Origin of the sequence: Mesorhizobium sp. M0408 (assembly GCF_040321495.1) — a bacterium.
In the GTDB taxonomy this organism is placed as follows: Bacteria; Pseudomonadota; Alphaproteobacteria; order Rhizobiales; family Rhizobiaceae; genus Mesorhizobium.
In genome coordinates, this window is record NZ_JAMYRO010000001.1 from 110380 (window position 1) to 164323 (window position 53944).

Genomic DNA, 53944 nt, shown 5'->3' on the forward strand with positions numbered 1-53944 from the left:
ACTCTATGCCGGCATCCTGGTGTTCGCCACGGTTGGCACTTACGGCATCTCGCAATCGCCGATCGACCTCGTCATCCTCTATCTGCTCGGTGCCGCCGGCTTTCTGATGCGGCGTTTCGATTTCCCGACCGCGCCCGTCATCATCGGCATGATTCTCGGGCCGCTTGCCGAAACGCAGTTCCGCCGCGCGATGACCATCTCCAACGGCGATTGGACGGTGTTCTACAAGCATCCGCTGTCGCTGACGCTGCTGACGCTGGCCTTCATCGGGCTGGTTGGACCGCATATCTGGGCCTACATCGAGCACAGACGCATGCGTGGACCGGAGCACGTGCCGGGCGATGCCTGAGCTGTTCGTGACGTCATGACAGACCTGCTTTCCGGCATCCGCATCCTTGACCTGACCAATGTGCTGGCCGGCCCCTATTGCGCCTACCAGCTGGCGTTGCTCGGGGCCGACGTCATCAAGGTCGAGACGCCGCAAGGCGGTGATCTGGCGCGCCAGCTCGGCGCCTCGCCGGAGCTCAACCGGGCGGGCATGGGCGCTTCGTTCCTGGCGCAGAATGCCGGCAAACGCTCGGTGGCGCTCGATCTCAAGCAGGAGGCCGGCCGCGAACGCTTCCTCGATCTGGTCGCTTCGGCCGACGCGCTGGTCGAGAATTTCCGCCCCGGCGTAATGGACCGGCTGGGGCTTGGCCATGCCAGGCTGAAGGAGGTCCGGCCAAGCCTTGTCTATTGTGCGATATCGGGCTTCGGCCAGACCGGGCCGATGCGCGACAATCCAGCCTACGACCAGATCATCCAGGGTCTTTCCGGGATTATGAGCATCACCGGTACACCGGAAACGGCGCCGCTGCGTGTCGGCTATCCGGTTGCCGATACGCTTGGCGGGCTGGTCGGGGCGTTCGCCATTACCGCCGCATTGGTCAAGCAGAAGACGACAGGCGAGGGCGCGTTCCTGGACGTGTCGATGCTCGAATGCACGCTTTCTGCGCTCGGCTGGCCGGTGTCGAACTATCTGACGGCGGACGTCGAGCCGCAGCCGATGGGCAATGAAAACATGACGGCCGCACCGTCTGGCGCGTTTCGCACCGGCGACGGCTTGCTCAACATCGCAGCCAACAAGCAGGAGCAGTTCATCGCGCTGTGCCGATTGATCGGCCGGCCGGAGCTGGCCTCGGATGTCCGCTTTGCCGAGCGAGAAACGCGCAAGCAGAACCGCATTGCATTGAAAGCGCTGATCGAGGATGCCTTGGCGAGCGGCTCGGCCGCCGCCTGGGAGGAGACGTTCAATCGCGCCGGCGTGCCGGCAGGCCGGGTGCTGACAATCCCGCAGATACTGCAGGAGCAACAGGTGATCGAGCGCGGCATGACGGCGCGCTTCCAGGCTGTGTCCGGAATGGACAAGCCGCTGACCGTGGTGCGCGGCGGCTTCATGGTCGATGGCAAGGCACCTTTGCCGAGCAGGCCGCCGCCGGGGCTGGGCGAGCATATGGACGAGGTTTTTGCCGACCTGCCGCCACGCGCCAAGAAAAGAGCGAAGGCATGAGCGGAACGCAAAACAAGACTGGTCGCGCGCGCGGCGAGGAATGGTGGCAGACCGGCATCATCGAGATGCGCCCCGGCGTCATCCGGCTGCGCGGCTATGAAATCCAGGATCTGATCGGTCGCGTCAGCTTTCCGGCAATGATCTGGCTCATGCTGCGCGGCGAAACGCCAAGCGAGGAGCAGGCGGCGCTGCTTGGCATCGCGCTGGGTGCTGCCGTCGACCATGGGCCGCAGGCGCCGTCGATCGCCATCGCCCGTATGGCGATCACCTGCGGCGTCGGCATCAACAGCGCCATGGCATCAGCCGTCAACGTGCTTGGCGATGTGCATGGTGGCGCCGGCGAACAGGCGCTTTCCTTCTACGGAGACATCGCTGCCGAACTGGACGCCGGCATGCCGCTTGCGGACGCCGTGTCGGCGCGGCTCGATCGTTTCCTTGCCGGGGAAAACGGTTATGTGCCCGGGCTCGGCCATCGTTTCCATCCGGTCGACCCGCGGGCGCCCCGCCTCATCGAGCTAACCCGCGACTTTGCCGCGCGCGGCATCGTCAGCGGGCGCTTCGCCGATATCGCCGAGGCGATCGAGGCCGAGGTGGCGCGGCGCAAGGGCAAAAAAATCCCGCTCAATATCGACGGCGCCACGGCCGTCATCTACGGCGAGCTCGGCTTTCCGCCGCCGCTGACGCGCGGCCTTTTCGTGCTGTCGCGCTCGGTCGGCATCCTCGCACATGCGTGGGAACAGTCGCAGGAAAGCGACCGCAACAAGGGGCCGCTGCCGCGCGAATGGCTGTGGGCCTATACCGGCACGCCGGCGCGGCCTCTGCCCGAGGAAGACGATGGCAGTCAGTGAGGCATCGGTTCAAGAGACGGCGGCGGCGGGCGCTGGAACCAATTCCATCCCGACACAGTCGGGGCAGGCCTCCATCTTCTATTGAGCGGGATCTTTTCCGAACGCCGGACCCTGCTTTTTGGGATTATGCTCCAGCTCGGCAATCCTGATGTTCCTCACCAGCGTCGAAAGATCCGGCTCGTCGATGAGCAACGCCGCGTCGGCTGGTGCCAGCCACGCACGCTGACGCCTCTTGGATTCCTGCCAGTCGGCAAGTTCCTCGGTTACCTCCAGCAAATAGACGACGACGTCGACACGGACGAAGCGGTTCGCCAGCCGCTTCCAGTAGCAATAGGTGCCGGCCGGCTGTTTCAGTGTCTTGCCGAGAACGCCGGCTTCTTCCTGTGCTTCGATGGTGGCCGCCTTGCGGCCGCTCTTGCCCTTCATCGGCCAGCCCTTCGGCACAATAAAGCGCCTTGTCGTTCGCGATGTGACCAGCATCACCTCGACTTCGCCATGCTCGTTCAGCCGAAACGGAATCGCCGCGACCTGGCGAATCCGGTCGCCCTCCCTTGCCTTGCGTACGACCTTCTTCTTGCTGGCTGCCATTCGATAATCCAGTCGAGGCGGTGCCCAAACGGCAAGGGCAGCGTTGCAAAGTCGGCCGCTTTCAATGGGGCGCAAGCGGAGCGGTTTCCACAATATATAAGTCGGCTAAATAAATGGAAAGGGCCGGTCGTCAGCGGCAGGTGCTGACAAAGCCGCTCCCCGACGGCAGCAACTGGCAAGTTGGCCTCATCTGCGGCACCTCCTGCCGTTGCGGTGTTGGGATTTGGCGATCCTGGGCACGGTACTGCTGTTGCTGCTGCTGGTATTGCTGCCGCCGCAGCCTGTTCTCCAACATCTGCAACTGGTCTTGCTGGATCAACACGTTGCGGTCGGCGGGACTGACGACCTGTGCCGATGCAGCAGGATTTACGCCCGACAGCATCGCCGCGGTCAGCATTGCCGACCCTAAAAACGTCAATAGACGAAGCCGTGACATCCATTCATTCCCGCACAAAACCGATCTTTCCTTAATATAGGGCTTTTGTCCGACGACACCATGGCCGCCGCTGATTTGAAGCGGATTGGAAGAGGCATTTCGGCTTCGGATGCTCCTCGCGTCAATCGACTTCGCGCAGCCGGTATCCGACGCCGGTCTCGGTCGTGATATAGCGGGGCTGGTCGGGCGTCTTCTCAATCTTTAGCCTGAGTTGCCGGACATAGACTCTGAGATATTGAACGTCGGTGGAATCGCCCCAGACCTGCTTCAGCAGGAACTGGTGGGTGAGAACCTTGCCGGCGTGCTGCACCAAGGTGCGAAGAATGTCGTATTCCTTCGGCGAGAGCTTTATCTCCTTGTCCTCGACCTTGACGACGCGCTTCACCAGATCGACGGAGAGGTCGCCGGTTTGGAACACCGGTCTCTCACCCTGCTGCTGAAACTTGTGGCGAAGCGCTACGCGGATGCGTGCGACAAGCTCGTTCATACCGAACGGCTTGGTGACATAGTCGTCGGCGCCGAGTTCGAGGGCGGACACGATGCCGGCCTCATCAGTGCGGCTGGAAAGAATAACCACGGGAATGTCCAGGCCATCATCCCGCCATTTGCGCAGCAAATCATGGCCGCTCATGCCGGGGAGGCCGAGATCGAGCAGGACAAGGTCCGGCTTTTCCGTCTCGATGAGTTCAATCGCCGCCCTGGCGTTCGGCGCCTCGCTGATCGCGTAGCCTTGGCTGCCAAGCCCGACGCGAAGCAGTTTCCGGATCGGCGGTTCATCGTCGACCACCAATATCCTGACGTCCAGGCTCGTCATGCCAGATCGTCCATATTTTGATGGCCCGCATCGGGTTCGCCGAGGTTGGGCAGTTCCGCCGGCACCAGTTGCATCCTGATGGTGAAAACCGCCCCCGAGCGGTCGGACCTGTTTGCCGCCGAGAGCGTCCCGCCCATCGCTTCGATGAAGCCGCGGCAAATCGACAGGCCGAGCCCCGTGCCGGCACGCACCTGGTCACCCTTGCGCACACGGTAGAAAGTGTCGAAAACGCGCTCTAGATCCGCTGGCGGAATGCCTGGTCCCTCATCCATGATCTGCAGGATGACGAAGCCGTTGTCGGCCCAGGCTTGCAGGCGGATCGTCGAACCTGGCGGCGCGTATTTTGCAGCATTGTCGAGGAGGTTGAACAGCACCTGTTCGAACAGAACGGGGTCGACCCGCAACATCGGCAGATCCGATGGAATGTCGATCTCGGTCTTATGCTCGCCGACGATTTTGCGGGCCCGATACAGAGCTGAACCGACAATGTCGCCGAGATAGTGAAACGCATAGTTCGGCTCCATCGTGCCGGATTCGATCTTGGTCATATCGAGCAGATTGGCAATGAAGCGGTTAAGCCTCTCCGCTTCATCGAGCACGGTCGACAGCAGTTCCGTCCGGTCCTGCTCGGGAAGTGCGGCCTCGAAGTCCCTGAGTGTTCCGGCCGCGCCCATGATGGCGGCAAGTGGCGTCTTCAAATCGTGGGAAATGGAGGTGAGCAAGGCCGAGCGCAGACGGTCTGCCTCGGCCGCGAGCTTGGCCCGGTCAACATCGGCGACGAGCTGGATGCGCTCGATGGCGACCGCCGCCTGGTCGGCGAGCGCATCGAGCAGACGCTGCTGCTCGGGTGTCAGCAGCGGACCTTGCTTGTCGTTGTCGAGGCCGACAACGCCCACCGCCGTGCGTCCGGTCCGCAAGGGCAGATAGAGGCGCTTTGCTCCGGGCAGCGTGTCGGCGCCGCGCCCGGCGGCGCGGTTATGCTCCCAGGCCCAGCGGGCTGCTGCGATGTCGGCCTCGGCCAGCGTGTCGTCGGGTGGGTAGCCGGCTTTGACCGCAATTGTGCCGTTCTCCGGCAGAAGCAGCACCACGCGCAGCTTCAGCATCGAGGCGATCTGGAAGGCAGTCGCCCAGAGAACGTCATCAAGCGTCCCAGCGCCGGCGAGCTTCTTTGAGAAGAGATAAATATCTTCTGTGGCGCGTGCCCGCGAGCGCGCAGCGACCGCCTGACGCTGCACGCGCGCTGTTAGATTGCTGGCAATGACCGCAACAACCAGGAAGACAGCCAGCGCAACGATGCTCTCCGGATCCTCGATCGTCAGCGTGTAGCGTGGTTCCAGGAAGAAATAGTTGAAGGCAATGGCGCTGATGAGGCAGGCATACAAAGCCGGCCAGAGACCGCCGGTCACCGCCGACGTCAGGACCCCAATGAGAAAGATGATCGCCAGATTGCGGACGTCGAGAAACTGGTCGAGAAGAACGGCGAAGGCGAGCGAGCCAACAACATAGGCCGTGGCCCTGAGATAGGGCCAGATCTCGAACTGCCACTGCTCGTCCGCCGCCTTGACGGTCCTCGACGTCGCCTCGGCGTTGCGTTCGTTTCCCGAAATGACATGGACGCTGATGTCGCCGGCATTGCGGATGAGATCGTAAGTGAGCGAGCCTTCGATCAATTCCCGCCAGCGCGATCGGGTCGGCCTGCCGATCACGATATGGGTGAAGTTGTTCGCCGTCGCATGCCGAACGATGTCTTGCGCGACGTTCTGACCCGGAATGGTCGTCACCTCGGCACCGAGCTGCTCGGCAAGGCGCAGCTGCGTCGCCAGCCGATCCTTGTCCTCCTCGGGCATGGCCGCTGAATGAGGGGTATCGACATGAAGCGCCGTCCAAGGGGCGCGGAGCCGGTCGGCCAACCTCCGCGCATAGCGTACACGGGCCGCCCCGCCCGGACGCGCATCGACGCAGACGAGAACCCTTTCCCCCGCCGCCCAAGGCCCGGGTATCGCGTGGGCCTGCATGTGGGTCAGCAACTGCTCGTCGACCCGCTGGGCAGTGCGGCGGAGCGCCAATTCCCGGAGCGCCGTCAGATTGCCCGGCGAGAAATAGTTCTCGATGGCGCGCTGGGCGGTGCTGGGGATGTAGACCTTGCCTTCCTCAAGCCGCTTGATCAGATCGTCGGGGGTGAGGTCGATGATCTCGATGTCGTCGGCCTGGTCGATTATGGAGTCGGGGACAGTTTCCCGCACCCTGACGCGGGTGATCTGCGCCACGACATCGTTCAGGCTCTCGACGTGCTGGATATTCAGCGTCGTGTAGACATCGATGCCGTGCGTCAGGATTTCCTGGACGTCGAGATAGCGCTTGGGGTGACGGCTGCCGGCGACGTTGGTGTGGGCGAGTTCGTCGACCAGAACTAGGGCCGGGTGCCGGGCGAGGATGGCGTCGAGATTCATCTCCTCAAGGATCCGCCCCTTGTAATCGATCTCAAGGCGAGGAATGACCTCGTAGCCTTCGACCAGCGTCTGGGTTTCCTTGCGGCCGTGCGTCTCGACGATGCCGATCACCACGTCGACCCCGTCGGCCAGCCTGGCGCGGCCCGACATCAGCATCTCGTAGGTCTTGCCGACACCGGGGGCGGCGCCGAGAAATATCCTCAGGCGACCGCGCTCCTCCCGCTCGGCATGCTCGAGCAGCGCGTCGGGAGAGGGCCTGGTTTCGGCGGTGCGGCTGTCGTCTGGCATAAGGGTCAATCATGAACGGCGCCGGCTTCGGTGTCGATCCCGGCGCCGGTCCTTCACTGTTTCATCGCATCGTCCAGCGCAAGGTTGAGGGCCAGCACATTGACCACCGCCTCGCCGATGAATCCCAATTCGCGATCTTCGACATGGCTGTCGACAAGCGATTTGATCCTGGATTCATCGACGCCCCTGGCCTTGGCCACCCTGGCAACCTGAAAATAGGCCGCATCGGGGCTGATATGCGGATCGAGGCCGCTGCCGGACGTGGTGACCAGATTCATCGGTACCGGCTGGCTCGGGTTTTCGGCTCTCAGCTTTTCGGCGTCGCTCTTGATCCTGTCGATGAGCTTCGGGTTGGTCGGGCCGAGATTCGAGCCGCCCGAGGCGGCGGCATTGTAGCCGTCGCCGGCAGCCGACGGGCGGCCATGGAAGTAGCGGTCGCTTTCGAAAGCCTGGCCGATCAGCTCGGAACCGACGAGCTTGCCGTCCTTCTCGATCAGGCTGCCATTGGCCTGGCGCGAAAACAGCGCCTGGGCAATGCCGGTCATGCCGATCGGATAGACCAAACCCGTCAGAATGGTGAAGAAGACGATCATGACGATCGCGGGCCTGATTTGATTGAGCATCGACGAGGTTCCTTAGGCGAGACCGAGAGCGGTGATGGCCATGTCGATCATCTTGATGCCGACGAAGGGCACTACGACGCCGCCAAGGCCATAGACAATGAGATTGCGGCTGAGCAGCGCACCGGCGCCGACCGCGCGGTATTTGACGCCCCTCAGCGACAGCGGGATCAGCGCAATGATGATCAGCGCGTTGAAGATGATGGCCGAGAGGATAGCGCTCTGCGGCGTCGCCAGATGCATGACATTGAGCGCTTGCAGCGGCCCGGCGGTCTGGCCCGGGGCGATGTAGAAGACGGCGAATATTGCCGGGATGATGGCAAAATACTTGGCCACGTCGTTGGCGATGGAGAAGGTGGTCAGCGAGCCACGCGTCATCAGGAGCGCCTTGCCGATTTCGACGATCTCGATCAGCTTGGTCGGATCGCTGTCGAGATCGACCATGTTGCCGGCCTCGCGCGCCGCGACCGTGCCGGTGTTCATGGCAACGCCGACATCGGCCTGCGCAAGGGCCGGCGCATCGTTGGTGCCATCGCCGCACATCGCGACCAGTTTGCCTTTGGCCTGCTCGTCGCGGATCAGCTTCAACTTGTCCTCGGGCGTCGCCTGGGCAAGGAAGTCGTCGACGCCGGCTTCCGCCGCGATCGCCGCCGCGGTCATCGGATTATCGCCGGTGATCATCACCGTGCGGATGCCCATGCGGCGCAATTCGGCAAAGCGTTCTGCGATGCCGCCCTTGACGATGTCCTTCAGATGGACGACGCCGAGCAGGCGCCCGTCGCGCTCGACCGCGAGTGGAGTGCCACCCGATTTGGCGATCTCGTCGGCGATCGCCTGAAGGTCGCGGACGGTGTCGCTGCCGGGGCGCGTACTGCCTGTGGCAACGGTCGAGAGGTTGACGTGGGCAAGTACCGCATCGACTGCGCCCTTGCGGACCGAGGAGCCTTCCAGATCGACACCGCTCATGCGGGTTTGCGCGGTGAAGGGCACGAAAGTCGCGTGCAGGCTTGCCATGTCGCGGGCGCGGATGGCGTATTTTTCCTTCGCCAGGACGACGATCGAGCGGCCTTCCGGCGTTTCGTCGGCAAGCGAGGCAAGCTGAGCCGCGTCGGCCAGTTCCTGTTCGGTGACGCCCTTGACCGGACGAAATGCCGTCGCCTGACGGTTGCCCAGCGTGATGGTTCCGGTCTTGTCGAGCAGCAGCGTGTCGACATCGCCGGCCGCCTCGACGGCGCGGCCCGACATGGCGAGCACGTTGAAGCGCACCAGGCGGTCCATGCCGGCAATGCCGATAGCCGACAGCAGGGCGCCAATTGTGGTCGGGATCAGGGTAACGAACAGGGCGACCAGCACGGTCACCGAGATATAGCCGCCCGAATACGAGGCGAAGCTCGGGATCGTCGCCGTCGCCAGCACGAAGATCAGCGTCATGCCGACGAGCAGGATGTTGAGCGCGATCTCGTTGGGTGTCTTCTGGCGCTCGGCGCCCTCGACCAGCGAGATCATGCGGTCGAGGAACGTATGACCGGCAGCCGCAGTGATGCGCACGCGGATCCAGTCGGACAAGACCTGCGTGCCGCCGGTCACCGCCGAACGATCGCCTCCGGATTCGCGGATGACCGGTGCGGATTCGCCGGTGATGGCCGCCTCGTTGACCGACGCCACGCCTTCGACCACCTCGCCGTCCGAGGGGATGATGTCGCCGGCTTCGACAAGCACGATGTCGCCGACCTTCAGGCTGGTGCCGGGCACCAGTTTGAACTTGCTGCGGTCGCCACCGTTCAACAGCTTGGCCTGCGTCTCGGTTCGCGCCCGACGCAGCGAGTCAGCTTGCGCCTTGCCGCGGCCTTCGGCCACCGCTTCGGCGAAATTGGCGAAGAGCACGGTGAACCACAGCCAGATGATGATCTGCAGCGTGAAGCCAAGATCGCCGCCGCTGGTAACGAGATCCTTGACGAACAGCACGGTGGTGAGCGCCGAGACGACGGCGACGACAAACATCACCGGGTTTCGCATCAAGGTGCGCGGGTTCAGTTTTCTGAAGGAACCGCCGATAGCGGGCCACAGAATGCGGGTATCCATGATGCTCACGGATTTCGACGGGCTCATTTGGTAGCTCCAGTGTCGATGTTGTTGACCGGTCGATCGTGTGCCGAACGAAGGTGCGGCGGCCCGTAAGCCAGCAGCCAGATCATGATCAAGGCTGCCGCAATAGCGAGGAATGTGGACAGCGTCGGGAAAGGAGGAGGCGTTTTCTCCCCCTCCGGCTCGGGGCGATGCCGGACCTTTCGAGGTATGATCTCGAACCAGGGCATCGTCGTTTCAGAATGTCTGACCGTGAATCATCGCCAGGTGCTCGACGATCGGTCCGACCGCCAGGGCCGGGAAGAAGGTCAGGCCGCCGACGATCAGGATGACACCGGCCAGCAGCCCGACGAACAGCGGACCGTCGGTCGGGAAGGTGCCGGCGGAGGCAGGGACGGTCTTCTTCGCAACCAGCGAGCCAGCAATCGCCAACGCCGGAATAATGACCAGGAACCGGCCCATCAGCATGCCGATGCCGAGCGTTACGTTGTACCAGGGCGTGTTGCCGCTGAGGCCGCCAAAGGCGGAGCCATTGTTCGCCGCGGCCGAGGTGTAGGCATAGAGAACCTCGGAGAAGCCGTGCGGGCCGGCATTGGCGATGGAAGCAACGCCGGTCGGCAGCACCACCGCGATAGCGGTGAAGATCAGCATTGCAAGCGGCAGGCAGAGCACGGCCAGCATAGCCATCTTGACCTCCTTGGCCTCGATCTTCTTGCCGAGATATTCGGGCGTGCGTCCGACCATCAGCCCGGCGACGAAAACGGCAATGACGATGAACATCAGGATACCGTAGAAGCCGGCGCCGACGCCGCCGACAATGACCTCGCCGAGCTGCATGTTGATGATGGGGATCATGCCGCCGAGTGCGGTGAAGCTGTCATGCATGGCGTTGACCGCGCCGCAGGATGCGGCCGTGGTGATGACGGCAAACATTGCCGACAGGGCGATGCCGAAGCGGCTCTCCTTGCCCTCCATGTTGCCGCCGTCGACGCCCAGCGCATGGACGAGCGGATTGCCGGCGGCTTCCGCCCAGTAGCAGACGGCAACGCCGGCGATGAACAGCACGCCCATAGCCGACAGAATTGCCCAGCCCTGGCGCTGGTTGCCTACCATGCGGCCGAAGACATTGGTCAACGCCGCGCCGAGGGCGAAGATCGTCACCATCTGGATCAGGTTGGAGATTGCATCGGGATTTTCGAAGGGATGCGCTGCATTGGCGTTGAAGAAACCGCCGCCATTGGTGCCGAGCATCTTGATGGCAACCTGGGAAGCGACCGGCCCGACCGCGATAGTCTGTTGGGCGCCTTCGAGCGTCGTCGCGTTGACGTAGGCAGCGAGCGTCTGCGGCATGCCGAGATAGACATAGACCAGAGTCAACACGATGCAAAAGGGCAAAAGCAGGTAGAGCGTGCCGCGGGTCATATCGACCCAGAAATTGCCGATCGATTTGCCTGAGGCCCTGGCAAAGCCGCGGATCAATGCGACCGCAATGGCGACGCCAGTCGCCGCCGACAGAAAATTCTGCACGGTCAAGCCGGCCATCTGCACGAGATAGGACATCGTGCTTTCGCCGCCGTAGTTCTGCCAGTTGGTGTTGGTCATGAAGCTGGCGGCGGTGTTGAAGGCCAGCCCAGGTTCGACGGCGGTCATGCCGGCCGGATTGTAGGGCAGGCCGCCTTGCAGCCGTAGCAGCGAATAGAGCACCAGGAAGCCGGCCAGGTTAAAGAACAGCAGGGCCGCCGCATAGGAGGTCCAGTGCTGCTCCTCGCGCTCGCTGGTCCCTGATATGCGGTAGAGCCCGCGCTCGAGCGGGGCCAGAATTGACGACAGGAATGTGCGCTCGCCGCTGAAAACGCGATGCATGTAGCCGCCGAGCGGCTTGGCCAGCAGAACGACGATCCCGCAATAGACGAGGATCTGCAGCCATCCGTTGATTGTCATGGGGTTGGCTCCTTGCCAGCGGAGATCAGAAGCGTTCCGGGCGAACGAGGGCGTATGTCAGGTAGGCGAGAAGAAACAAGGTCACGGCGCCGCCGAGGATATAGTCGAAAAGCATGTTACGATCCCCTAAACTTACAGCTTGTCGCAAGCTTTGATGTAGCCGAAGCATAGAGCAAAGAACGCGATTCCAATCGCGACAACAACTATGTCCACCGCGCGTTTTCCTTATGTTGTATTTGTTTGTTTACTTTAACAAACTATCCAAACCGTCGCCGCATCATATCGGCGGCTGGATACACCGCTCCGGTGAATATGGATCAAAGTGCCATAAAGGTTCGAGACGGGACGCGGAGCAAAGAAATCAAAATCCCATAAGGATTTCGCCGCCTCGGCGCTGGCCACAGCTTCAGGAGGGAGGTGCGCACCGGCGCGCGAAGCTGCCGGGGCTCAGTCCGCGCGGGTGTAGATCACCGCGTAATCGTCCGCATAGGCCCGCTTCCAGCCCAGTTCGTCGAAGAACGGAATGCGGCTGTCGTCGGCGGTCAACAATGCCCAGCCTATCGTATATTTGTCGAGTTGGGCTTTCAGGATCGGCTTGCCCCGGCTGTGCCCCGTCTGCTCATCCGTTTCCGTAAAGCCATTCAGGAAGAGCTGATCCGCGCGGCCGTCGATAAACGTCCTGATGCCATGGAAAATCAGCGTACCGCCGAAATCGTAGGAGTTCAGCAGATTGCCCGACAGATTATGGGTTTGGACAAAGGCCAGTGCGTCCCTCGCCGAGGTCTTCTGGCTCGGCGCGACCGGATAGGTCGTGAAGGCGGCAGCCGCCAAAACCAGCAAAACGGCAAGTCCAGCGCAAATCCTGGAAAATTGCCGTGCGAAAAATTGTTCAAGTCCGTCGCGCTTTTCCGCCGCCCATTTCTCGGCTGAAAGCACTGGATATTGTTGCGCGACCTCGACGGCAAGGACCACCGGCACGAGAAGAAAGAACAGATACATGAACCGTATGTGGGTGAGATAGACGTGCAACGTAAAGACAAGGAACAGCGCCTTGGCCCAGCCAATGCGCAATCTCGACACGAGCAGCCCGAAAAACGCCGCCAGCAGGACCACCTCCTGGAGGGTGTGCCGCGAGGCGTCGAAGGGTTGCCACTCCGCAATGTAAGGCACCGCCTCATTGCCATAGGCCACGGTGAATGTGGCGAGTATGGCCTTGACGCCATAGGGATTGAGCAGGCTGACCAGCGGGCAAAGCAGCCCGAAAGCGATCCACTTGGCCAGCAGCCGGGGGTTCGACAAGCGCGTGCGCATGACGAGATCGAGCCCGGCGAAGGCGGCGATGACGAAACCGAAGGTGAAGGTGGCATGGAGATTGGCCCACAGGCAAAGCAGCGTCAGCAGCCACAAGGGCGGTGCTTTCTCGTTGCGTGCGGCCTGGAAAAGACCGGCGGTCCAGACGACGATGATGGGCAAGGTAAAGATGTGCGGCCGGGCGACATAGATTGGCCCGATCAAGAGCGCGAGAACCAGCGTCAGTCCTATCGCCAGCGTCGGCTTCAACCACGCGCTGAGATACCACGAGGTCAAGAAGGCCGTCAGCGCGATTACTGCAGTCGCCTGCAGCACCACGCCGTTCCAGCCGCCGGCTTCAAAGGCAATTGCAAGGAGAACCTGGCTAAGCCATTCCTTGGCGATCCATGGCTGGCCGGCAAAAGTGTAGGAATAGATGTCGACGGTGGGGAATGTGCGGCTTGCCAGCATATCCATGCCGACCTTGATGTGCCACCAGCTATCGGGATCCTGCAGGAGGGAGGTGGCAAAGGCGAGGAGCGCCGCCGCCATCACGACCGCCGCCAGCAGGCAAAACATCAGCCTCACATGCCGTATGTCGTCTATCGACGGCCTCGCCTCACCAGATATCCCGCGCATATGGCATCCCTGAGCCGCGATAGCGGAAGGGATAGGCCGAATTTGTTAGAAAACCGATAAGCTGCAGGATTGCGGCCACAACCCTGTGCCGCGCGTCCAACCGGCTCGGCGGCTCAGCCCTCGGCCTTGAAATTCTTGGCTTCCTTCTCGACCTTCGGGCTGTCCTTGCCGTGCTTGCGCATCAGATCCTTCGCCTGCTTCGGCGAAACGTCGGTGGTTTCGGCCAGGCGCAGAGCCTCCTTTTCGTCCGGATCGCGCGTCTTGCGGTCGGCCATTGCGGTTTTCTTGTCAGCCATTACGACGCTCTTATGCTTTCGGCGATTTCGTTCAGCACCTTGCGGTCGGTGCCGTGGCGCTTGATCAGCGTGCGTGCCTGATCCGGGGTGATGCCCGCTTCCTCGGCGAAGTGACGTACCTCGTAGTCTTCGCCGCCCGCCATTCGTGAGCGGTCGCGACTGTCGGTCTTGGTTTTGTCGTCGGCCATGGCAGCTCTCCTCATCTCGACGAGAGCATAACGGGCAAGATTTCAGCGAGTTCCTTCGAGCGTGTCGCCCAGTTGCCTGCCCTCGGGCATGACCGGGCATGCGCGGCGGTTTGCTCAAAGCAGGGGCTTGGCGTCAGGCCGGCCTTCGCGCACAAACAGGCTGGCCTCTTTGGCGGCGCTGCCAACCGCCCGCCACTGCTCCTGGGCGCAGCCTGGTATTCGTTCCGGATTGCTAATGGGAGCGATGGTCGAACACGACGCCCATGGTCCTACCAACGGCCGTCATGACGATAAGCTCGACCAGATCGTCGTCACTGTTGCCGCAGGCCGGGGCCGTCCTGCGAACGATGTCCAGCATCGCCCTCGTCGATATGGTGTCGCCGGCACCGAACCGTGAAAGCGCAGATGAAACAAGCTCTTGGGCCGTCAAGTCGGCGACGGTCACCCGCTGCACCACGTTCATTGGCTTCCTCCCACCATGAACCCTCTCCCGGGAGAATGATACGCCGAACGTCGCGTTTCGCCAGCGAAATGGTGGTCCTACCAGCGCGTGGGCAGCGACCGAAATCGTCGGTTTTGCGGGAGGCAATCCAGGCGCGAGGCGGCAGCGCTTTTGTGCCATGCGACTTCGCCATAGACCCAATCCCGGCGGCCGGGGTCGGTCTCAATTTTATTTACTGGCAGTCTGATGCTTGGCAGTGTGGTCTGCTCGGTTGCGGCCGAAGCCAGCGCAGCAAGAACCACGGTGCGGGCAGGACCGGGACGGTTCGTCGTTTCACGGAAACGCCGAACCGGTCCGTCTTTTTTGTTTGACGCAATTCCGGACGGAAAACCGTTCACACGTTTTCCTGGAATTGCTTGTCTTGTGACTCTAGGCGGCCAGGTCGCTCGGAAGCTTGCCGCCATTCTCGGCCAGCTTTTTCATCAGTGCGTCGTGCAGCCACAGATTCATCGTTACAGTGTCGTTCATATCGCCGGTGTAGTTCAGCTCGTGGGCAAGCTCCTTGCGGGCGCCGAGGCTGCTGTCGATATTCAGAGCCTTCATCAGGTCGACGATCGAATTCTTCCAGTTGAGTTTCTGCCCCTTCGCGGCCACCGCCTTGTCGAGAATGGCAGCGATGTCCGGGGCAGAGGACGGCGCGGCCGGCGCGGCCGGAGCCGGGGTTGCAGCCGGGGCGGATCGGGTAGGCGCCGTCGGCTGGGTGGCCGTGCTCGAAGCAGGCGCGGGAGACGGTTGCGCCGGCGGCGCTTCGGCCGCAACCGCGTTTCCGAAAATCGCACCTTTGATACTGTCGAAAATGCCCATTGCTATCTCCTGTGTTGGCTCGACGGTGTTGTTGCCTTGACGGTCGGTGAGGCGACCGTTGCCGAATGCCGCATTGAGCGCCCTGGTTGTACCGGACCACGAACGCAACGCAGGGGCAACTTAAAACTGGCTAAAAGGTAAAGGCTTGGTTGCATTGGGGAATCGGCTCAGTGATCCGGCCCGAGAGTAGAATAGGTCGGATCGCGGCCCGACAAATCGTCACGCGCAATGGGCGAGGGAACGGTCAGCAGCCAGTTTTGCTGACGCAGACCAGAAAAATCATCTAGATTCGTGTTCGCAATTCGCTGAGAGGAACGAAGCCATGACAGCAGTCGTCGCATCCGACAGGCTCGAACGTTCGCTGGTTTGGGCAGAGGACGATCCGTCGGTCAAATGGGCCGGCGCTTTCGCGGTTTACGGCGGGCACGGCACCACCCAGTCCTCGGTCATTGTCTACGAGATCGAGCCCGGCAAGCGGCTTGGCTGGCACAGCGACGCCACCGAAGAGACGCAATACATCATCGCCGGCACCGGCGAGCTACACATCGAGGGCGGCACCACCCACCCGGTCGGGCCCGGCAGCGTCCTGGTACTTCCGACGCCGGTCAGGCACGACCTCGTCAACACCGGCACCGAAACCCTGCGCGCCGTCGCTTTCTTTGCGGCGGCGATGTTCACGCAGACATTCGACAACGTCATGCTGCCGCCGAAATCCCATGTCCTCGGCACGCCCAATCGTGCGGGCTGAATGCGTGCCGGCGAGAATCACCAGGCCTGCGGATTGCGGACTCGGAGCTGAGATGAGCGCGCGCGCGGCCGGCAAGCGGTTTGGCGTCGTTACGCGCTCGCGTCATGGGCGGACCGGCTGATGGCGCCCGTCAAGGTCGACCCCGCCAAGGTGCGCGAGTTCAGGGATGCCGAAAGCTTCCATGCCTGGCTTGGCGAGCATCACGACAGTGAGGACGAAGTCTGGATCAAGATCCATAAGCTCGATTCGGGACTGCCGTCGATCACTCCGAAGCAAGCCATCGACGTGGCGTTGTGCTGGGGCTGGATCGATGCGGTGCGCAAGGCCTTGGACGGCAAAAGCTACCTGCAGCGCTACACCCCGCGCGGCAAGAAGAGCACCTGGAGCCAGATCAATGTCGACAATGTCGCCCGGCTGATCGAGGAGGGCCGGATGACCGAGCACGGGCTGAGGCAGGTCGATGCGGCCAAGGCCGACGGCCGCTGGGCGCGCGCCTACAAGAGCGGCAAGGAGATGAAGATCCCCGACGACCTCCAGGCGGCAATAGACGCCGAGCCCAAGGCGAAAGAGATGCTGGCAAAGCTCAGCGGGCAAAACCGCTTCGCACTCGCCTTCCGCATCCACAACATGAAAACCGAAGCCGGACGCAAGAAGAAGATCGCGGCGTTCGTGGAGATGCTGAAGCGCGGCGAGACGATCTATCCGCAGGGCAGAAAGTAACATCTGACGAGGCGTGCCGGCGCTGCGTCTTGTGCTTGTCCCTGTCGGCGAGCCCCGAATGCGGCCGGATCGCTGCTCAGGCCCACCTTCGATCCAGGCGATGTCGCCGACGATTTGTTTTCGACGAGCGTCGCCCGGCACTTCGACACCAGCTCTCATTCGTTTAGTTGATGCAGGAAAAAGTCTCGTCCTCACAGTCGGCATAGTATATTAGCAGGCGCTGTTATGAGGTTTTTGCCCGTTCAGGAGCCGACTGGCACGTGGGCCGTGTTTGATGCGACCGTGGACGTGCCTGCGGATTTCGCTGGCAGTTGCCTTATCGGCTTGCCGCGGGAGCGGGCGGAGTGGCTCGCAGCAAGAGCCAATCGAGATGCTGCAAAAGGCACTTCGATTTGCCGGTTGTCAGCTGCCGGACCGGCACAAGCCGCGGTTCTTAGACTTAGACCGATAGGAGAGATTTCGATGATGCAAGAAAGGGTAATGGCGGCTGCGTTGGCAGCCAGGAATCAGGAAGCGGATATTCGTGGTGTCTTCGACATCACCAACAAAACCGATGCGCCAATTGGCCCCCGCCGATTGGGCGAGGCTATCCACTTTGTCGCCAATGCACCTATCGTTGGCTATGATGTTCACGCCGCCGTCATCAGATATGGCCCACTCGGAACCCCCAGCCTCAGAGCAACAGATTGCGCACAGCTGTGGGAGAAGTTCGGCGAGGCCTTGCTGCAACACTGACGGGCAGACCTTTGGCGCGTATGGTACCACCATCGTGCAGGACACTTTCCTGGCGAGAACGACATGAAGCCTGCCCGGTAATGTTGCAATTAAATTAGCGTGAGTGCATATTTTTTGCTGGCTGGGCTCGCAACCGGCCAAGCCCGGCGGCCGGCCGCCAACGGGCTGTCAGGCCGGCGACAAATGGCTCCGCAGGCCCGACGGTCCCTTGGCAAGATCGCCGGAACCACAGCATGATGCGGCGGCAAAACGGGTTTGGGAGAATGACATGCCTAAGGTTTCGGAACTCTTTTTCAAGACAGCCATCATCTTTCTTATTCTGGGAATTGCAGCTGGCCTGCAGATGGCAATTTCAGGCGATCACGGCGCGTTTCCGGCTCACGCGCACATCAACCTGCTGGGGTGGGTCACCAGTGCAATATTCGGCGGCTATTATGCGCTGAATCCGGCGAAGGCTGCCCGCAGGAGCGCCATGATCCACTACGGCGTCTACAATCTCGGCCTGGTCGTGATGCTGCCGGCTCTTTACCTGATGCTGCAGGGAAACCCGGCGCTCGAGCCGATCGTCGCCACCGGCTCAATGATTGTCGCTGTCGCCGTGCTGATCTTTGCCTTCGTGGTTTTCTCCGCCGAAACAGAGCGCTCGGTCTCGGGAATACAAGCGGTCCCGCGCTAGACGGGGCGGCGATGGCGCCGAGTCGACCAAGCCCGTGCTTCTGGTGAAGCGCGGGCCGATTGGTTGTAGGCTGATCTGAGGTAAGGGTGCGGCGAAGATGAAAGCCGCTCCGTAGCCTTCGCGCCCCCTCTGCCTGCCCCAAGATACCTGCACCGCAGCGGCAGTAGCCGTCCAGCGTCCCTTTAGGCTGGCGAACCGGTGAGATTTATCTGGCGGAGAGAGCGGCAGCCAGTCGGCTGTTCGTCTGCGGCCAATGACGTCCAATAACGCTTTGAAATCAAGTCGTTAATTTTTCAGTTCGTCCAACGACATTCATTGCCGTCCAACAAAATCGCCGATACAATGTGGGTGAAAATGTGGGGTGGGGTGAGTTGGGCGGACGATGCAAAAATCGGGAAAGCACCCGGACAAGGCGCTAAGCGCGATCGAGGTGCGGCAGGCTAAGACTCCGGGACGATATGCCGATGGCAATGGCCTTTACCTCGTCGTGGACCCGTCGGGAGCGAAGCGTTGGCTCCTCCGGATCATCGTCCAAGGCAGGCGTAGAGACATCGGATTGGGCGGCACGTCGATCATCTCGCTCGCCGATGCACGAGAAACCGCGCTAGCTTACCGCAAGAAGAGCCCAAATTTCGTGCGCGCAAACCGGATTCGATGACAAAATTTGCAGGCCGCGAACGCAAAATTCTACCCGCGCGAAGCACTATCAGAGGCAAAAATCAGCATGCAGAACAGCCAAAAATCGCTGCGCGGGCCCCAAGTGTCCCCTCTATTTGATCGTCAATCGACCGGTTAAATGCAACAATAGAAACAGCGCAAAGGACACAGTAACGGCAGCGAGAACTGCGATGCACGCCTTTCTTTCGGTCGGCTTGGCGTATCGCATCAGTATCAAGAGACCAAAAATGGAAGCCAGCGGAATCAGGTATTGCCTGACTAATTCGGGCTCCGCAATCCAAGCTCCGGGTACATCGTAGCGGAACATGTGCCAGATCAGTGAAGCAGTCAGTGCCGCATGCATCAATGCCAGCAGCCCAAGTACAGCGATGGCAATCCACTTCAGTATCGTCACCATCTTTCGCTCCCCACAGGATCGGGCGACAGGTCAACACGCCCACCAAAATCAAAGCCTCTCCACACACCCGCCAACGTCGCCGTCGTCCCCGTAGTGACAGGACCATCCGGCCCCAGACTCACATAGTTGGAGAGGCGCTCAACTTCGCTCCACAATGAAGCGCTCTTGCTAGAGATAGCGTCCAGAGAAAGCCTGTGACAGCCATTTTAATCCACACAATTATGTGGGGCAAAAAGTGGGTCAAATACTGCGAGCCATGAAATTTATTAGGTATTTCAGCAATTTGGCGAGGCAACTGGCGGAGAGAGCGGGATTCGAACCCGCGTTACGGTCTCCCGTAAACACACTTTCCAGGCGTGCGCCTTCAACCACTCGGCCACCTCTCCATCCTTTAGCATTTTCGCCGCGGCCGGTTTCGCCGCGCGGGTTGGGGAGATGCCTCTCCTGTGGGATTCCGGCCGGAATTCCGGCCGTGGGCGCCGTCAACCAGCGGATACCCTTTCCCCGCACCCGAGCCGTCAAAGCAACAGGCGCGGGGCTCATCTAGTCGATCCGGTGCCGAATGCCAAGACATAACGGCAGTCTATTCGCTTTGCCGGATACGGATGCTCAGCCCATGCCGCTGGGGCACCCGTTCGGAGCCTATCGAAACGATCGGCGGAGGTTGTGCTTGCCGTCCGGCGCACCACCGGTTCCGGCGAACCGGCGGTCACGGGTTCAACTTCACGTGTCGCGATTGCGGATAAAGCGCGCAGGTCCTATTTAACAGTCCGACACGACATTCTGATAAACTCCTGGGGAGGAAGGGTCCGGATGTTCCGCTTCGTCTTTCGTCTCGCTGCAATGGTCGCGCTTTCGGTTTCGGTCATCATGGCCGTGCTCGATGCGACCCGCTCGGTGGCGGCTTCGGCGCTGGTGATGACCCCGCTCAACACCAGCTGGCTCGCTGTCTCGCCGGATACGCGCAGCGCCTTCGAAAGCTTCGTCCGCGATAAGATCAACCCGCTGCTGTGGGACGGTGCCATCGCCTGGGTGCTCAGCCAGCCCGGCTTTGCCGTGTTCGCGGTCCTGGCGTTCATTCTTTATGCCATCGGTTACAGGCGGCAGCGCCCCAGCGGGCGGTTCGCCGCAACCTGACATTTCCAGCCTGACCCGGTGTTCCGTACCGGGGAGGCTCAACCAAGAAGAAAAGGAACCCACACATGTTTCTCAGCGACATGCTGAACAAGAAGCTCAACCTGCCGAAACCCTCCGAGGCGTTGCCCGGCCGCGACCGGCCGATCCCGACCGCATCGAAGCACTTTGTCTCGAACAGGCCGCTCAAGGGTCCTTATCCCGAAGGGATGGAAACGGCGATGTTCGGCCTGGGCTGCTTCTGGGGCGCCGAGCGCCTGTTCTGGCAAGTCAAGGGCGTCTGGGTCACGGCGGCCGGCTATGCCGGCGGCGTCACGCCCAACCCGACCTATCAGGAAACCTGCACGGGGCTCACCGGCCATGCCGAAGTCGTGCTCGTCGTCTACGACCCCAAGATCGTGTCTTATGCCGAGCTCTTGAAGCTGTTCTGGGAAAGCCACGACCCGACGCAAGGCATGCGCCAGGGCAATGATGTCGGCACCACTTACCGCTCGGCGATCTATACGCTCAACGACGCTCAACACCAGGCTGCGATCGCCTCGCGCGACGCCTACGAGGGTTCGCTGCGCGGCGCCGGACGCGGCAAGATCACCACGGAGATCGCGCCGGCGCCGGAATTCTACTTCGCCGAGGAAGACCACCAGCAATATCTGGCGAAGAACCCCTACGGCTATTGCGGCCTGCAGGGAACCGGCGTCTCCTGCGCCATTCCGGCCGCCGTCTCCGCCTGATTTTATGCTCCTGACGCAAGGAATATGCTGTGGCGCCGCGATGCGGCGCCATGCTTTTCCAAAGGGTCAAAATTCCACGTGAATTTTGTTTCGGGCCGTGCCAGATTGACCCGAAGCGGGAGGAAGACACTCCTGCCCGACGCCATATGCCTGCCGGAGAACCGGGCCGGCATGCGGTGCATAATGGACAAATAACCGACAGGGGTGTGGATCACATGAAACGTATCGTTCTCGGCCTTATGGCCGCAGCTGCAATGGTTCTTCCGGCCTTCGCCGCGGACATTCAACCCGCGATCCTCTATGATCTCGGCGGCAAGTTCGACAAATCGTTCAACGAGGCGTCGTTCAACGGCGCTGAAAAGTTCAAGACCGAGACCGGCATCCCCTATGTGGAATTCGAGGTCAGCAACGCCACCCAGCGCGAGCAGGCGCTGCGCCGTTTCGCCGAGGACGGTCGCAACCCCATCGTCATGGCGGGCTTCTCGTGGGCTGACGCGCTTGACAAGATCGCCACCGAGTTCCCCGACACCAAATTCGCCATCATCGACATGGTCGTCGACAAGCCCAATGTCCGCTCGCTGGTCTATAAGGAGCAGGAAGGCTCCTACCTCGTCGGCGTGATGGCGGCGATGGCTTCCAAGACCAAGAAGGTCGGCTTCGTCGGCGGCATGGACATTCCGCTGATCCGCAGGTTCGGCTGCGGCTATGTCGGCGGCGCAAAGGCGGCCGGCGCCACCGACGTCATCCAGAACATGACCGGCGATACGCCGGCAGCCTGGAACGATCCGGCCAAGGGCGGCGAGATCGCCAAGACGCAGATCGACCAGGGCGCCGACGTGGTCTACGCGGCGGCAGGCGGCACCGGTGTCGGCGTGCTGCAGGCAGCGGCCGACGCCGGCAAGCTCGGCATCGGCGTCGATTCCAACCAGAACGGCCTGCAGCCCGGCAAGGTGCTGACCTCCATGGTCAAGCGCGTCGACGTTGCCGTCTACAACACCTTCATGGATGCCAAGGACGGCAAATTCACGGCCGGCGTTAACGATCTCGGCCTCAAGGAAGGCGGCGTCGACTACGCCATGGACGACAACAACAAGGCGCTTGTCGACGATGCAATGAAGGCGGCGGTCGAAAAAGCCAAGGCCGACATCATAGCCGGCACCATCAAGGTGCACGACTACATGTCGGACAATGCCTGCCCGTATTGATCGATTGCCGTTATTGATCGACTGGCACTGCTGAACTGACGAGCCGCCGGGTGAAAGCCCGGCGGTTTTGTCTTGTCGGCCCGCTCACCAGTGCGGCGGCTTGGTCACCGGCACGTCGGGCGCGGCCTGTTCCTCCAGCGCCAGGAAGCGCTCGGCCAGCGCGTCGAGCTTGCGCTGCATGCGCTCGATCACCTTCCACTGCTCGGCGATCTGGCCGGACAGTTCCTCGATGGTCTTCTCCTGCTCGGCGGCGCGGATTTCCAGCGTCGTCAGCCGGTCCTCGGGCATGGTCATTTGAAATCCTCGATCAGGCGATTGTGCAGGGTGCGGCCACGTTGGAAATTGACAAGCATGGCGGGATTTGTCGAGAGTGAACCCTGCTCCGGCCAATTGGCACAGACCCAATTGGCACAGACTGGGCGTCATGCTAGGCGTTTGACCAAGCGGTAAAAAAATAACAGTGGGAACAGGCTGCATGGCGCAAGCCGCAATCGAGCTGATCGGCATCGACAAGAGCTTTGGCGCCGTGCGCGCCAACCGCGACATCAATCTGGAGATTATGCGCGGCACTATCCATGGCATCGTCGGCGAAAACGGCGCCGGCAAGTCGACGCTGATGTCGATCCTCTATGGTTTCTACCAGGCCGATTCTGGCGAAATCCGTGTCGGTGGGCAGCCGGCATCGATCAAGACACCGAATGATGCGATCGCGCTCGGCATCGGCATGGTGCATCAGCATTTCATGCTGGTCGACAATTTCTCGGTGCTGGAAAACGTCATTCTCGGCGCCGAAAGCGATGCGCTGCTGAAGAAGAGCATCGCCAAGGCGCGTTCCGAGCTGGAGCGGCTCGAGCGCGAATACGGGCTCGAAGTTGATCCGGACGCCATCATCGAGGAGTTGCCGGTCGGCCTGCAGCAACGCGTCGAAATCCTCAAGGCGCTCTATCGCGGCGCCGAGATCCTGATCCTCGACGAGCCGACAGGCGTGCTGACGCCGGCCGAGGCCGACCACCTGTTCCGCATCCTCAGGCAGCTGAAGGAGCAGGGCAAGACGATCGTGCTGATCACCCACAAGCTGCGCGAGATCATGGCGATCACCGACACCGTCTCGGTGATGCGCCAGGGCACGATGGTGGCGACCAGGGAGACCAAGAAGACCACGGTCGAGGAACTGGCCGAGCTGATGGTCGGCCGGCGCGTGCTGCTGCGCGTCGAGAAGGGCGAGGCGAAGGCCGGCGGCGTCAAGCTCGCGATCAAGAACCTGACGGTGAAGGATTCCCGCGGCGTCACCATGGTCGACGACGTCTCTTTCGATGTCCATGCCGGCGAGATCGTCGGCATTGCCGGCGTCGCCGGCAACGGGCAGTCCGAATTGCTCGAGGCGATTTCCGGCATCAGGCATGCCGTTTCGGGCTCGGTCATGCTCGACGGCAAGCCGATCGACCTCACCGGCGCCGCCGACCCTGGCGAGCTGCGCGAGCGCGGCCTTGCCCATGTGCCGGAGGACCGCCATCATGTCGGGCTGGTGCTGGCCTTCGAGGAGAACGAGAATTCGATCCTCGGCTACCAGGACGACGAGCGCTATCTGAAGGGGCCGTTCCTTGACATCGACGCCATCCGTAACGATGCTCGGGACAAGATCGTCAAATATGACATCCGCCCGACGGACTGCCGCCTCAAGACCGCCAATTTCTCCGGCGGCAACCAGCAGAAGATCGTGCTTGCGCGGGAAATGGAACAAGATCCCGGCGTGTTGATCGTCGGCCAGCCGACGCGCGGCGTCGATGTCGGGGCCATCGAATTCATCCACAAGCGCCTCATCGCCATGCGCGACCAGGGCAAGGCGGTGCTGGTGGTTTCGGTCGAGCTCGACGAGATCCGCTCGCTGTCCGACCGCATCCTGGTGATGTTTGCCGGCCGCATCGTCGGCGAACGCGGCCCCGACGCGACCGAGGGCGAGCTCGGCCTGCTGATGGCCGGCGTCGAGCAGCGCGAGGCGGCGGAATGAGCACTCCCTATGCCAAGCTGCCGGCCTGGGTCGACTACGTCCTGATCCCGCTGATCAACCTGTTCGTCGCCTTCGTCGTTGCCGGCTTCGTCGTCATATTGGTTGGCGAGAACCCACTGCGCGCAGCCGTCGTCCTGGTCGAGGGTGCCTTCGGCCGCGGCCAAGGCATCGCGTTCACGCTTTTCTATGCCACCACCTTCATCTTCAGCGGGCTTTCGGTGGCGGTTGCGGCGCATTGCGGCCTGTTCAACATCGGTGGCGAGGGCCAGGGCTATATCGCCGGTCTCGGCATTGGCATTGTTTGCCTGGCCTTCGACAGCGTGCTGCCTTGGTGGCTGACCTTCCCGATCGCCATTATCGCCGCCGCGGCGATGGGCGCGCTGTGGGCGCTGATCCCGGCCTATCTGCAGGCCAAGCGCGGCTCGCACATCGTCATCACCACCATCATGTTCAATTTCATCGCCGCCAGCGTCATGGTCCGTGCGCTGGTCGGGTACTTGAAGCCCCCCGCCTCGATGGCACCGCAGACGCGCACCTTTCTCGAAGGCGCGCAACTGCCGAAGCTCAACTGGGTCATCGAGTTGTTCGGCGCCAAAATCCGTTCGGCGCCATTCAACGTCAGTTCCTTGCTGGCGCTAGCCATGGCCTTCCTGGTGTGGGTGCTGATCTGGCGCACCAAGCTCGGCTACGAGATGCGCACCTATGGCCACAGCCCGAAAGCGGCGCGCTATGCCGGCATTTCGGAGATCCGCATCATCATTATCGCGATGATGATCTCGGGCGCGCTAGCCGGCATGATGGCGCTCAACCCGACGATGGGCGACCAGCACAATGTCGCACTCGAATTCGTTTCGGGCGCCGGTTTCGTCGGCATCGCGGTGGCGCTGATGGGCCGCCTGCATCCGGTCGGCATCGTCATGGCGGCAATATTGTTCGGCATGCTCTACCAGGGCGGCGCCGAACTCGCCTTCGAGATGCCGGCGATCAGCCGCGACATGATCGTCATCATCCAGGGCCTAGTCATCCTGTTCGCCGGTGCGCTCGAGCATATGTTCCGGCCCTATGTCCAGGCGCTGTTCGCCTCGCTCAGCCCGAGATCGGTCGGCATGGAAGCGGTCAAGGGGAAGGGCGCCTGAGATGGATTTCTTCAACGCCATCGTGCAGGTCCTGGACTCGACCATCCGCCTGTCGGTGCCCTTGCTGCTCGCCTGCCTCGCCGGCCTCTATTCGGAGCGCGCCGGCGTCTTCGACATCGGGCTCGAGGGCAAGATGCTGGTCGGCGCCTTCGCCGGTGCGGCCGCCGCCTCGGTCTTCCACTCGGCCTATCTCGGCCTCGGCATGGCCATCCTCATTTCGGTTGCCTTCGCGCTGATCCACGGCTTTGCCTCGATCACCCATCGCGGCAACCAGATCGTCTCGGGTGTCGCGATCAATTTCATTGCCGCCGGATCGACGATCATGCTCGGCCAAGCCTGGTTCCAGCAAGGCGGGCGCACGCCGGCGCTGGCCGCCGGCGAGCGGTTCGAGGCAATCACCTGGCCGGGCGCGGAGGCGTTCAGGAGCGTGCCGATCCTCGGGCCGATCTATTCGGAACTCATCTCCGGCCATTCCGTGCTAGTCTATCTCGCCTTCCTGGCCGTGCCGTTCACCTGGTGGGTGCTGTTTCGCACACGCTTCGGCTTGCGCCTGCGCGCCGTCGGCGAGAACCCGGCCGCGGTCGACACCGCCGGCATCTCGGTCGCCTGGCTGCGCTACCGGGCGCTGATCTGCACCGGCGTGCTCACCGGCATTGCCGGCGCCTATCTGTCGATGGTGCAGAATGGCGGCTTCGTGAAGGACATGACCGCCGGCAAGGGCTACATCGCGCTGGCCGCGCTGATCTTCGCCAAATGGAAACCGGTCAACGCCATGTTCGCCTGCCTGCTGTTCGGCTTCCTCGACGCCGCGTCGATCCGCCTGCAAGGCACGCCGCTGCCGCTGATCGGCAAGGTGCCGGTGCAATTCATGCAGGCGCTGCCCTATGTGCTGACCGTCATCCTGCTTGCCGGCTTCATCGGCAAGGCAATCCCGCCGCGCGCCGGCGGCGTGCCTTATGTCAAGGAACGCTGATCTATCATGGCTCATGATCTGTTCGAAGCGGCGAAAGCCGCCATGGCCAAGGCCTATGCGCCCTATTCGAAATTTCCGGTCGGCGCGGCGTTGCGCACCGAGGACGGCCGTGTCTTCACCGGCGCCAATGTCGAGATCGCGTCCTATCCGGAGGGCTGGTGCGCCGAAACCACCGCGCTCGGCCACTACGTCATGGGCGGCGGCGGCAAGATCACGGAAATCGCCGTGATCGCCGAACGCGTGGCAAAATGCTCGCCCTGCGGCGGCTGCCGGCAGCGGCTGGCGGAATTCTGCCGGCCGGAGACGAAGTTCTATCTCTGCGATGATAGCGGCGTGGTTGAGACCGTGACCATGGGCGAGTTGCTGCCATACGGGTTTGAAGGCGATGTGCTGAAATGAAGGAAGCGCTCGATCACCTCGTCGAAAGGCTGGACGGGCTGGCGCCGACCACCGCCTTGGTGCTGGGGTCAGGGCTTGGCGGGCTTGTCGACCAGGTCGAGGATGCGGTGCGCATCTCCTACGCCGACTTGCCGGGGTTTCCCCGAAGCGGAGTCAGCGGCCATGCCGGCGAGGTGGTGGCGGGGCTCTTTGCCGGCACGCCGGTGCTGATGCTGTCCGGCCGGGCGCATTATTACGAGCACGGCAACGCGGCGGCGATGCGGCCGGCACTCGAGGTGCTCGCCGGCCTCGGCATCTCCAGGCTGATCCTCACCAACGCCGCCGGTTCGGTCGATCCCGGGATGGGCCCGGGCTCGGTGATGCTGATCACCGATCACATCAATTTCTCGGGCTCCAACCCGCTGATCGGCGAACCGAGCGACCGCCGTTTCGTCGGCCTGACCGAAGCCTACGACGCCGGTCTCCGCTCCGCCATCGAGCAGGCGGCGAAGGCCACCGGTACCAAGCTGCACAAGGGCGTCTATATGTGGTTCTCCGGCCCATGCTTCGAGACGCCCGCCGAGATCCGCATGGCGCGCGTCATGGGCGCCAACGCGGTCGGCATGTCGACGGTGCCGGAGGTCATTCTCGCCCGCTTCCTTGGGCTGCGCATCGCCGCGTGTTCGGTCGTGACCAACCTTGCCGCCGGCATGACCGGAGCCGAGCTGTCGCACCAGGAGACCAAGGACATGGCGCCGGTCGGCGGCGCGCGGCTGGCGACCATTCTGCAGCGTGTTTTTCAGGACGGGCTTCCGGAGCACAGGGTCGACGCCTGATGCTTCCCCAGGAAATCATCCGCCGCAAGCGCGACGGCCAGAAGCTCTCGGCTGAGGAGACAGCGTTCTTCATCGAGGGTCTGACCGTCGGCACCGTCACCGACGCGCAGGTCGGCGCCTTTGCCATGGCGGTGTTCTTCAACGGCATGAGCCGCGACGAGGCGGTGGCGCTGACTATGGCGATGCGCGATTCCGGCGATGTGCTCGACTGGTCGGATCTGCCCGGCCCGGTCACAGACAAGCATTCGACGGGCGGCGTCGGCGACAATGTCTCCTTGATGCTGGCGCCGATCGTCGCTGCCTGCGGCGCCTATGTGCCGATGATTTCCGGCAGGGGTCTCGGCCATACCGGCGGCACGCTGGACAAGATGGATGCCATCCCCGGCTATATCAGCCAACCGGATGTTGCGCGCTTCCGCAAGACCGTGCTCGAAACCGGCTGCGCCATCATCGGCCAGACCGCCGATCTCGCACCCGCCGACGCCAGGCTCTACGCGATCCGCGATGTGACGGGAACGGTCGAATCCGTGCCGCTGATCACCGCCTCGATCCTGTCGAAGAAGCTGGCGGCCGGCCTTGGTTCGCTGGTGCTCGACGTCAAGGTCGGCAACGGCGCCTTCATGGAGAAATCGCGCGACGCAGCCGCACTGGCCAACAGCCTGGTCGACGTCGCCAATGGCGCCGGCCTTAAGGCCTCGGCGCTGGTCACCGGCATGAACGAGCCGCTGGCGTCCGCCGCCGGCAATGCGGTCGAGGTGCGCAACGCCGTCGATTTTCTCACCGGCCGCTTTCGCGACCGGCGGCTGGAGGACGTGACGCTGGCGCTGGCCGCCGAGATGCTGCAATCGGCAGGCCTGGTGTCGTCCAACCAGGACGGCCTGCGCCGCGCCGCCGAAACGCTGGCCGGCGGCCGCGCCGCTTCCATCTTCGCGCGCATGGTGGCGGCACTGGGTGGTCCCGTCGACTTTGTCGACAATCCGGAAAAATATTTGCCGAAAGCGGCAACGGAATTCGCGGTCAAGGCGAGCGCGAACGGCTTTGTCACCGGCATCGCGACCCGCGAGATCGGGCTTGCCGTGGTCGGGCTTGGCGGCGGGCGGACGCGGCCCGACGACAGGATCGATCACGCCGTCGGCATCACCAGGCTGTTGCCGGTCGGTGCTGAAGTGCGGGCCGGCGAAGCGCTGGCGCTGGTCCATGCCCGTAATACCGGGGATGCCGAAGCGGCCGCGGCCGCCGTGCTTTCGGCCTATATGATCGGCACTTCCAGACCGGCCACGGAGAAAACCGTCATCCGGCGGATCCTGCCGCGCGGGTAGAGCCATTCCGATGGTATCGGATGGGCTCTATCGTTCTTTGGACCACGATCTTGTCCGAAAACCGGTCCCCACTTTTCGCTGGCGCGGACCTGCGGTTCGGGATCACGTTCTACTGAACCAGCAGCAGCTTGCCGTCTTCGACCTGGTATTTTTCGAGCCGCTGCAGAAAGCTCATGCCGATCAGGTTGGTGTGCAGCGCCCTGTCGTCGAGCACGACGGCCTCGACGCCCTCGACGGTGATCTTGCCGATCTGCAGGCGATCAATCGTCACCACGGCGGCCTTGATCGCACCATTGGCGGTGTTGACCTGATGGCTGAAGTCCGTCGAATTGAGCGAGATGCCGATCCTGCGCGCAGTCGAGGTGTTGATGGCGACGAGCGTGGCACCGGTATCGATCATGCCGTCGATCTGGCGGCCGTTCAACTTGAAGACCGACATGAAATGCCCGCGCGAGTCCGCGGTGACGACGACCTTGCGGCCGAGCGGCTGCGGCGTTGTGGGCCTGTCCGGGACGGCGGCGAGATTCAGGTCGGTTTGTGTGTCGGCCGGCCTGGCTCCGATGGCGGATTTCAACAGCCGCTCGATTACCTGTGAATTGGACTGATACACGATCGGCAGCGATGCCGACGTTCCGGCAAACACGCCAAGGATGAGGAGCTTGCGCAGCATGGACCGGCCTTTGTGGTTGCCGATCCTTAGTCCGACATGGTGATTGCCGCTTTAACGAGTGCGGAAACCAGCCGTTTGCGTAAACAATCGGTAAACGGATCTATTTGGTGCCGTACATGCGGTCGCCGGCATCGCCGAGACCCGGCATGATGTAGCCCTTTTCGTTGAGCTGGCGGTCGATGGAAGCGGTGAAGACCGGAACATCGGGATGCGCCTGGGTAAACCGCTCGAGGCCCTCTGGTGCCGCCAGCAGGCAGAGGAAGCGGATGTTGGTGGCACCGCGGCCTTTCAGCTTGTCGATCGCCGCGATCGCCGAATTGGCGGTCGCCAGCATCGGGTCGACGACGATCACCAGCCGGTCGGCGAGGTCGCCCGGCGCCTTGAAGAAATACTCGACCGCTTCCAGCGTCTCATGGTCGCGATAGAGGCCGATATGGGCGACACGCGCCGCCGGCACCAGATCGAGCAGGCCTTCGAGCAAGCCGTTGCCGGCGCGCAGCACCGAGGCGAAGACCAGTTTCTTGCCCTCCAGCGTCGGCGCCTCCATCGTCTCGATCGGCGTCTCGATCGTAGTCGTCGTCAGTTCCAGGTTGCGGGTGACCTCGTAGCCGAGCAGCAGCGAGATCTCGCGCAGCAGCCGCCGGAAGCCGGCCGTCGAAGTTTCCTTCTTGCGCATGATGGTCAGCTTGTGCTGGACAAGCGGATGGTCGACGACGGTAACGCCCTTCATGGTGTTCTCCAACTGCGCAGGTGAATAGTGAATGGTGAATAGTGAATAGTGAACTGGTTTGCGAGTCCTTGGTTGCGCGGAAAACTCGCGGTTGACGAACCGAAGCGCCGGGTGAACCATTCACCATTCACCATTCACCATTCACCATTCACCATTCACCATTCACCTGCCCTTGGCGCCGAGCCTGCCCAGCAGCACCGCCCTGGTCTTCCTGTCGACGAAGGCTGCCTCGATGGCCGTCCTGGTGACGGCGGTGAGCGCCTTGTCGTCCATCGCAAAATGCTCGGCAGCGATGTCGTATTCGCGTTTCAGCGAGGTCCAGAAATAGGGCGGGTCATCGGAGTTGAGCGTCACCTTGCAGCCCGCTGCCCGCAAGGCGGGGAAGGGATGGTCGGCGAAGCTGTCGAAGATTTTCAGGGCGATGTTGGAGCCAGGGCAGCATTCGAGCACGACGCCTTCGTCGGCGATGCGCCGCACAAGCTCGGGGTTCTCGATGGCGCGCACGCCATGGCCGATGCGAGACGGGCGGATGTGGTCGAGTGCCGCCTCGACGCTCTCCCAGCCCATCAATTCGCCGGCATGGACGGTGATGCCGAGGCCGGCCTCGCGGGCGATCTCGAAGGCCCTGACATAATCTTCCAGGTCGCCTATCCGCTCGTCGCCGGCGACGCCGAAACCGGTGACCAGCGGATGCCCGCAGCGCGCGGCGAAACGCGCCGCCCGCTCGATCGATTCGACACCGAAATTGCGCACGCCGGTGACGATCATGCGGCCTTCGATGCCGGTCTTCGCCTTGGCGCGGGCCATGCCTTCGCCGAGCGCGTCGGTATAGGCCTTCGGCGACAGCCCGGCCTTGCTGGCATGGTCGGGCGAGGTGAAAACCTCGGAATAGATGGCGCCGTCGCGGGCGAGGCTGGTCAGGTAATGGTCGGCCAGCCGCGCATAGTCTTCTTCGGTGCGGAACAGGTCTGACGAGAAGTCGTAGGCGGCGAGGAAAGAGGTGAAGTCGTGCCAGACGAAGGAGCCGTCCTGGATGTAGGGCGAGGCATCCTTGCCGTATTTCTCAGCCTGGCGGAGGACGAGTTCAGGCGCCGCTGCCCCTTCGATGTGGCAGTGCAGTTCTGCTTTCAAAGGCATTCAATTATCCCGTCAGGCTTTTTCTTATGACGCAGGTTCTTGTCGGAAAACCGTGTGACACTTTTCCGGAACCTGCTTCGAAGCGCGGCCGAACACCGCGCCTTAAACAATAGCGCCCGCACCATCGATCGGCTATGGTCCCGCCGATTTTATGGCGGATCAAAACGATGTCGGTTGAAAGAACCACGGCTGCGGGCGGCATGGAAACCTCCTATGGTTTCAGGCGGGTAGGGCCAGGCGACAAGCAGTCCCTGGTCAATGATGTTTTCCACAAGGTGGCGAACCGCTACGACCTGATGAACGACCTGATGTCGGCCGGGTTGCATCGGTTGTGGAAGGACGCCATGGTCGCCTGGCTCAATCCACCGAAGCGGCCGGGCTGGAGCGTTCTCGACGTTGCCGGCGGCACCGGCGATGTCGCCTTCCGCATCGTCGAGGCGAGCGGCAGGCACGCTCATGCAACGGTTCTCGATATCAACGGCTCGATGCTCGCCGTCGGCCGCGACCGGGCCGAGAAAAAGGGCCTGTCGGCAAATACCGATTTCGTCGAGGCCAATGCCGAGGAACTGCCTTTTGCCAACGCTACTTTCGATGCCTACACCATTGCTTTCGGCATCCGCAACGTGCCGCGCATCGATGTGGCGCTTGCCGAAGCCTATCGCGTGCTGAAGCCTGGCGGGCGCTTTCTCTGCCTTGAATTTTCCGAGGTAGAGATGCCGCTGCTCGACAAGGTCTATGAGGCATGGTCGTTCAACGCCATTCCGCGGATCGGCAAGGCGGTGACCGGCGATGGCGAGCCCTATTCCTATTTAGTCGAATCGATCCGCAAATTTCCCAATCAGGTGAATTTCGCAGCGATGATCTCCCGCGCCGGCTTCGACCGCGCCTCGTTTCGCAATTATTCCGGTGGCATCGCCGCGCTCCACTCGGGCTGGAAGCTTTGAGGCTGGCCCGTATCTTTCGTAATCAATGTGCTCTTCGCCGGTCCAGGAAATCGGCGGGGCAAAGCCAGCCATGAGCAGCATCGGCGCTGGTTTCAGGCTCGTGCGGGCCGGCTGGGTACTGGTCCGCGAAGGCGTCATCGCGGCTTTGCCCGGCGACGAGCTCTTCGGCCTGCCGAAATTCGGCTGGCGCATGGCCCGGCTATTCACCCGCCGTCGCGCGCTTGCCTACGAGCGCGGCGACCGGCTGGCCAAGGCGGTCGTGCGGCTCGGCCCATCCTACGTCAAGCTCGGCCAGTTCCTGGCGACACGGCCGGACGTCGTCGGCAATGACATAGCGCTCGATCTCGCCATGCTGCAGGACAAGATGCAGACGTTTGCGAAGGCCGAGGCCGTTGCAGCGATAGAAGCCTCGCTCGGACGCAAGATCGATGAGCTCTATGTCAGTTTCGGCGAGGCCGTCGCCGCCGCCTCGATCGCCCAGGTTCATACCGCCGAAGCCCTGCAGGACGGCGTCATTACCCGGGTAGCAGTAAAGGTCATCCGGCCGGGCGTGCGCCGCCGGTTCTTTCGCGATCTCGAGAGCTATTTCCTCGCCGCCCGGCTGCAGGAAAAATACATCCCGTCGTCGCGCCGGCTGCGGCCGGTCGAGGTGACCGAGACACTGGCCCAGACGACCAAAATCGAAATGGACCTGAGGCTGGAGGCGGCGGCTTTTTCGGAGCTCGGCGAGAATACCAAGGACGATCCCGGCTTCCGTGTGCCGTCGGTCGACTGGGAGCGCACCGGTCGTGACGTGCTGACCATGGAATGGGTCGACGGCATCAAGATGAACGATATTGCCGGCCTAGCCGCCGCCGGCCACGACCTGAAGGCGATTGCCGCCAACCTCGTTCAGTCGTTTCTGCGCCATACGCTGCGTGACGGTTTCTTCCACGCCGACATGCACCCGGGCAACCTGTTTATCGAAGCCGACGGCACCATCGTCGCCGTCGATCTCGGCATTGCCGGCCGGCTCGGCAGGAAGGAGCGCCGGTTCCTCGCCGAAATCCTCTACGGCTTCATCACGCGCGATTACCAGCGCGTCGCCGAAGTTCATTTCGAGGCCGGCTACGTGCCGCGCCAGCACAATGTCGCGGCTTTCGCCCAGGCGATCCGGGCGATCGGCGAACCGATCCACGGCCAGCCGGCCGAGACCATCTCGATGGCCAAGCTGTTGACGCTGCTGTTCGAGGTGACCGACCTCTTCGACATGGCGACGCGGTCCGAACTGGTGCTGCTGCAGAAGACCATGGTCGTTGTCGAAGGCGTCGCCCGCACCCTCGACCCGGCCTTCAACATGTGGAAGACGTCGGAGCCGGTGGTCAGCGGCTGGATTGCCCGCAATCTCGGCCCGCGCGCGCTGCTGGCCGATGCGCGCGACGGTGCCAACGCGCTGCTGGCGCTGGCCCGTCAGGCACCGGACCTCGCCGCCCGTACCGAGCGGCTGTCGCGTGAGATCGACCTGATGGCCGAAAACGGCCTGCGCTTCGACGAGGGGACGGCGGACGCGATCGGCAAAGCCGAGGCGCGCCACACCCGCTCCGGCCGGCTGGCGCTGTGGGTGATCGCGCTGACGCTGGTGTATATCGCCTGGCGTATATTCTAGCGCTTGTTGCAAAGTGATTGCATTGCTATCATTGCACTCAGCAACTCCGGGCAAGGTGCAATCAGATGGCCAGCATCACGATCCGCAACCTTGATGACGAGGTCAAGGACCTGCTGCGCCGACTGGCGGCGGAGAATGGCCGGTCGATGGAAGACCAGGCGCGGGTGATGATCCGCGCAGCGGTCGAAGGTCAGTTCGGTTCGGCCGGTCGCATCGACCAGATCGAGAAAACACTGCGCGAGCTGACGAGTTCGCAAAGTCCGGCAACGCCGGTGGTCGCCGTCTCCAGCCCGCGAGGCATCCTCTCCGGCAAGCGCATCCTGCTGATCATCGGCGGCGGTATCGCCGCCTACAAGGCGCTCGACCTGATCCGCCGGCTGCGCGAGCGTGGTGCTTCGGTGCGGGTGGTGATGACGGCTGCGGCGCAGGAATTCGTCACCACGCTGTCGGCCGGGGCACTGTCAGCCGACCACGTCTTTACCGAGCTGTTCGACCGGCAGGACGAGCACGACATCGGCCACATCAGGCTGTCGCGCGAGGCCGATCTTGTGGTCGCGGCGCCGGCCACCGCCGACCTGATGGCAAAGCTCGCCAATGGCCACGCCAACGACCTTGCCTCGACCGTGCTCATCGCCACCGACAAGCGAGTTTTGATGGCGCCGGCGATGAACCCGAAAATGTGGGCGCATCCGGCGGTCCGCCGCAACCGCTCGATGCTGGGCAACGACGGCGTCGCATTCGTCGGCCCGGCGAAAGGCGAGATGGCCGAAAGCAACGAGGTGGGCGAGGGCCGCATGGCCGAGCCGCTGGAGATCGTCGCCGCGATCGAGGCACTGCTCGACAGCCGGCCAAAGCCGCTGGCGGGCAGGAAGATCATTGTCACCTCCGGGCCGACGCATGAACCGATCGACCCTGTGCGCTACATCGCCAACCGGTCGTCGGGCAAGCAGGGCCACGCCATCGCGGCGGCGCTGGCTAGGCTCGGCGCCGACGTGCGTCTCGTCTCCGGCCCGGTCGGCATTGCCGATCCGGCCGGCATCGCCACGCTGCACGTCGAAACGGCCGTCGAGATGAAGGACGCCGTCGAGCAGCTGCTGCCGGCCGACGCGGCAGTGTTCGTCGCGGCTGTCGCCGACTGGCGCACTCAAAGTTCGGCCGGGGAAAAGATCAAGAAGACGGCGGGCGAGGGGCCGCCGGCGCTGCAGATGGTGGAAAATCCCGATATTCTTGCCGGTGTCGGACATCACAAAAAGCGGCCGATGCTGGTGGTCGGTTTCGCCGCGGAGACGCAGGATCTGGTCAGGAATGCCGAGGCCAAGCTTGCAAAAAAGGGTGCCGATCTTATCGTCGCCAATGATGTCTCGCATGAAGATGGTTCTCCGGGCGTGATGGGCGGCGACCGCAACAAGGTGCGGATCGTCTCAAAGGCCGGCGTCGAGGAATGGCCGGAGATGAGCAAGGACGAGGTGGCGACGCGGCTCGCGGCACTAATCGCCGACCGGCTGAAGCCGATCGTGGTCTAGTCAATCTCCCCCACGGAGATTGACAGCTTCGCCGGCTTCGTGTCGGTCGCCCCCGAAATCCGCAAGGCGGCGAGGCATCCCAGGATGCCGAGCGGTATGAAGGCGAGGAACAGCCAGGCGGCGACGTTCGCCGCGGCCTCGCGGTTCAGGCCTTCGGAAAAGCCGCTGGCGTTGGCGACGATGCCGGTCAGTGCCGCACCCACGGCATAGCCGATGCGCTGCATGGTCGGCACAGCGGCCGAGGCGATCGTCTGCTCGCCTTCCTTGGCCGATGCCACGATGACACGCGTGACGAACGGCCAGGCTATGCCGAAGCCGCCGCCTTGCAACAAAGCACAAAACAGGATCAGCGGGATCGAGCCGGCCGGCACCGTATAGGCGAAACCGGCGACGCCCGTGGCGATCATCAGCGCCCCGCCGACGATGATCAGCCGCTCGCGCTCCGGTGGCGCATTGGCGACGAGGATCGACAGGATCGACCAGGCGATCGATTCGGCGGCGATGATGTAGCCGGTGGTCAGGATCGGAATGCCGTGCAGGCTGGTCAGAAGCAGTGGTCCGTAGACCGCGAACGAGCAGGTCGCCACCGAAAACGCAGCGACCATGGTCATGCCCGCGCCGACCGGCGAGCGCCATGAGAACAGCCGCGACGGGAACAGGCGCGAGCGCGGCTTCAGTGCATCGATATGGATGAACAGCGCCAGGCCGATCAGGCCGAGGGTGAGCAGCAGCGACGAGCGCAGCAGGGCGATGTCGACGCCAGCGGTGGCGATCAGCACGACGCTGACGGCGAGGCAGCCAAGTGCCGCAAAGGGGAAGGGCGGCGCCGAGCCGCCCGTCGCCTGCGGCCTCGTTGCTTCAGGCGTATCGAGCACGAGGAAGCTTGCCAGCGCCATGGCCGTGCCGCCGAGGGTAAAGACGCCGAAGGCCCAGCGCCAGGACGAGAATTCGGTCATGACCGCGCCGAGCACCGGCCCGCTGAAGGCGGCGACACCCCAGATCGCCGACATGACGCCGAAAAGCTGCGGCCAGATCGCGCGGGCAAACAGCCGCTCGACCGAGACGAAGGCGAGCGACACCAGCGCGCCGCCACCGAGCCCTTCGATCAGGCGGCCGCAGAGGAACAGCGGCATCGAAGGCGCGGTGGCGCAGACCAGCGCGCCGGCGGCATAGAGCATTGCGGCGACCATCATGTTGGTACGCAGCGCGACATAGCTCACCAGCCGTCCGGCGGCCGCACCGGCAACGATGGCGCCGAGCTCGTAGATCGCCAGCGACCAGCCGACCAGTTGCACGCCGGCGAGTTCGCCGACCATGGCCGGCATGACCGTTGCTACCATGGTTTCGTTGGTGGCGTGCAGCAGGATGCCGAGGCCGATGAAGCAGATGCGCGCCAGGTCGCCGCTCGCCCACAGCGCGCGCCAATCGACCCCGTTTGTGCTTGTTTTGGTCATCCAGTCCCCCGAGCTTCCCTAGACGCTGGTCTAAAATATTGGAGCGCTCTTCGTCTCCAAATGGGCACGCGGCGCTTCGGGGACGGCTTGTAAAACCTCAACCGCAGTTGAGTTCAAGCGGTTTCCGGTGTGCTGAGATGATGATGTAGGCCGGAAGCCAGGGTGATCGTGCATCTCGGCTCCACGATCAACCGCTCTGCGGCGCAACTGATACTGGCTGACGCCGATTGCGATGTTCACGCCGTTCTACCAATCGATTTAGCAGCACCTCAACCGACGTATATCCCAGATACTGGTTGCCAGCTTCCGCAAATATGGTTAATATATTAGCAAGAAGAAATATTCCCGCTTACAGTCGTACTGGAGCACGACAATGGGCGCTGCCGATTTGCGCAGGCCAAGTATTGCGGCGATTCTGTGCGCCGCAGAGGGCCCTTCATCCGAAAGAGTCTTGTCACCCGAAAGAGTCTTGGGAGGCCCGGCGGCTTAAAGCCGTTGCTGGCGGCCTCATAACTTCCGCATCCCCCACACCATAATCGATCGAACCGAATCGAGGGCTTTGTTGCGCCCTCATGCTGCCGACCAGTGCCAGAGATGGCCTGCGCAGCACCCTCTAGCTCTGGCAAAATCGGAGGAAAACATGATTATTGGATGTAGATGTAGTGGTTTAAAGGTGGCCGCGGCTGCGGCTTTCATGGGTGGGGCACTGTTGCTTGGAACAGGCGGAGCGCTAGCGCAGACCTGTCCCGGCGTATCGCAGACACAGTGCACGGACTTCTGCGGCACCGCTGGCGTGGCCTCCTGTACAAAGACGGGGTCGGTTCCGGACTGCGTGTGCAATGAGACCACGAAGGATGTGAATGGCAATGCGTTCGGCACGGCAACGCAGGATACGGCTGAAGGCCAAGGCAACATTGGCAACAAGACCGAGACGGCCTGCGAGGGTAATCCCGGCCACTGCAAGTAGTAATATCCGAAATTTTCGAATAAACATCTATGTATTTGGCTGTTGACGAGTTTATTCTATAGGTTCGTAGAATTCCTCTGCGGCACTGCCAAGTGCAGATTAAAGAGCTGGAAGGGACTACCTTTCCCTTCCGGCTCAGAGGTGGTCAGAACATGATGCGCAGCGTTTTGTTCGTTACGGTAATCCTCGGCGCGGCGGTAACGCCCGGGAGTTCCATGGGACCGACACCATCGGTGACTTCCGGCCAGGTTTTGTCGGCCTTCAATCAGCTCTCAGCTCTCCTCGAGCCGTCCTCCATCCGGCCCGATACCCCCGCCTATCGCTCGCAAGCCGTGGAGCGCGGCGATATCGTCACAACGGTGCAGGCGGCTGGCACGCTGAACGCGCTAGTTATGGTGGAAGTCGGTTCTCAGCTCTCGGGTCGGGTGAAGGAACTCTATGTCGACTTCAACTCCAAGGTCACCAAAGGCCAGGTGATAGCCCGGGTTGAGCCGGAGATTTACGAAGCGAGAGTAGCGCAAGCCCTTGCCGAACGGGAGATGGCGCAAACGCAGGTTTCGGTACATCGGGCGCAGATCGAGCGGGCCAGGGCAGAGATGGAGACCGCCGAGGCCAGATATGATTCTGCAGCCGCACAGACTACACGCGCCGAAATCGCGCTCGATGGTGCGGCGCAGGAAGTGAACCGCAAACGTTCCCTGGCTAAGCAGAAGATCATCGCGGTGGGAGAATGGGAGCGGGAGAATACCGCGCACAATTCTGCCAAGGCGCAGGCGACTGCCGCCCAGGCCGAGGAACTGTCGCAATCGGCAGTCGTTCGAGCCGCCAAGGCGACCCTCAACATGGCAGAAGCGGAGCTCGCCAACACGCTTGCCCAGGTGAAGCAGAAGGAAGCGGTGCTTCAGCAGGCCCAAATTGATCTTGACCGCACCTATGTACGCGCGCCGGTCACCGGCACAGTGGTCAATCGCGCCGTCAGTGGCGGTCAGACCCTGGCGGCTAGCCTGCAGACCCCGATACTGTTCACCATAGCTCAAGACCTGACTGAGATGCAGGTGGAAGCTTCCGTGGTGGAAGCCGACATTAGCCGTTTTGCGCTCGGGCAGCCGGTTACTTTCACTGCCGATGCCTATCCCGACCGAATTTTCACCGGCACGGTAAAACAGATACGCAAGGCACCGCAGGTCGTTCAAAACGTCGTCACATACATAGTGGTGGTCGGTACGCAAAATTCCGATGAGCTGCTGTTGCCCGGCATGACCGCCAATCTGAGCGTGGTAATGGCCAAGCGACAGGGGGTCTTGAAAGTGCCCAATGCGGCCCTGCGTTTTCGGCCGCCGAGTGATACCGGGGACGAGGCGCGATCAACCGCGCCGGCCATTGCCAAAACGGGCGTAGAGGCGGGAAGCCCGGGCGAGGTATTTGTATTTGGGCCAGACCGCGAGCCGAAGCTTGTCTCGCTCCGGCTTGGAATCACCGACGGTCGTGCAACAGAGGTGCTGGCAGGCGACCTGACTGAGGGGCAGCAGGTCATTACGGGGCTTGCTACTGCTCCGCGTCGGGACGATGACGCGTCTTCCGTCCTGGTCAAGTTCCGGTTGTGGTGAGGTATTCATGGCTCTGATTGACGTCGACCGGCTGCGCCATTGCTACCGTGTTGGCGGAGAGCCGGTGTGGGCGCTCGAAGGGGTGAGCATGACGATTCAACGAGGCGAATTCGTCGCGGTGATCGGATCTTCAGGATCGGGCAAGTCTACCTTCATGAACATACTGGGCTGCCTCGACAGTCCGAGTGAAGGCCGCTATCGGCTGAACGGGGTAAACGTCGGTGGACTCCATCACGATGAACTCGCTGCGATCCGCAATAGGAACATCGGTTTCGTGTTTCAGTCGTTCAATCTGCTGCCGCGGGCCAGCGCACTAGAAAATGTGGAACTGCCGCTTGTCTATCGCCGCATGTGGGCTGGTGAGCGGCGGCGCGCAGCGCTGGCGATGCTGGCCAAGGTAGGGCTCGCCGATCGGGCCAGACATACTCCTGCCGAACTCTCGGGCGGACAACAGCAGCGCGTTGCCATTGCCCGCGCCCTGGTGACGGAGCCTTTACTTTTACTGGCCGATGAACCCACTGGTGCGCTCGACAGCCAGACAGGGCTGGAGATCATGGCAATTTTCCGCCGACTCAATGGAGAGGGCCTGACCATTGTGCTGGTCACCCATGAGGCTGAGATAGCTGCCCATACGGATCGCATTGTAGCCTTTCGAGACGGCCGCGTTCTGTCAGACACCCCTGTCATACAGCAGGTCCGACCTTTGGATGACACTCGCCGTCTAGCGCTGGCGTACAACAATGTCCGGTAGCACAAGAACCGCCCTGCGATCATTACGCTCCCATCATATGCGCAGCGCGCTCACCATGTTGGGCATCATCATCGGTGTGGCCGCTGTCGTGGTGATGATCGCGATCGGGGTTGGTGCGCGCGAACGGATCACTGCGCAGATCCGCAGCCTCGGCGCCAACCTCATCAGCGTCAGTCCGGGCAGTGCGAAGATGGGCAGCGTCCGCCTTGGGGCCGGTGGCGCGCCGCGGCTGAGTGAAGAGGACGCGGCGGCGATCGGAATGGAAATCCCCGGCGTCGTGGTGGCGGCGCCACTCCTCTACGCCCGCGAGCAGTTCACGATCGGCTCCGCCAATTGGCAAGGCGTGCTTCGCGGCGTGACGCCGGAATATTTCTCAGCGCGCGAGTGGAGGGTTGTTGCCGGGCAGGAGATGACCCCGGAGGACAACAACCGCGTCGCCAACGTGGTGCTCCTCGGAACGACGATGCGGGAGAAGTTGTTCGGAAAAGCCGATCCGCTGGGCGCCGCGATCCGCATCCGCGACGTGCCGTTCACGGTGATCGGACTGCTGGAGCGGAAGGGCCAGAGCGTGTGGGGCGATGATCAGGACGATGTGGCACTTGTGCCGCTGAGGACGGCGCGACGTCAGTTCATTGGCACGAGCCGTGCCAATCCGACCTTCGTACACAACATCACCGTCAAGTTCGCCGATTGGACCTCGGCCGAGGGCACGATGGCAGCGATCCGCCAACTCCTGTGGCAGCGTCACCGGTTGCGGACAGGTCAGGAAGACAGCTTCATGGTGAGCAACCTCGCCGAAGCTGCGAATGCCGAAGGTTCGACCACACGCGTGGTGTCGCTGCTGCTTTCGGCGGTGGCCTCAATTTCGCTGGTCGTGGGCGGGATCGGCATCATGAACATCATGCTGGCGACGGTGACGGAGCGGGTCCGCGAGATCGGACTGCGGCTTGCGGTGGGCGCGCGACGGCGAGATATCCTTGCCCAGTTTCTCGTTGAGGCAGCAACGCTTGCCCTGCTCGGGGGTATTCTAGGTGCTGGTATTGGGATTGTTGCTGCAATCGCCGTTGGGTCTATCGCTCAATGGCCGGTGATCATCGATCTCAGCGCCGTCCTGCTGGCTATCGGCTTTGCCGCGGCTGTAGGCGTCTTTTTCGGCTACTATCCCGCCCGCAAGGCCGCAAGCCTACAGCCGATCGAAGCGCTGCGCGCAGAATGAGTTTGGCGCCACCGCGCGATCATCGGTCAATTTCGAAGCCGCAAGGCGCCCAATCAAAAGGCTGCCACGCGCCGGCGACTACGCGGCGCGGAACCGTCCTATCCCGGCGCATGATGAAAGGCCACGGGCCGTATTTGCCACAGGCCGCTATTTGAACGAATGGATCAGGTCCAGCGAAGTGACGGCGACCGCCAGGTTGACGCCGGTCTGTGCCTGGACACTGAGCGGCTGCAGCGAAAAGGCGCTGTCGAGGCCGCCGACCAGGAGATTGGCGCCGCCACCGGTGACCACGCTGGCCTCGGCGTTCACGCCATAATAGCTGCCGGCAAGGTCGCCTTCATCGTGGTTGCGGGTCGCCGCCAGGACCGCCCATACCAGCTGGCCCTGATGCGTCCGGCCGACATCGACGCCGAGCTTGGAAATCACCCCGGTATAGACTTCGGAGGGGCCGCCACGATGCGGACGAAAGACACAGGAAACACCCTTGTTGGAGGTGACGAGATAGGCCGTGCCGCCGTCGATGGTGCAGTCGAGCACGCCGAGCTGGAGTTTGCTGGCGCTGGCGGGAGCGGCAACGACGGTCGTGGCGAGAACAGCGGCACAAGCGAGTTTCTTGATCATGGCAGGGTCCTTTCGAAATTGCCTTGTACAAACGGCTGAGCACGCCGAGCGTTCCGCCGAAAACTTGGCGCCAGCAAGGCGAAGCTAAACGCAGGGTTGTCGGAGTGCGGAAACGGAGGCCCGATTAACCGGCCGCTCAGCCGGCACTGGTGCGGGCCAGGCCGTCCTTGGCCGGCTGGTAGGTCGGATTGAGGTGCACGGCCTCGCGGTAGGATTTCGCGGCCCTGACCTTGTCGCCGCGCCGCTCGTAGATCAACGCCTGGTTGGACCAGGCCTCGGCATTCTTGCCGTCGAGCTTGATCGCCATGTTGAAGTCGGCGAAGGCATTGTCCTCGTCGTTCATGGCAAGGTAGGAGAGGCCGCGTCCATTGTAGGGCTCGGAGGCGTCCGGCGCCAACGAAATGGCGGTCGAGAAATCCTCGATGGCAAAGGCGTGCTGGCCCTGGCTCTGGTAGATCAGGCCGCGATTGTGATAGGCGCGCGCATCGGTCGTGTCGAGCTGGATGGCTTTCTGGAAATCGTTGAAGGCTTCCTGGACCCGGCCCGCCCTGCGGTAGAGATTGCCGCGGCCGATATAGGCGGCGTCATAGTTGGAATTGATCTGGATCGAGCGATTGTAGTCGGCGAGCGCGCTCGCCTGATCGCCGAGGAAGCGCTGGATGAGCGCACGGTTCGAATAGGCCTGGTAAAAATTCGGATTGAGCTGGATGGCGGTGTTGAAGTCCTTCAGCGCCGCCTGGTACTGGCCGCCGCGGCCATAGGCCGAGCCGCGCACATTGTAGGCTTCCGGATCCTGGGGGTTGCGCTGGATCACCGCCGACAGCGAGGAGATGTTCTCGCTCGAGCCTTGCGCCTTGTCGATGTTGTTGAACTCGCCGGTCGGAACGCTCTGGCAGCTGGCAAGCGCCATCCCGGAAAGCAGGGCTGCCGTCAGGGCGAGGCCGCGCCACGCGGTTCTGCGCTCTACGGTGATTGCGTCCATGTCTGCCCTGTCCTTACTGCGCCGTCTGGTCCGTTCCCCCTCCGAACCGGCATCTCTCCCAACCGGTCCTCTCGGACCGGGTCGAACTCACAACAAAAAGGTGGCGGCGATTCCGCATCGCGCCACCTTGGATATCCTTGGAAAAGGACGAAAAATTGACGTCAGAACCGCGGCGGACGCGGAGCACCGGCACCGGCAGCACCGGCCGCGACCGGACGCGGGGTCATCGGCAGCAGGCCTTCGCGCTGGGCGCGCTTGCGGGCCAGCTTGCGGGCACGGCGCACGGCTTCCGCCTTTTCACGGGCGCGCTTCTCGGAGGGCTTTTCGTAATGTCCGCGCATCTTCATTTCGCGGAAGATGCCTTCGCGCTGCATCTTTTTCTTGAGCGCGCGAAGCGCCTGATCAACATTGTTGTCGCGGACGAGTACCTGCACGTGCAATCCTGTCTTTCGGGTTTGAAATCAACAGGCAAGCGGCTACAGCCGCAAGCCTCCGCGGCGCGTTACACCACGAATTGGGGCGGCTGATAGCAGAATCAAGGGGCTCTGTCCACAGCCGATTGAGAGGCGGTGCCGATCCCGAAACGAACAACCCGCCTCAGGGCCGTCCTTGGTGTGAATCAGCACCATATCGAGATTAGTAGCATAGCTGCCGGCACAAAGCAAGAACAAAATTCGCCTTGGGCCAGATAGGCGCCGCTACGCCGTGGCCAGGTGGAGCTGCTCGAAACCCTCGAAGAACTCGCCGTAGTCGCAGGTTATTTCCTCGCCGGCGGCGATGTCTCGAGTCGCGGTGGCCCCGCCATATTGCGAAAAGTCGGTGTTCGGCTTGTCGGCGTGGTTCATGAAGCGGCCATTGTCGACCTCATAGACCATGAAGCCCGGCCGGTCCGGACTGGGATAGGCATATCTGTCGAGCAATTCCTTGAGGTGCGGCGGCGCCGTCTCGTATCTTTCCATCGGGATCAGCCGGTCGAAGTCCGGATCGAGCCGCCAGATCTGCGCCCCTTTCCGGATCGGCTCGGCGGCGAACACGCCGACGCCTTCGATTGCGCTTGCAGCGATATAGGTCCTGATCAGCAGCATGTTTCCAACCCGTTTTCGAGGAGAAGACGGAATCGTCAAATCGCCGGGAAAAGCAAGACCGGTTTTTCCGGTATTGCGGCTGGCGGGCCGACGCCGACCGCGAAAACGCTTCACGTGCGGGTGATCGAGACACCGCCGTCGGCGAACAGTGCCGTGCCGGTGGTGAAGCTCGATGCATCGGAAGCCAGGTAAAGCGCCGAGCGGGCGATCTCCTCTGGCTCGGCGACGCGCTTCAAGGCATGCAGGTTTTCGACGAAGGCTCGCGATTCCGGTGTCTTGAACGTTGCCGAAGGCGTGTCGGTGCCGCCGGGCAGCAGCGCGTTGACCCGAACGCCCTTGGCGCCATATTCGGCGGCTAGAACCTGCGTCAGTCCGATCAACCCGGCCTTGCTGGCGGCATAGCTGGTCATGCCGGGCATGCCGACGGTGTGGCCGACGAAAGTGCAGGTGAAGATCAGCGATCCGCCGCCGCGTTCGACCATCGCCGGCACCTGATATTTCGCGCCAAGGAATGCGCTGGTCAGGTTGGTATCCAACGTTTCTCGCCAGCCCTCCAGCGAGAGGTCGGAAATCGGACCCATCTCGCCGACCGAACCGGCATTGTTGAAGGCGATATCCAGCCCGCCGAAGTTCTCGACCGCCACCTCGACAAGGGCTTTTGCATGGGCTTCGTCGCGAACATCGCCGGCAAGCGCAACGGCCGTACCGCCGGCGTCCGCGATTTCGGCTACGAGCGCATCGAGTTCGGCCTGGCGGCGGGCCGCGACGACCACCCTGGCGCCTTGCTCGGCAAAGAGCTTTGCCGTGGCGCGGCCGATGCCGGAACTGGCGCCGGTGACGATGGCGACTTTGTTGGCAAGTGTGAACATTTTCTGCATTCTTTTTTCGCGCCGGCTCCGGCCGGCAATTGGATGCTTGGTCGCAAATCGGGGCGGTGCGGACCACCCGATACTTGCGCAGGCATCTGCGAAGATTTCTTGACGCCGGAGGGGCAGAGGGCTACCAAGTCACCATTCAACCTTGCGGGTGGACGCGCCACCCATTCCAATGACCCCCCAAGACATAATGATCAAGTTGTTGGCCCCCGGCTTCGAGGGCGACAGCGAGTTGACGATCGCCCTTCAATCGGAATTTGGCAAAGGCTTTCCCCTTGAAAACCTCCGGCCGCTGCTGACGTCCGGCAACCTTCATACACAGGCCGCTGCCGCGTACTTGGTGGCCGAAGCCAATTCCAAAATGAGTTACAAGATGAATTGCGTCGTCGCGGAGATCGCCGATCTGCTCGACAGTGAATCTTCGGGTATCCGGTTCGACGCGATCGAGGCGCTTCTGGGATGCACGACGCCGGCCGATGGAGCCGTTCTCGGTCGCCTCATGCTGCGGCTGGATGACGAACATGCCGGTGTGCGGTGGAGGGTCGTCCAGTTCATCTGCCTTGCGGAGCGCTGGCAGCTAAGGCTTGCGGTGGAAAATGCCGCTACCCTGCGTCCGGACTCGGCTTTCAAGACACTGGTCAATGCTTATGGTCAATATAACATGCCGAGCGCCAAGGACCTGCCACGGTTGCTCGCGCATCCGGATGCCGTGTTGAGGCGCTTTGCTGCGGCAGTGGCTATTAGGCCGCGCCAGGTGATCGTCGAGCGCTTCGTGGCCATGGTGGAGCAGTCAGACGATGCGGAAATTCGTAAAATCGCCGCCGATTGCCGTGAGGGTTATTTGCGGCCGATCTATGCAATCGGGCCGTGCATCCTGAAGCGTGCTCCGGCTGACCCCTCAAAAGGCGAAGCTCAGAAGAGCGACCAGTGAAAGCACGGCGCAAAACGGCAAGCGCCGTCGCAAACAGGGGCAAGGCGACTATCGCCTAAGCAGCCAGCCGAGCCGATCGAGCGAAAATGCGTAGCTGACAGCGATCAGCAGGGCGACGGCAATGCCGGCTGTCGTGTAACCGGCCAGGTGGAATCCGGCAGCGCCGCCGAACAGGATGACGAGTTCGAGCACCAGCCGCAAACCGCCCGGCACCGGAACCGGCGCCCGCCCCGAGCGGCTCGGATCGTTCGGCACCGCGAAGATTCCCCAGAGCGCGGCGGCAACGAACGGCAATGCCACGGCAAGGATCCAGCGCCACATGCCCGCTGAGAGGCTCCAGCCCGCCATGCCGAGGCCGAGCAAAGCGGCGAGCTCCAGCAAGAAGCGCAATGTCAGATTCCACCAGACGTTACCCACCGCCATAATCCTCCGATCGTCAGGCGACGGATAGCGGTGGAAGGCAATTGCATCAACCTGCCCGGATGCGGCTTTTTCACCACGGCGCAAAACGGCAAGCGCCGTCGCAAACAGTGCAAGGCTGGCAGCACGGTTTCGCTAGTGATACAAGCTCGCGCGCCGGGGTTGGCTGATCTGCCCGGCCGCCATTTGCGAGGCCTGCAACGTTGAAGAAATACTCGGTATTCGCCATCGCCCGCGAGGCCATGCGCGGCCATAAGGGTTGGGAGGAACAGTGGTCCTCGCCGGAGCCGAAGAAGGAGTACGACGTCATCATCGTCGGCGCCGGCGGCCACGGCCTGGCCACCGCCTATTATCTCGCCACCGTGCACGGCATCACCAATGTTGCGGTATTGGAAAAAGGCTGGCTCGGCGGCGGCAATACCGGGCGCAACACCACCATCATCCGCTCGAACTATCTCTACGACGAGAGCGCCGGCATCTACGACCATGCGCTGAAGCTGTGGGACGGGCTCAGCCAGGAGCTCAACTACAACGTCATGTATTCGCCGCGCGGCGTCATGATGCTCGCCCACAACATCCACGACATCCAGGTGCTGAAACGCCACGTCCATGCCAACCGGCTGAACGGCATCGACAATGAATGGCTGACGCCGGAGCAGGCCAAGGAATTCTGCCCGCCGCTCAACATTTCGCCCGGTGCGCGCTATCCGGTGATGGGCGCCTCCCTGCAGCGCCGCGGCGGCACGGCGCGTCACGATGCGGTTGCCTGGGGCTATGCGCGCGGCGCTTCGGCGCGTGGCGTCCACATCATCCAGAATTGCGAGGTCACCGGCGTCAAGCGGGCGCCGAACGGCGCGGTCACCGGCGTCGAGACGACGTGCGGCTTCATCGGCGCCAGGAAGGTCGGCGTGGTTGCCGCCGGGCACTCATCGGTGATCATGAACATGGCCGGCGTGCGCATGCCGCTGGAAAGCTATCCGCTGCAGGCGCTGGTGTCGGAGCCGGTCAAGCCGGTGGTGCCTTGCGTGGTGATGTCGAACACCGTGCATGCCTATATCTCGCAGTCCGACAAGGGCGAGCTCGTCATCGGCGCCGGCACCGACCAGTATGTCTCCTATTCGCAGACCGGCGGGCTGCACATTTTGCAGCATACGCTGGACGCCATCTGCGAGATGTTCCCGATCTTCACGCGCATGAAGATGCTGCGCTCATGGGGCGGCATCGTCGATGTGACGCCGGACCGTTCGCCGATCCTGGCCAAGACGCCGGTGCCCGGCCTCTATGTCAATTGCGGCTGGGGCACAGGCGGCTTCAAGGCGACGCCGGGTTCGGGCCATGTCTTTGCCCATACGATCGCCAGGGACGATCCGCACCCGATCAACGCGCCCTTCACCATAGAGCGCTTCCGCACCGGCCGCCTCATCGACGAGGCGGCGGCGGCGGCGGTGGCGCACTGATGATGACCGAGATGGCCGTCGCCATGCCGCTGATGCTCGCCGGCGAGCAAGGCCTGTTCCATATCCCCACGCCAGAGGAGGTGCGCCTGCAGCCCATCAGCCGCGTCGGCGATGAAGCGGATTGGCCGTTTTCCGTCGACGAGGGTGTACTCGCCTGCGCGTGGAGCGCCGGTCAGAGAGTGGTCACCTTTATGGAGAACCGGCCAGCCGATCTCGAGGAAGGCGAAAAATTCGAGCGGCGCCACGTCATCGTGACGACCGAACCGATGACGCTTTCGGTCGGCAATATGGCGTATCGCGACCTTTTTCGCCCGATAGCCAGCATCGAGGAGCGCATCCGGCTGGTCGCCCCCTTCGTGACGATGGGCCAGAGGCTTTGCGACCAACCTGCCGGCGCTCGCGTCGGCCACGGCGAACTGTAGGACCAACCATGCTTCTCATCCGCTGCCCCTATTGCGAGGAAGAGCGTCCGGAGCTCGAATTCCGCAACGCCGGCGAGGCGCATATCGCGCGTTCCCCAAACATCGCCGGCGAGACTGACGATGACTTCGAAAAGTTCTTCTTCATCCGCTCAAATCCCAAAGGCATCATCTATGAGCGCTGGCGGCACATGCATGGCTGCGCGCGGTTCTTCAATGCCGTGCGCGACACCGTCAGCGACAGGTTCCTGATGACCTACAAGGCTGGCGAACCGAAGCCCACCAAGCTGCCGGGAGCCGCCAAATGAGCGCCACGTTCCGCATTGCCGGCGCCGGGCGGCTCAAACAGGCAAAGATAGCTGGCTTCAGCTTCGACGGCCGCCCCTATACCGGCATCGAGGGCGATACGTTGGCCTCGGCGCTGCTTGCAAACGGCGTCCATCTCGTCGGCCGCTCGTTCAAGTACCACCGGCCGCGCGGTTTTCTGTCGGCTGGCGCCGAAGAGCCGAACGCGCTGGTCGAGATCAAGCGCGACGCGGCACGCAAGACGCCGAACGTGCGTGCCACGGTGCAGGAACTCTATGACGGATTGACCGCACAGTCGCAGAACCGCTGGCCGTCGCTCGCTTTCGACATCGGTGCCGTCAGCAGTATTGCCTCACCGATGCTTTCGGCCGGCTTCTACTACAAGACCTTCATGTGGCCGAAGGCCGCGTGGAAAAACCTCTACGAGCCTAAGATCCGCGCCGCCGCCGGTCTCGGCGTCGCTCCTGACCAGCCGGATCCCGACCACTATTCGGCGCGCTTCGCCCATTGCGAGGTGCTGGTACTTGGCGGCGGTGCCGCGGGCATCGCCGCGGCATTGGCCGCGGCCGAGACCGGCGCGCGCGTTATCCTTGCCGACGAGCAGGCAGAATTCGGCGGCAGTCTGCGCTTCGAGAGCGGCGCGAAGATCGAAGGCCAGGACGGCTTTTCCTGGGCGCAATCGGCTCTCGCCAAGTTGAGCGCGATGGACAATGTCCGCGTGCTGCCGCGTACCACGGCCTTCGGCTATTACGCGCAGAATTTCGTCGGGCTGGTCGAGCGCGTCAGCGACCATCTGCAGAACCCCGGCCGCGACCTGCCGCGCGAGCGGCTGTGGCAGGTTCGCGCCAAACGCGTGGTGCTGGCGACCGGCGCCATCGAGCGCCACATGGTGTTTGCCGACAACGACCGGCCGGGCATCATGCTGGCGTCGGCGGCGCGCACCTATCTCAACCATTACGGCGTCGCCGTCGGCAGGAATATCGGCGTCTATACGGCGAACGATTCCGCCTATGCGGCGGCGATCGACCTGAAAAAGGCCGGCATCAACGTGGCGGCGATTGTCGACCTGCGCGACAACCCGACCGGGCCGGCGATCGACGAGGCGAGGGCGCTCGGCATCGAGGTCAATTTCGGCCGCGCGGTGATCCGCGCCGGCGGCAAATTGCGGGTGTCGTCGATGACCGTACAGCCGAAGAATGGCGGCGGCGAACGCACCATGCCGGTTGACGCAATCCTGATGTCGGCCGGCTGGACGCCATCGGTGCATCTGTTCTCGCAATCGCGCGGCAAGGTCGCCTTCAATGACGAGACCAAGCGCTTCGTGCCCGGAATTTATGCGCAGGACTGCGTATCGGTCGGCGCCTGCAACGGCACCGACGGGCTGTCGGCGACGATCGACGAGGCCTACGCGGCCGGCGCCAAGGCGGCCAAGGACGCCGGCAGCAGGCCGGCCAAGGGCACCAAGCCGAAGGTCGACGCCGGCGAGAGCTGGTCGCGCGGCATGCTGGGTGCAGCACCCGGTGCCGGAGCGGATACGACGGTCAAGGCCTTTGTCGACTTCCAGAACGACGTCACCGCTAAGGACATCCGCCAGGCAGTGCATGAGGGCATGCGCTCGATCGAGCACGTCAAGCGCTTCACCACCAATGGCATGGCGACCGACCAGGGCAAGACCTCCAACATGCACGGCCTGGCGATTGCCGCCGAGACGTTGGGCAAGCCGATCCCGCAGGTCGGGCTGACGACGTTCCGCGCGCCCTATACGCCGGTGACATTCGGCTCGATCGTCGGGCACGCGCGGGGTCCGCTGTTCGACCCGACCCGCAAGACGGCGATCCATCCCTGGGCAGAGCGCCAGGGCGCGGTGTTCGAGGATGTCGGTCAGTGGAAGCGCGCCTGGTATTTCCCGAAGCCGGGCGAGGACATACATGCCGCCGTCGACCGCGAATGCGTCACGGTGCGCAAGACAGCCGGCCTGTTTGACGCCTCGACGCTGGGCAAGATCGAGGTGGTCGGGCCGGATGCGGCCAAATTCATGGAACTGCTCTACACCAATCCATGGGAGAAGCTCGAGCCCGGCCGCTGCCGTTACGGCATCATGCTGCGCGAGGACGGCTTCATCTATGACGACGGTGTCGTCGGCAGGCTTGCACCCGACCGTTTCCATGTGACGACGACGACCGGCGGCGCGCCGCGCGTCATGAACCATATGGAAGACTATCTCCAGACCGAGTTCCCGCATCTCAACGTCTGGCTGACCTCGATCACCGAGCAATGGGCGGTGATTGCCGTGCAGGGACCGAAGTCTCGCGACATCATTGCGCCGCTGGTCGAGGGCATCGACATGTCGGATGAGGCGCTGCCGCATATGTCGGTGCGCGAAGGCCGGATCTGCGGCGTGCCGACCAGGCTGTTTCGCATGTCGTTCAGCGGTGAGCGCGGCTTCGAGGTCAACGTGCCGGCCGATTACGGCGAGGCAGTCTGGGAAGCGCTATGGGCCGAGGGCCAGAAGCATGGCGCCTGTGCTTACGGCACCGAGTCCATGCATGTGCTGCGCGCTGAAAAGGGCTACATCATCGTCGGCCAGGATACCGACGGCACGGTGACGCCGGACGACGCCGGGCTCGACTGGGCGGTCGGCAAGAAGAAGACCGACTTCGTCGGCATTCGCGGCATGGCGCGGCCGGATCTGGTCGCCAAGGGCCGCAAGCAGCTTGTCGGCCTGAAGACCAGGGATCCCAAGGTGGTGCTGGAGGAGGGCGCGCAGATCGTCGCGGACCCGAAGCAGGCAATCCCGATGAAGATGATTGGCCATGTCACCTCGAGCTATTGGTCGCAAAATTGCGGCCGCTCGATCGCGCTGGGGCTGGTCGCCGGCGGCCGCGATCGCACGGGCGAGACGCTCTATGTGCCGATGCCGAACGGGGTGATCGAGGTGGAGGTCACCGGCATGGTGTTCTTCGACGAGAAGGGGGAGCGCCTCAATGGCTAAGGCCGCTTTGAAAACCGACGCCGCCGGACCCTCAGTCGAACGCCGTCCGGCTCTCGCCGGCCAGTCGCTTTCCGCCGCCGGCGTTACACTTGCCGTGCTGCCGCCGGCCGAGCGCATATCGCTGCGCGCGCCGGAAGCCTCGATTGCGGCACTTTCGAAAGCGCTCGGCGTCGTTCTGCCGCAAAGGCCGAAAACCTCGGCGGCAAAGGCCGGACGCACGGCCTTGTGGCTCGGGCCGGACGAATGGCTGGTCATCGACGAGAGCGGAAAAGATCCGCTCGCCGACTGCGCAAGCATTTCCGTACTGCATTCGGCGGTCGGCATCTCGCACCGCAACGTCGCCATATCGGTTACCGGTCCGGCTGCCGCGGCGACGATCAATGCCGGCTGCCCGCAGGATCTGTCGCTCGACGCCTTTCCGGTCGGGGCGGCGTCGCGTACCATTCTCGGCAAGGTCGAAATCGTGCTGTTGCGCACGGCGGCCGACGCGTTCCGCGTCGAATGCTGGCGTTCCTTTTCCGATTATGTCTTTACTTTTCTGTCGGAGGCAGCGCGCGACGCGGCAGCATAGGCATGTTCGCCGCGCCCGACCGTTCTGCGACAGCGAGCCGAGGGAGAATGCAAATGCCGCCGAACTCCGCGCCGAAGTCGCCGGTCAAGACGCCGGCCGTGCGCTCTTTCGAAGACGAGCAGCGCACTGGGACGGATATCGAAGAGGAACTCGAGGAAGGCCTCGAGGATACATTCCCGGCCAGCGATCCGGTGTCGATCACCGGAACGGCCATTCCCGGCGCACCGGCAAGACCCGGCAAGCCCAAAAGCGTGGTGGGACAGAAGCGCAAGAAGTGATCTGCGCGGGGTGACAAAAAGCAGGGCTGAGGCCGGCACGATGGGCGGCCGGAAATTGCTGCCGCCCTTTCGTTTCCTCACCGCGTATTGTCGCCCGATCGGCTCAGAAGCTGCTTGGCACGATCCACGGGTCGATGCCGATGCCGAGCCTCGGGCCCTTGCTGCCGGCCTTGTGGGCCGCGGCATCGGCCTTTTCAAGCGATCCGGTTGGCGCGCAATCAAGCTTAGCACCGGTTTTGGTGTCGACGCAGGCCGCTTCTTGCTTGGCTGGCTGACTGCTGCCGGCAAATGCGGCGCCAGAGAGCGCCAGCAGGGCGGCGAGCGTGAGGATTGCCTTCTTCATCGTCGGTCTCCGGTTCAGCTATTGAATTTCTCGTACATGTACGGCATTGCGCACAGATACGCCCTGGCCTCCCGGTGTTCAAGCAAAATCGTACGCGTACGGAGAATTGCCGAACGCTCGGCGCCGCAGCGCAGATCGGTCGGAGAAGATCCTGCAGATCGGGAGGAGCGCCGCTCTTCAGCAGTTGACCGGCGGCGTGAGCGGCGCAATCTCGTGCGCGGCGATGGCTTCGAGCATGATGTCGCCGATCCGTGTGATGAACGTCGTCTGGTCGCCGAACGGGTAGAACGGGAAGGTGATCAGCAGCGAGATGGCGCCGTGGCCGACCGCCCACAGCATGGCGGCGATGGCGCGTGGATCGCCTTTGAGCCTGCCGGCGGCAACGCAGGCTTCGACCCTCGCGATCAGCACTTTCATCGCCGGGTTGCCGCTCTCCATTTCGGCGAAGGTCTTTCCGGCTGGCGGCCTGACTTTTTCGGTCATGAAGACGGTGCGGTATTCGTTGGGATTTTCCAGCCCAAAGGCGGCGTATTCGACAAGCACCGCCTTGAGCGCCTCGATCGGGTCGTCGGCCGTATGATTTGCGATGCGCCTGGCCAGGGTCTCGAAGGCATCCTCGGCCAGCGCGAACAGGATGTCCTGCTTGTCGGCGAAATAGGAATAGACCGACATCGGCGCATAGCCAACGCGCTTGGCGAGCTTGCGGATGGTGAGGCCGTCATAGCCTTCTTCCTGGACAAGCTTGTGCGCGGCGTCGACAAGTTCGGAACGCAGTTCGGCCTTTTGTTTTTCGCGGCGCTCCTGGACGCTTAGCTGCAACTTTCTACTGCCTTATGACTGATGGCTGGATGCAGCATATATACGCTGTACGGCGTCGGGCAAGGGTGGCACGAAGCAGAAGCTTGACTGTCGCATGGCTGGCGATCGCGCTCGGCTTCGCCATGGAAGCTCTCATTCTGACCGTCAGATTTGCGGCAGGTGCCTACCCGGCGACGACGCAGGTTCTGA

The 53944-nt window shown here is 62.8% G+C and carries 58 protein-coding genes and 1 tRNA gene (2 of these 59 running past the window's edge); 31 read left to right on the plus strand and 28 right to left on the minus strand.

Annotated features, from left to right (window positions below; all coding sequences use genetic code 11):
• The 3 genes in view from NKI67_RS00565 to NKI67_RS00575 are tightly spaced (at most 15 nt apart) and all read left to right on the plus strand, a layout consistent with a single transcriptional unit that may run on beyond the window.
• On the plus strand, positions 1-349 hold the end of the coding sequence (locus tag NKI67_RS00565) for a tripartite tricarboxylate transporter permease (RefSeq protein ID WP_352568211.1). Its footprint begins 1175 nt before the window's first position; only the last 349 of its 1524 coding nucleotides appear in the window; its start codon lies off the left edge, out of view; the stop codon is at positions 347-349.
• Between the two features lie 15 nt (positions 350-364).
• A complete protein-coding gene (locus NKI67_RS00570; RefSeq protein WP_352465929.1) occupies positions 365-1549 on the plus strand; it encodes a CaiB/BaiF CoA transferase family protein in 1185 nt (394 codons plus the stop codon).
• Complete coding sequence (locus tag NKI67_RS00575) at positions 1546-2397, plus strand: citryl-CoA lyase (RefSeq protein WP_352465928.1); 852 nt, start codon at positions 1546-1548, stop codon at positions 2395-2397. The genes NKI67_RS00570 and NKI67_RS00575 overlap by 4 nt, the downstream gene beginning before the upstream one ends.
• A gap of 78 nt (positions 2398-2475) precedes the next feature.
• Here NKI67_RS00575 and NKI67_RS00580 read toward each other — a convergent pair whose 3' ends face one another.
• From NKI67_RS00580 to NKI67_RS00640, 13 genes are all read right to left on the minus strand, one after another.
• Positions 2476-2985, minus strand: a complete 510-nt coding sequence (locus NKI67_RS00580) for an NUDIX hydrolase (protein WP_352465927.1) — start codon at positions 2983-2985, stop codon at positions 2476-2478.
• A gap of 130 nt (positions 2986-3115) precedes the next feature.
• A complete protein-coding gene (locus tag NKI67_RS00585; protein ID WP_023675294.1) occupies positions 3116-3421 on the minus strand; it encodes a hypothetical protein in 306 nt (101 codons plus the stop codon).
• A 121-nt stretch (positions 3422-3542) separates the two neighbouring features.
• Entirely contained in the window at positions 3543-4235 is a 693-nt protein-coding gene (locus tag NKI67_RS00590) for a response regulator transcription factor (protein ID WP_023675295.1), read from the minus strand.
• Positions 4232-6973, minus strand: a complete 2742-nt coding sequence (locus NKI67_RS00595; RefSeq protein ID WP_352588308.1) for a DUF4118 domain-containing protein — start codon at positions 6971-6973, stop codon at positions 4232-4234. Before NKI67_RS00595 ends, NKI67_RS00590 begins: the two co-directional genes overlap by 4 nt.
• A gap of 53 nt (positions 6974-7026) precedes the next feature.
• Entirely contained in the window at positions 7027-7596 is a 570-nt protein-coding gene (gene kdpC, locus NKI67_RS00600; protein ID WP_023675296.1) for a potassium-transporting ATPase subunit KdpC, read from the minus strand.
• Positions 7597-7608: 12 nt separating this feature from the next.
• Positions 7609-9702 (minus strand): potassium-transporting ATPase subunit KdpB, encoded by a 2094-nt coding sequence (kdpB, locus tag NKI67_RS00605; RefSeq protein WP_352465925.1) that lies wholly within the window; start codon positions 9700-9702, stop codon positions 7609-7611.
• Between the two features lie 213 nt (positions 9703-9915).
• Positions 9916-11619 (minus strand): potassium-transporting ATPase subunit KdpA, encoded by a 1704-nt coding sequence (gene kdpA, locus NKI67_RS00610; protein ID WP_023675299.1) that lies wholly within the window; start codon positions 11617-11619, stop codon positions 9916-9918.
• Between the two features lie 25 nt (positions 11620-11644).
• Positions 11645-11734: a K(+)-transporting ATPase subunit F gene (locus tag NKI67_RS00615; protein ID WP_023675300.1), complete on the minus strand. Its 90-nt coding sequence runs from the start codon at positions 11732-11734 to the stop codon at positions 11645-11647.
• A gap of 332 nt (positions 11735-12066) precedes the next feature.
• Entirely contained in the window at positions 12067-13548 is a 1482-nt protein-coding gene (locus tag NKI67_RS00620; RefSeq protein WP_352644103.1) for a hypothetical protein, read from the minus strand.
• Positions 13549-13661: 113 nt separating this feature from the next.
• Positions 13662-13844 carry a hypothetical protein gene (locus NKI67_RS00625; protein WP_254816845.1) on the minus strand — a complete coding sequence of 61 codons (183 nt, stop codon included), beginning with the start codon at positions 13842-13844 and terminating at the stop codon, positions 13662-13664.
• Positions 13844-14032: a DUF3606 domain-containing protein gene (locus NKI67_RS00630; RefSeq protein WP_023675302.1), complete on the minus strand. Its 189-nt coding sequence runs from the start codon at positions 14030-14032 to the stop codon at positions 13844-13846. The genes NKI67_RS00625 and NKI67_RS00630 overlap by 1 nt, the downstream gene beginning before the upstream one ends.
• Positions 14033-14264: 232 nt before the next feature.
• Complete coding sequence (locus tag NKI67_RS00635) at positions 14265-14495, minus strand: hypothetical protein (protein ID WP_023675303.1); 231 nt, start codon at positions 14493-14495, stop codon at positions 14265-14267.
• Between the two features lie 408 nt (positions 14496-14903).
• Complete coding sequence (locus NKI67_RS00640) at positions 14904-15338, minus strand: DUF3597 domain-containing protein (protein WP_023675304.1); 435 nt, start codon at positions 15336-15338, stop codon at positions 14904-14906.
• Positions 15339-15660: 322 nt separating this feature from the next.
• Here NKI67_RS00640 and NKI67_RS00645 point away from each other — a divergent pair, with 322 nt between their 5' ends.
• The 5 genes from NKI67_RS00645 to NKI67_RS00665 all read left to right on the plus strand — a co-directional run bounded on the left by NKI67_RS00645 (position 15661) and on the right by NKI67_RS00665 (position 18875).
• On the plus strand, positions 15661-16086 hold the full coding sequence (locus NKI67_RS00645; RefSeq protein ID WP_352465923.1) for a cupin domain-containing protein: 426 nt from the start codon (positions 15661-15663) through the stop codon (positions 16084-16086).
• 120 nt (positions 16087-16206) lie between these two features.
• Positions 16207-16806, plus strand: a complete 600-nt coding sequence (locus tag NKI67_RS00650; RefSeq protein WP_352644104.1) for a YdeI/OmpD-associated family protein — start codon at positions 16207-16209, stop codon at positions 16804-16806.
• Between the two features lie 462 nt (positions 16807-17268).
• Positions 17269-17541, plus strand: a complete 273-nt coding sequence (locus tag NKI67_RS00655; RefSeq protein WP_031211351.1) for a hypothetical protein — start codon at positions 17269-17271, stop codon at positions 17539-17541.
• 268 nt (positions 17542-17809) lie between these two features.
• A complete protein-coding gene (locus NKI67_RS00660) occupies positions 17810-18217 on the plus strand; it encodes a hypothetical protein (RefSeq protein ID WP_023675307.1) in 408 nt (135 codons plus the stop codon).
• Positions 18218-18599: 382 nt separating this feature from the next.
• Positions 18600-18875, plus strand: coding sequence for an Arm DNA-binding domain-containing protein (locus tag NKI67_RS00665; RefSeq protein ID WP_352448286.1), 276 nt, complete (start codon positions 18600-18602; stop codon positions 18873-18875).
• A 111-nt stretch (positions 18876-18986) separates the two neighbouring features.
• Here the strand turns inward: NKI67_RS00665 and NKI67_RS00670 are convergent, their stop codons facing one another.
• Complete coding sequence (locus NKI67_RS00670) at positions 18987-19292, minus strand: hypothetical protein (protein ID WP_352448285.1); 306 nt, start codon at positions 19290-19292, stop codon at positions 18987-18989.
• Positions 19293-19588: 296 nt separating this feature from the next.
• A tRNA-Ser gene (locus tag NKI67_RS00675) sits at positions 19589-19678 on the minus strand.
• 427 nt (positions 19679-20105) lie between these two features.
• Between NKI67_RS00675 and NKI67_RS00680 the strand changes: the two genes are divergently transcribed.
• The 3 genes from NKI67_RS00680 to NKI67_RS00690 all read left to right on the plus strand — a co-directional run bounded on the left by NKI67_RS00680 (position 20106) and on the right by NKI67_RS00690 (position 22362).
• On the plus strand, positions 20106-20429 hold the full coding sequence (locus NKI67_RS00680; protein ID WP_023675308.1) for a hypothetical protein: 324 nt from the start codon (positions 20106-20108) through the stop codon (positions 20427-20429).
• A 65-nt stretch (positions 20430-20494) separates the two neighbouring features.
• Entirely contained in the window at positions 20495-21157 is a 663-nt protein-coding gene (gene msrA / locus NKI67_RS00685; protein ID WP_352633718.1) for a peptide-methionine (S)-S-oxide reductase MsrA, read from the plus strand.
• Between the two features lie 215 nt (positions 21158-21372).
• On the plus strand, positions 21373-22362 hold the full coding sequence (locus NKI67_RS00690; protein WP_023675310.1) for a BMP family lipoprotein: 990 nt from the start codon (positions 21373-21375) through the stop codon (positions 22360-22362).
• Between the two features lie 84 nt (positions 22363-22446).
• Here the strand turns inward: NKI67_RS00690 and NKI67_RS00695 are convergent, their stop codons facing one another.
• Positions 22447-22656 (minus strand): SlyX family protein, encoded by a 210-nt coding sequence (locus NKI67_RS00695; RefSeq protein WP_031211352.1) that lies wholly within the window; start codon positions 22654-22656, stop codon positions 22447-22449.
• A 181-nt stretch (positions 22657-22837) separates the two neighbouring features.
• Here NKI67_RS00695 and NKI67_RS00700 point away from each other — a divergent pair, with 181 nt between their 5' ends.
• From NKI67_RS00700 to deoA, 6 genes are read left to right on the plus strand one after another with little or no spacing between them, the layout of a single operon-like run.
• Positions 22838-24370 (plus strand): ABC transporter ATP-binding protein, encoded by a 1533-nt coding sequence (locus NKI67_RS00700; RefSeq protein WP_352454009.1) that lies wholly within the window; start codon positions 22838-22840, stop codon positions 24368-24370.
• Positions 24367-25506, plus strand: a complete 1140-nt coding sequence (locus NKI67_RS00705) for an ABC transporter permease (RefSeq protein ID WP_352644105.1) — start codon at positions 24367-24369, stop codon at positions 25504-25506. The genes NKI67_RS00700 and NKI67_RS00705 overlap by 4 nt, the downstream gene beginning before the upstream one ends.
• 1 nt (position 25507) lies before the next feature.
• Positions 25508-26479: an ABC transporter permease gene (locus tag NKI67_RS00710; protein ID WP_352644106.1), complete on the plus strand. Its 972-nt coding sequence runs from the start codon at positions 25508-25510 to the stop codon at positions 26477-26479.
• Positions 26480-26485: 6 nt separating this feature from the next.
• Positions 26486-26878 carry a cytidine deaminase gene (cdd, locus tag NKI67_RS00715; RefSeq protein WP_023675315.1) on the plus strand — a complete coding sequence of 131 codons (393 nt, stop codon included), beginning with the start codon at positions 26486-26488 and terminating at the stop codon, positions 26876-26878.
• A complete protein-coding gene (locus NKI67_RS00720; protein WP_352644107.1) occupies positions 26875-27693 on the plus strand; it encodes a purine-nucleoside phosphorylase in 819 nt (272 codons plus the stop codon). Before cdd ends, NKI67_RS00720 begins: the two co-directional genes overlap by 4 nt.
• Positions 27693-29012, plus strand: a complete 1320-nt coding sequence (deoA, locus tag NKI67_RS00725; protein ID WP_352644108.1) for a thymidine phosphorylase — start codon at positions 27693-27695, stop codon at positions 29010-29012. The genes NKI67_RS00720 and deoA overlap by 1 nt, the downstream gene beginning before the upstream one ends.
• Before the next feature lie 109 nt (positions 29013-29121).
• Here deoA and NKI67_RS00730 read toward each other — a convergent pair whose 3' ends face one another.
• From NKI67_RS00730 to NKI67_RS00740, 3 genes are all read right to left on the minus strand, one after another.
• Positions 29122-29682, minus strand: coding sequence for a TIGR02281 family clan AA aspartic protease (locus NKI67_RS00730; RefSeq protein WP_352568187.1), 561 nt, complete (start codon positions 29680-29682; stop codon positions 29122-29124).
• Positions 29683-29782: 100 nt separating this feature from the next.
• Positions 29783-30412, minus strand: coding sequence for a uracil phosphoribosyltransferase (upp, locus tag NKI67_RS00735; protein WP_023675320.1), 630 nt, complete (start codon positions 30410-30412; stop codon positions 29783-29785).
• 162 nt (positions 30413-30574) lie between these two features.
• Positions 30575-31549, minus strand: a complete 975-nt coding sequence (locus NKI67_RS00740; RefSeq protein WP_352454014.1) for an adenosine deaminase — start codon at positions 31547-31549, stop codon at positions 30575-30577.
• A 167-nt stretch (positions 31550-31716) separates the two neighbouring features.
• On the opposite strand from NKI67_RS00740, the gene ubiE reads away from it, so the two are divergent.
• The 3 genes from ubiE (at position 31717) to coaBC (ending at position 35661) form a co-directional block, all read left to right on the plus strand.
• Positions 31717-32493 (plus strand): bifunctional demethylmenaquinone methyltransferase/2-methoxy-6-polyprenyl-1,4-benzoquinol methylase UbiE, encoded by a 777-nt coding sequence (gene ubiE, locus NKI67_RS00745; RefSeq protein WP_352576202.1) that lies wholly within the window; start codon positions 31717-31719, stop codon positions 32491-32493.
• A 70-nt stretch (positions 32494-32563) separates the two neighbouring features.
• Complete coding sequence (ubiB, locus tag NKI67_RS00750) at positions 32564-34138, plus strand: 2-polyprenylphenol 6-hydroxylase (RefSeq protein WP_352576200.1); 1575 nt, start codon at positions 32564-32566, stop codon at positions 34136-34138.
• A 65-nt stretch (positions 34139-34203) separates the two neighbouring features.
• A complete protein-coding gene (gene coaBC, locus NKI67_RS00755; protein ID WP_352644109.1) occupies positions 34204-35661 on the plus strand; it encodes a bifunctional phosphopantothenoylcysteine decarboxylase/phosphopantothenate--cysteine ligase CoaBC in 1458 nt (485 codons plus the stop codon).
• On the opposite strand, the gene NKI67_RS00760 is transcribed toward coaBC, so the two are convergent.
• The gene (locus NKI67_RS00760; protein ID WP_352644110.1) at positions 35658-37115 is read right to left on the minus strand and encodes an MFS transporter; all 1458 of its coding nucleotides are present in this window, start codon (positions 37113-37115) and stop codon (positions 35658-35660) included. The two genes, coaBC and NKI67_RS00760, sit on opposite strands and share 4 nt — an antisense overlap.
• Positions 37116-38234: 1119 nt before the next feature.
• Between NKI67_RS00760 and NKI67_RS00765 the strand changes: the two genes are divergently transcribed.
• Genes NKI67_RS00765 through NKI67_RS00775 form a run of 3 tightly spaced genes read left to right on the plus strand, consistent with a single transcriptional unit; the run spans position 38235 to position 41656 of the window.
• Positions 38235-39689 carry an efflux RND transporter periplasmic adaptor subunit gene (locus NKI67_RS00765; protein ID WP_352568183.1) on the plus strand — a complete coding sequence of 485 codons (1455 nt, stop codon included), beginning with the start codon at positions 38235-38237 and terminating at the stop codon, positions 39687-39689.
• A gap of 7 nt (positions 39690-39696) precedes the next feature.
• The gene (locus tag NKI67_RS00770; protein ID WP_352568182.1) at positions 39697-40440 is read left to right on the plus strand and encodes an ABC transporter ATP-binding protein; all 744 of its coding nucleotides are present in this window, start codon (positions 39697-39699) and stop codon (positions 40438-40440) included.
• A 37-nt stretch (positions 40441-40477) separates the two neighbouring features.
• Complete coding sequence (locus tag NKI67_RS00775) at positions 40478-41656, plus strand: ABC transporter permease (RefSeq protein ID WP_352568181.1); 1179 nt, start codon at positions 40478-40480, stop codon at positions 41654-41656.
• A gap of 147 nt (positions 41657-41803) precedes the next feature.
• Here the strand turns inward: NKI67_RS00775 and NKI67_RS00780 are convergent, their stop codons facing one another.
• From NKI67_RS00780 to NKI67_RS00800, 5 genes are all read right to left on the minus strand, one after another.
• Positions 41804-42277 carry a DUF992 domain-containing protein gene (locus NKI67_RS00780; protein ID WP_352469481.1) on the minus strand — a complete coding sequence of 158 codons (474 nt, stop codon included), beginning with the start codon at positions 42275-42277 and terminating at the stop codon, positions 41804-41806.
• 136 nt (positions 42278-42413) lie between these two features.
• Positions 42414-43259, minus strand: a complete 846-nt coding sequence (locus NKI67_RS00785; protein WP_352469482.1) for a tetratricopeptide repeat protein — start codon at positions 43257-43259, stop codon at positions 42414-42416.
• Between the two features lie 161 nt (positions 43260-43420).
• The gene (gene rpsU / locus NKI67_RS00790; RefSeq protein ID WP_023675331.1) at positions 43421-43693 is read right to left on the minus strand and encodes a 30S ribosomal protein S21; all 273 of its coding nucleotides are present in this window, start codon (positions 43691-43693) and stop codon (positions 43421-43423) included.
• A 264-nt stretch (positions 43694-43957) separates the two neighbouring features.
• Positions 43958-44344, minus strand: a complete 387-nt coding sequence (locus NKI67_RS00795) for an SET domain-containing protein (protein WP_352454023.1) — start codon at positions 44342-44344, stop codon at positions 43958-43960.
• A 110-nt stretch (positions 44345-44454) separates the two neighbouring features.
• Positions 44455-45213, minus strand: a complete 759-nt coding sequence (locus NKI67_RS00800; protein ID WP_352644249.1) for an SDR family oxidoreductase — start codon at positions 45211-45213, stop codon at positions 44455-44457.
• A 196-nt stretch (positions 45214-45409) separates the two neighbouring features.
• Between NKI67_RS00800 and NKI67_RS00805 the strand changes: the two genes are divergently transcribed.
• Positions 45410-46150, plus strand: a complete 741-nt coding sequence (locus tag NKI67_RS00805; RefSeq protein WP_352644111.1) for a hypothetical protein — start codon at positions 45410-45412, stop codon at positions 46148-46150.
• Between the two features lie 48 nt (positions 46151-46198).
• Here NKI67_RS00805 and NKI67_RS00810 read toward each other — a convergent pair whose 3' ends face one another.
• Positions 46199-46573, minus strand: coding sequence for a YrdB family protein (locus NKI67_RS00810; protein ID WP_352568179.1), 375 nt, complete (start codon positions 46571-46573; stop codon positions 46199-46201).
• Positions 46574-46773: 200 nt separating this feature from the next.
• On the opposite strand from NKI67_RS00810, the gene NKI67_RS00815 reads away from it, so the two are divergent.
• Genes NKI67_RS00815 through NKI67_RS00840 form a run of 6 tightly spaced genes read left to right on the plus strand, consistent with a single transcriptional unit; the run spans position 46774 to position 52593 of the window.
• Positions 46774-48027 carry a sarcosine oxidase subunit beta gene (locus NKI67_RS00815; RefSeq protein WP_352644112.1) on the plus strand — a complete coding sequence of 418 codons (1254 nt, stop codon included), beginning with the start codon at positions 46774-46776 and terminating at the stop codon, positions 48025-48027.
• The gene (locus tag NKI67_RS00820; protein WP_352644113.1) at positions 48027-48449 is read left to right on the plus strand and encodes a hypothetical protein; all 423 of its coding nucleotides are present in this window, start codon (positions 48027-48029) and stop codon (positions 48447-48449) included. Before NKI67_RS00815 ends, NKI67_RS00820 begins: the two co-directional genes overlap by 1 nt.
• An 8-nt stretch (positions 48450-48457) precedes the next feature.
• Positions 48458-48754 (plus strand): sarcosine oxidase subunit delta, encoded by a 297-nt coding sequence (locus NKI67_RS00825; protein WP_352644114.1) that lies wholly within the window; start codon positions 48458-48460, stop codon positions 48752-48754.
• Positions 48751-51744 carry a sarcosine oxidase subunit alpha gene (locus NKI67_RS00830; protein WP_352644115.1) on the plus strand — a complete coding sequence of 998 codons (2994 nt, stop codon included), beginning with the start codon at positions 48751-48753 and terminating at the stop codon, positions 51742-51744. Before NKI67_RS00825 ends, NKI67_RS00830 begins: the two co-directional genes overlap by 4 nt.
• A complete protein-coding gene (locus tag NKI67_RS00835; protein ID WP_023675340.1) occupies positions 51737-52315 on the plus strand; it encodes a sarcosine oxidase subunit gamma in 579 nt (192 codons plus the stop codon). Before NKI67_RS00830 ends, NKI67_RS00835 begins: the two co-directional genes overlap by 8 nt.
• Positions 52316-52368: 53 nt before the next feature.
• Complete coding sequence (locus tag NKI67_RS00840; protein ID WP_023675341.1) at positions 52369-52593, plus strand: hypothetical protein; 225 nt, start codon at positions 52369-52371, stop codon at positions 52591-52593.
• Between the two features lie 103 nt (positions 52594-52696).
• Here the strand turns inward: NKI67_RS00840 and NKI67_RS00845 are convergent, their stop codons facing one another.
• The gene (locus NKI67_RS00845) at positions 52697-52936 is read right to left on the minus strand and encodes a DUF680 domain-containing protein (RefSeq protein ID WP_352588218.1); all 240 of its coding nucleotides are present in this window, start codon (positions 52934-52936) and stop codon (positions 52697-52699) included.
• Positions 52937-53113: 177 nt separating this feature from the next.
• Positions 53114-53755 (minus strand): TetR/AcrR family transcriptional regulator, encoded by a 642-nt coding sequence (locus tag NKI67_RS00850; RefSeq protein WP_352644116.1) that lies wholly within the window; start codon positions 53753-53755, stop codon positions 53114-53116.
• Positions 53756-53838: 83 nt separating this feature from the next.
• Between NKI67_RS00850 and NKI67_RS00855 the strand changes: the two genes are divergently transcribed.
• Positions 53839-53944 carry the 5' end (the start) of a hypothetical protein gene (locus NKI67_RS00855; protein ID WP_352644117.1) on the plus strand. Its footprint extends 515 nt past the window's final position, so only the first 106 of its 621 coding nucleotides appear in the window; the start codon lies at positions 53839-53841; its stop codon lies off the right edge, out of view.

Excerpts from the sequence above, each read along its gene's own strand:
- NKI67_RS00635 (WP_023675303.1), bottom strand. The coding sequence starts at position 14,495 with ATGAACGTGGTGCAGCGGGTGACCGTCGCCGACTTGACGGCCCAAGAG.
- NKI67_RS00590 (WP_023675295.1), bottom strand. The coding sequence starts at position 4,235 with ATGACGAGCCTGGACGTCAGGATATTGGTGGTCGACGATGAACCGCCG.
- NKI67_RS00615 (WP_023675300.1), bottom strand. The coding sequence starts at position 11,734 with ATGCTTTTCGACTATATCCTCGGCGGCGCCGTGACCTTGTTTCTTCTC.
- NKI67_RS00710 (WP_352644106.1), top strand. The coding sequence starts at position 25,508 with ATGGATTTCTTCAACGCCATCGTGCAGGTCCTGGACTCGACCATCCGC.
- NKI67_RS00800 (WP_352644249.1), bottom strand. The coding sequence starts at position 45,213 with ATGTTCACACTTGCCAACAAAGTCGCCATCGTCACCGGCGCCAGTTCC.
- NKI67_RS00730 (WP_352568187.1), bottom strand. The coding sequence starts at position 29,682 with ATGCTGCGCAAGCTCCTCATCCTTGGCGTGTTTGCCGGAACGTCGGCA.
- NKI67_RS00585 (WP_023675294.1), bottom strand. The coding sequence starts at position 3,421 with ATGTCACGGCTTCGTCTATTGACGTTTTTAGGGTCGGCAATGCTGACC.
- NKI67_RS00620 (WP_352644103.1), bottom strand. The coding sequence starts at position 13,548 with ATGCGCGGGATATCTGGTGAGGCGAGGCCGTCGATAGACGACATACGG.
- NKI67_RS00570 (WP_352465929.1), top strand. The coding sequence starts at position 365 with ATGACAGACCTGCTTTCCGGCATCCGCATCCTTGACCTGACCAATGTG.
- NKI67_RS00830 (WP_352644115.1), top strand. The coding sequence starts at position 48,751 with ATGAGCGCCACGTTCCGCATTGCCGGCGCCGGGCGGCTCAAACAGGCA.
- NKI67_RS00835 (WP_023675340.1), top strand. The coding sequence starts at position 51,737 with ATGGCTAAGGCCGCTTTGAAAACCGACGCCGCCGGACCCTCAGTCGAA.
- NKI67_RS00680 (WP_023675308.1), top strand. The coding sequence starts at position 20,106 with ATGTTCCGCTTCGTCTTTCGTCTCGCTGCAATGGTCGCGCTTTCGGTT.
- NKI67_RS00595 (WP_352588308.1), bottom strand. The coding sequence starts at position 6,973 with ATGCCAGACGACAGCCGCACCGCCGAAACCAGGCCCTCTCCCGACGCG.
- NKI67_RS00845 (WP_352588218.1), bottom strand. The coding sequence starts at position 52,936 with ATGAAGAAGGCAATCCTCACGCTCGCCGCCCTGCTGGCGCTCTCTGGC.
- NKI67_RS00805 (WP_352644111.1), top strand. The coding sequence starts at position 45,410 with ATGATCAAGTTGTTGGCCCCCGGCTTCGAGGGCGACAGCGAGTTGACG.
- NKI67_RS00740 (WP_352454014.1), bottom strand. The coding sequence starts at position 31,549 with ATGCCTTTGAAAGCAGAACTGCACTGCCACATCGAAGGGGCAGCGGCG.
- NKI67_RS00840 (WP_023675341.1), top strand. The coding sequence starts at position 52,369 with ATGCCGCCGAACTCCGCGCCGAAGTCGCCGGTCAAGACGCCGGCCGTG.
- NKI67_RS00655 (WP_031211351.1), top strand. The coding sequence starts at position 17,269 with ATGATGCAAGAAAGGGTAATGGCGGCTGCGTTGGCAGCCAGGAATCAG.
- ubiE (WP_352576202.1), top strand. The coding sequence starts at position 31,717 with ATGTCGGTTGAAAGAACCACGGCTGCGGGCGGCATGGAAACCTCCTAT.
- NKI67_RS00660 (WP_023675307.1), top strand. The coding sequence starts at position 17,810 with ATGCCTAAGGTTTCGGAACTCTTTTTCAAGACAGCCATCATCTTTCTT.
- NKI67_RS00720 (WP_352644107.1), top strand. The coding sequence starts at position 26,875 with ATGAAGGAAGCGCTCGATCACCTCGTCGAAAGGCTGGACGGGCTGGCG.
- NKI67_RS00640 (WP_023675304.1), bottom strand. The coding sequence starts at position 15,338 with ATGGGCATTTTCGACAGTATCAAAGGTGCGATTTTCGGAAACGCGGTT.
- msrA (WP_352633718.1), top strand. The coding sequence starts at position 20,495 with ATGTTTCTCAGCGACATGCTGAACAAGAAGCTCAACCTGCCGAAACCC.
- upp (WP_023675320.1), bottom strand. The coding sequence starts at position 30,412 with ATGAAGGGCGTTACCGTCGTCGACCATCCGCTTGTCCAGCACAAGCTG.
- NKI67_RS00575 (WP_352465928.1), top strand. The coding sequence starts at position 1,546 with ATGAGCGGAACGCAAAACAAGACTGGTCGCGCGCGCGGCGAGGAATGG.
- NKI67_RS00795 (WP_352454023.1), bottom strand. The coding sequence starts at position 44,344 with ATGCTGCTGATCAGGACCTATATCGCTGCAAGCGCAATCGAAGGCGTC.
- NKI67_RS00780 (WP_352469481.1), bottom strand. The coding sequence starts at position 42,277 with ATGATCAAGAAACTCGCTTGTGCCGCTGTTCTCGCCACGACCGTCGTT.
- cdd (WP_023675315.1), top strand. The coding sequence starts at position 26,486 with ATGGCTCATGATCTGTTCGAAGCGGCGAAAGCCGCCATGGCCAAGGCC.
- NKI67_RS00695 (WP_031211352.1), bottom strand. The coding sequence starts at position 22,656 with ATGACCATGCCCGAGGACCGGCTGACGACGCTGGAAATCCGCGCCGCC.
- NKI67_RS00770 (WP_352568182.1), top strand. The coding sequence starts at position 39,697 with ATGGCTCTGATTGACGTCGACCGGCTGCGCCATTGCTACCGTGTTGGC.
- NKI67_RS00630 (WP_023675302.1), bottom strand. The coding sequence starts at position 14,032 with ATGGCCGACGACAAAACCAAGACCGACAGTCGCGACCGCTCACGAATG.
- NKI67_RS00670 (WP_352448285.1), bottom strand. The coding sequence starts at position 19,292 with ATGGTGACGATACTGAAGTGGATTGCCATCGCTGTACTTGGGCTGCTG.
- kdpA (WP_023675299.1), bottom strand. The coding sequence starts at position 11,619 with ATGACAATCAACGGATGGCTGCAGATCCTCGTCTATTGCGGGATCGTC.
- NKI67_RS00690 (WP_023675310.1), top strand. The coding sequence starts at position 21,373 with ATGAAACGTATCGTTCTCGGCCTTATGGCCGCAGCTGCAATGGTTCTT.
- NKI67_RS00785 (WP_352469482.1), bottom strand. The coding sequence starts at position 43,259 with ATGGACGCAATCACCGTAGAGCGCAGAACCGCGTGGCGCGGCCTCGCC.
- coaBC (WP_352644109.1), top strand. The coding sequence starts at position 34,204 with ATGGCCAGCATCACGATCCGCAACCTTGATGACGAGGTCAAGGACCTG.
- ubiB (WP_352576200.1), top strand. The coding sequence starts at position 32,564 with ATGAGCAGCATCGGCGCTGGTTTCAGGCTCGTGCGGGCCGGCTGGGTA.
- NKI67_RS00810 (WP_352568179.1), bottom strand. The coding sequence starts at position 46,573 with ATGGCGGTGGGTAACGTCTGGTGGAATCTGACATTGCGCTTCTTGCTG.
- deoA (WP_352644108.1), top strand. The coding sequence starts at position 27,693 with ATGCTTCCCCAGGAAATCATCCGCCGCAAGCGCGACGGCCAGAAGCTC.
- NKI67_RS00775 (WP_352568181.1), top strand. The coding sequence starts at position 40,478 with ATGCGCAGCGCGCTCACCATGTTGGGCATCATCATCGGTGTGGCCGCT.
- NKI67_RS00580 (WP_352465927.1), bottom strand. The coding sequence starts at position 2,985 with ATGGCAGCCAGCAAGAAGAAGGTCGTACGCAAGGCAAGGGAGGGCGAC.
- NKI67_RS00765 (WP_352568183.1), top strand. The coding sequence starts at position 38,235 with ATGATGCGCAGCGTTTTGTTCGTTACGGTAATCCTCGGCGCGGCGGTA.
- NKI67_RS00705 (WP_352644105.1), top strand. The coding sequence starts at position 24,367 with ATGAGCACTCCCTATGCCAAGCTGCCGGCCTGGGTCGACTACGTCCTG.
- NKI67_RS00820 (WP_352644113.1), top strand. The coding sequence starts at position 48,027 with ATGATGACCGAGATGGCCGTCGCCATGCCGCTGATGCTCGCCGGCGAG.
- kdpB (WP_352465925.1), bottom strand. The coding sequence starts at position 9,702 with ATGAGCCCGTCGAAATCCGTGAGCATCATGGATACCCGCATTCTGTGG.
- NKI67_RS00825 (WP_352644114.1), top strand. The coding sequence starts at position 48,458 with ATGCTTCTCATCCGCTGCCCCTATTGCGAGGAAGAGCGTCCGGAGCTC.
- NKI67_RS00760 (WP_352644110.1), bottom strand. The coding sequence starts at position 37,115 with ATGACCAAAACAAGCACAAACGGGGTCGATTGGCGCGCGCTGTGGGCG.
- NKI67_RS00700 (WP_352454009.1), top strand. The coding sequence starts at position 22,838 with ATGGCGCAAGCCGCAATCGAGCTGATCGGCATCGACAAGAGCTTTGGC.
- NKI67_RS00645 (WP_352465923.1), top strand. The coding sequence starts at position 15,661 with ATGACAGCAGTCGTCGCATCCGACAGGCTCGAACGTTCGCTGGTTTGG.
- kdpC (WP_023675296.1), bottom strand. The coding sequence starts at position 7,596 with ATGCTCAATCAAATCAGGCCCGCGATCGTCATGATCGTCTTCTTCACC.
- NKI67_RS00665 (WP_352448286.1), top strand. The coding sequence starts at position 18,600 with ATGCAAAAATCGGGAAAGCACCCGGACAAGGCGCTAAGCGCGATCGAG.
- NKI67_RS00650 (WP_352644104.1), top strand. The coding sequence starts at position 16,207 with ATGGCGCCCGTCAAGGTCGACCCCGCCAAGGTGCGCGAGTTCAGGGAT.
- NKI67_RS00625 (WP_254816845.1), bottom strand. The coding sequence starts at position 13,844 with ATGGCTGACAAGAAAACCGCAATGGCCGACCGCAAGACGCGCGATCCG.